General features: G+C 68.6%; 57 protein-coding genes and 1 pseudogene (2 of these 58 running past the window's edge). 24 read left to right on the top strand and 34 right to left on the bottom strand.

Annotation, left to right across the window (positions count from 1 at the left end):
* The 10 genes from ABN273_RS35690 to ABN273_RS35645 form a co-directional block, all read right to left on the bottom strand.
* A protein-coding gene (locus ABN273_RS35690) for a carbohydrate ABC transporter permease (protein ID WP_349453512.1) crosses the window boundary here: on the bottom strand, positions 1-664 show its 5' portion. The gene continues 194 nt to the left of window position 1, outside the view; only the first 664 of its 858 coding nucleotides appear in the window; its start codon is at positions 662-664; its stop codon lies beyond the left edge, outside the window.
* 110 nt (positions 665-774) lie between these two features.
* Complete coding sequence (locus tag ABN273_RS35685) at positions 775-2,100, bottom strand: extracellular solute-binding protein (protein WP_349453511.1); 1,326 nt, start codon at positions 2,098-2,100, stop codon at positions 775-777.
* A gap of 50 nt (positions 2,101-2,150) precedes the next feature.
* Positions 2,151-4,274, bottom strand: a complete 2,124-nt coding sequence (locus ABN273_RS35680) for a glycoside hydrolase family 36 protein (protein WP_349453510.1) — start codon at positions 4,272-4,274, stop codon at positions 2,151-2,153.
* 163 nt (positions 4,275-4,437) lie between these two features.
* Positions 4,438-5,451, bottom strand: coding sequence for a LacI family DNA-binding transcriptional regulator (locus ABN273_RS35675; protein WP_318786673.1), 1,014 nt, complete (start codon positions 5,449-5,451; stop codon positions 4,438-4,440).
* A gap of 76 nt (positions 5,452-5,527) precedes the next feature.
* Positions 5,528-5,668 (bottom strand): hypothetical protein, encoded by a 141-nt coding sequence (locus ABN273_RS35670; protein WP_349453509.1) that lies wholly within the window; start codon positions 5,666-5,668, stop codon positions 5,528-5,530.
* Between the two features lie 396 nt (positions 5,669-6,064).
* A complete protein-coding gene (locus tag ABN273_RS35665) occupies positions 6,065-7,690 on the bottom strand; it encodes an AbfB domain-containing protein (RefSeq protein ID WP_349453508.1) in 1,626 nt (541 codons plus the stop codon).
* 717 nt (positions 7,691-8,407) lie between these two features.
* Positions 8,408-8,617, bottom strand: coding sequence for a hypothetical protein (locus tag ABN273_RS35660; protein WP_349453507.1), 210 nt, complete (start codon positions 8,615-8,617; stop codon positions 8,408-8,410).
* A 928-nt stretch (positions 8,618-9,545) separates the two neighbouring features.
* Positions 9,546-9,761: a hypothetical protein gene (locus ABN273_RS35655; RefSeq protein ID WP_349453506.1), complete on the bottom strand. Its 216-nt coding sequence runs from the start codon at positions 9,759-9,761 to the stop codon at positions 9,546-9,548.
* A 336-nt stretch (positions 9,762-10,097) separates the two neighbouring features.
* On the bottom strand, positions 10,098-10,484 hold the full coding sequence (locus tag ABN273_RS35650) for a type II toxin-antitoxin system VapC family toxin (protein WP_349453505.1): 387 nt from the start codon (positions 10,482-10,484) through the stop codon (positions 10,098-10,100).
* The gene (locus tag ABN273_RS35645; RefSeq protein ID WP_349453504.1) at positions 10,481-10,717 is read right to left on the bottom strand and encodes a FitA-like ribbon-helix-helix domain-containing protein; all 237 of its coding nucleotides are present in this window, start codon (positions 10,715-10,717) and stop codon (positions 10,481-10,483) included. Before ABN273_RS35645 ends, ABN273_RS35650 begins: the two co-directional genes overlap by 4 nt.
* Positions 10,718-10,906: 189 nt before the next feature.
* Between ABN273_RS35645 and ABN273_RS35640 the strand changes: the two genes are divergently transcribed.
* The 7 genes from ABN273_RS35640 to ABN273_RS35610 all read left to right on the top strand — a co-directional run bounded on the left by ABN273_RS35640 (position 10,907) and on the right by ABN273_RS35610 (position 18,494).
* Positions 10,907-11,533 (top strand): polyprenyl synthetase family protein, encoded by a 627-nt coding sequence (locus ABN273_RS35640; RefSeq protein ID WP_349453503.1) that lies wholly within the window; start codon positions 10,907-10,909, stop codon positions 11,531-11,533.
* Positions 11,534-11,589: 56 nt separating this feature from the next.
* Complete coding sequence (locus ABN273_RS35635; protein WP_349453502.1) at positions 11,590-12,267, top strand: hypothetical protein; 678 nt, start codon at positions 11,590-11,592, stop codon at positions 12,265-12,267.
* 78 nt (positions 12,268-12,345) lie between these two features.
* Positions 12,346-13,722 carry a DUF4331 domain-containing protein gene (locus ABN273_RS35630; protein ID WP_349453501.1) on the top strand — a complete coding sequence of 459 codons (1,377 nt, stop codon included), beginning with the start codon at positions 12,346-12,348 and terminating at the stop codon, positions 13,720-13,722.
* Positions 13,723-13,758: 36 nt separating this feature from the next.
* Positions 13,759-15,087: a tetratricopeptide repeat protein gene (locus ABN273_RS35625; protein WP_349453500.1), complete on the top strand. Its 1,329-nt coding sequence runs from the start codon at positions 13,759-13,761 to the stop codon at positions 15,085-15,087.
* Positions 15,084-16,412: a High-affinity nickel-transporter gene (locus ABN273_RS35620; protein ID WP_349453499.1), complete on the top strand. Its 1,329-nt coding sequence runs from the start codon at positions 15,084-15,086 to the stop codon at positions 16,410-16,412. The genes ABN273_RS35625 and ABN273_RS35620 overlap by 4 nt, the downstream gene beginning before the upstream one ends.
* Positions 16,413-17,595: 1,183 nt before the next feature.
* A complete protein-coding gene (locus ABN273_RS35615) occupies positions 17,596-18,081 on the top strand; it encodes an RNA-dependent RNA polymerase family protein (protein WP_349453498.1) in 486 nt (161 codons plus the stop codon).
* Between the two features lie 2 nt (positions 18,082-18,083).
* Positions 18,084-18,494, top strand: coding sequence for a group II intron reverse transcriptase/maturase (locus ABN273_RS35610; RefSeq protein ID WP_349453497.1), 411 nt, complete (start codon positions 18,084-18,086; stop codon positions 18,492-18,494).
* 60 nt (positions 18,495-18,554) lie between these two features.
* Here the strand turns inward: ABN273_RS35610 and ABN273_RS35605 are convergent, their stop codons facing one another.
* The 9 genes from ABN273_RS35605 to ABN273_RS35565 form a co-directional block, all read right to left on the bottom strand.
* A complete protein-coding gene (locus ABN273_RS35605; RefSeq protein WP_349453496.1) occupies positions 18,555-19,790 on the bottom strand; it encodes an iron-containing alcohol dehydrogenase in 1,236 nt (411 codons plus the stop codon).
* Between the two features lies 1 nt (position 19,791).
* The gene (locus ABN273_RS35600) at positions 19,792-20,280 is read right to left on the bottom strand and encodes an Ldh family oxidoreductase (protein ID WP_349453495.1); all 489 of its coding nucleotides are present in this window, start codon (positions 20,278-20,280) and stop codon (positions 19,792-19,794) included.
* Positions 20,277-21,737: an NAD-dependent succinate-semialdehyde dehydrogenase gene (locus ABN273_RS35595; RefSeq protein WP_349453494.1), complete on the bottom strand. Its 1,461-nt coding sequence runs from the start codon at positions 21,735-21,737 to the stop codon at positions 20,277-20,279. The genes ABN273_RS35600 and ABN273_RS35595 overlap by 4 nt, the downstream gene beginning before the upstream one ends.
* A gap of 76 nt (positions 21,738-21,813) precedes the next feature.
* The gene (locus tag ABN273_RS35590; protein WP_349453493.1) at positions 21,814-21,978 is read right to left on the bottom strand and encodes an FAD-linked oxidase C-terminal domain-containing protein; all 165 of its coding nucleotides are present in this window, start codon (positions 21,976-21,978) and stop codon (positions 21,814-21,816) included.
* Positions 21,979-22,013: 35 nt separating this feature from the next.
* Positions 22,014-23,090 (bottom strand): ABC transporter ATP-binding protein, encoded by a 1,077-nt coding sequence (locus ABN273_RS35585; protein ID WP_349453492.1) that lies wholly within the window; start codon positions 23,088-23,090, stop codon positions 22,014-22,016.
* Complete coding sequence (locus ABN273_RS35580; protein WP_349453491.1) at positions 23,090-24,157, bottom strand: ABC transporter ATP-binding protein; 1,068 nt, start codon at positions 24,155-24,157, stop codon at positions 23,090-23,092. Before ABN273_RS35580 ends, ABN273_RS35585 begins: the two co-directional genes overlap by 1 nt.
* The gene (locus ABN273_RS35575) at positions 24,157-25,068 is read right to left on the bottom strand and encodes a carbohydrate ABC transporter permease (RefSeq protein WP_349453490.1); all 912 of its coding nucleotides are present in this window, start codon (positions 25,066-25,068) and stop codon (positions 24,157-24,159) included. Before ABN273_RS35575 ends, ABN273_RS35580 begins: the two co-directional genes overlap by 1 nt.
* On the bottom strand, positions 25,068-25,934 hold the full coding sequence (locus ABN273_RS35570) for a carbohydrate ABC transporter permease (RefSeq protein ID WP_349453489.1): 867 nt from the start codon (positions 25,932-25,934) through the stop codon (positions 25,068-25,070). The genes ABN273_RS35575 and ABN273_RS35570 overlap by 1 nt, the downstream gene beginning before the upstream one ends.
* 80 nt (positions 25,935-26,014) lie before the next feature.
* Positions 26,015-27,385 (bottom strand): extracellular solute-binding protein, encoded by a 1,371-nt coding sequence (locus ABN273_RS35565; protein ID WP_349453488.1) that lies wholly within the window; start codon positions 27,383-27,385, stop codon positions 26,015-26,017.
* Between the two features lie 437 nt (positions 27,386-27,822).
* Here ABN273_RS35565 and ABN273_RS35560 point away from each other — a divergent pair, with 437 nt between their 5' ends.
* The 5 genes from ABN273_RS35560 (at position 27,823) to ABN273_RS35540 (ending at position 31,765) form a co-directional block, all read left to right on the top strand.
* Positions 27,823-28,566 (top strand): GntR family transcriptional regulator, encoded by a 744-nt coding sequence (locus ABN273_RS35560; protein ID WP_349453487.1) that lies wholly within the window; start codon positions 27,823-27,825, stop codon positions 28,564-28,566.
* Between the two features lie 93 nt (positions 28,567-28,659).
* Positions 28,660-29,229, top strand: coding sequence for a DJ-1/PfpI family protein (locus ABN273_RS35555; RefSeq protein WP_138666282.1), 570 nt, complete (start codon positions 28,660-28,662; stop codon positions 29,227-29,229).
* 22 nt (positions 29,230-29,251) lie between these two features.
* Positions 29,252-30,070, top strand: coding sequence for an alpha/beta fold hydrolase (locus ABN273_RS35550; RefSeq protein WP_349453553.1), 819 nt, complete (start codon positions 29,252-29,254; stop codon positions 30,068-30,070).
* Between the two features lie 219 nt (positions 30,071-30,289).
* Positions 30,290-30,535: a hypothetical protein gene (locus ABN273_RS35545; protein WP_349453486.1), complete on the top strand. Its 246-nt coding sequence runs from the start codon at positions 30,290-30,292 to the stop codon at positions 30,533-30,535.
* 36 nt (positions 30,536-30,571) lie between these two features.
* Positions 30,572-31,765 (top strand): MFS transporter, encoded by a 1,194-nt coding sequence (locus tag ABN273_RS35540; RefSeq protein WP_349453485.1) that lies wholly within the window; start codon positions 30,572-30,574, stop codon positions 31,763-31,765.
* Between the two features lie 248 nt (positions 31,766-32,013).
* On the opposite strand, the gene ABN273_RS35535 is transcribed toward ABN273_RS35540, so the two are convergent.
* The 7 genes from ABN273_RS35535 to ABN273_RS35505 all read right to left on the bottom strand — a co-directional run bounded on the left by ABN273_RS35535 (position 32,014) and on the right by ABN273_RS35505 (position 39,933).
* The gene (locus ABN273_RS35535) at positions 32,014-32,430 is read right to left on the bottom strand and encodes a VOC family protein (protein WP_349453484.1); all 417 of its coding nucleotides are present in this window, start codon (positions 32,428-32,430) and stop codon (positions 32,014-32,016) included.
* A gap of 518 nt (positions 32,431-32,948) precedes the next feature.
* Positions 32,949-34,826: a glycoside hydrolase family 127 protein gene (locus tag ABN273_RS35530; RefSeq protein ID WP_349453483.1), complete on the bottom strand. Its 1,878-nt coding sequence runs from the start codon at positions 34,824-34,826 to the stop codon at positions 32,949-32,951.
* Positions 34,827-34,845: 19 nt separating this feature from the next.
* Positions 34,846-35,856, bottom strand: coding sequence for a LacI family DNA-binding transcriptional regulator (locus ABN273_RS35525; protein ID WP_349453482.1), 1,011 nt, complete (start codon positions 35,854-35,856; stop codon positions 34,846-34,848).
* A gap of 306 nt (positions 35,857-36,162) precedes the next feature.
* Positions 36,163-36,624, bottom strand: coding sequence for an alpha-L-rhamnosidase C-terminal domain-containing protein (locus ABN273_RS35520; RefSeq protein WP_349453552.1), 462 nt, complete (start codon positions 36,622-36,624; stop codon positions 36,163-36,165).
* 149 nt (positions 36,625-36,773) lie between these two features.
* Positions 36,774-36,980 carry a hypothetical protein gene (locus ABN273_RS35515; protein ID WP_349453481.1) on the bottom strand — a complete coding sequence of 69 codons (207 nt, stop codon included), beginning with the start codon at positions 36,978-36,980 and terminating at the stop codon, positions 36,774-36,776.
* An 88-nt stretch (positions 36,981-37,068) separates the two neighbouring features.
* Positions 37,069-37,950 carry a beta-galactosidase small subunit gene (locus tag ABN273_RS35510; RefSeq protein ID WP_349453480.1) on the bottom strand — a complete coding sequence of 294 codons (882 nt, stop codon included), beginning with the start codon at positions 37,948-37,950 and terminating at the stop codon, positions 37,069-37,071.
* A gap of 18 nt (positions 37,951-37,968) precedes the next feature.
* On the bottom strand, positions 37,969-39,933 hold the full coding sequence (locus tag ABN273_RS35505; protein ID WP_349453479.1) for a glycoside hydrolase family 2 TIM barrel-domain containing protein: 1,965 nt from the start codon (positions 39,931-39,933) through the stop codon (positions 37,969-37,971).
* A gap of 350 nt (positions 39,934-40,283) precedes the next feature.
* On the opposite strand from ABN273_RS35505, the gene ABN273_RS35500 reads away from it, so the two are divergent.
* Positions 40,284-41,321, top strand: coding sequence for a LacI family DNA-binding transcriptional regulator (locus ABN273_RS35500; RefSeq protein ID WP_349453478.1), 1,038 nt, complete (start codon positions 40,284-40,286; stop codon positions 41,319-41,321).
* A 403-nt stretch (positions 41,322-41,724) separates the two neighbouring features.
* On the opposite strand, the gene ABN273_RS35495 is transcribed toward ABN273_RS35500, so the two are convergent.
* A complete protein-coding gene (locus tag ABN273_RS35495) occupies positions 41,725-42,243 on the bottom strand; it encodes a hypothetical protein (protein WP_349453477.1) in 519 nt (172 codons plus the stop codon).
* A 155-nt stretch (positions 42,244-42,398) separates the two neighbouring features.
* Between ABN273_RS35495 and ABN273_RS35490 the strand changes: the two genes are divergently transcribed.
* The 6 genes from ABN273_RS35490 (at position 42,399) to ABN273_RS35465 (ending at position 49,303) form a co-directional block, all read left to right on the top strand.
* Entirely contained in the window at positions 42,399-43,466 is a 1,068-nt protein-coding gene (locus ABN273_RS35490; RefSeq protein ID WP_349453476.1) for a LacI family DNA-binding transcriptional regulator, read from the top strand.
* A 167-nt stretch (positions 43,467-43,633) separates the two neighbouring features.
* On the top strand, positions 43,634-44,983 hold the full coding sequence (locus ABN273_RS35485; RefSeq protein ID WP_349453475.1) for an extracellular solute-binding protein: 1,350 nt from the start codon (positions 43,634-43,636) through the stop codon (positions 44,981-44,983).
* A gap of 161 nt (positions 44,984-45,144) precedes the next feature.
* Positions 45,145-45,981: a carbohydrate ABC transporter permease gene (locus tag ABN273_RS35480; protein WP_349453474.1), complete on the top strand. Its 837-nt coding sequence runs from the start codon at positions 45,145-45,147 to the stop codon at positions 45,979-45,981.
* Positions 45,978-46,898, top strand: a complete 921-nt coding sequence (locus ABN273_RS35475) for a carbohydrate ABC transporter permease (protein ID WP_349453473.1) — start codon at positions 45,978-45,980, stop codon at positions 46,896-46,898. Before ABN273_RS35480 ends, ABN273_RS35475 begins: the two co-directional genes overlap by 4 nt.
* A gap of 32 nt (positions 46,899-46,930) precedes the next feature.
* The gene (locus ABN273_RS35470; RefSeq protein WP_349453472.1) at positions 46,931-49,090 is read left to right on the top strand and encodes a beta-galactosidase; all 2,160 of its coding nucleotides are present in this window, start codon (positions 46,931-46,933) and stop codon (positions 49,088-49,090) included.
* A 48-nt stretch (positions 49,091-49,138) separates the two neighbouring features.
* Positions 49,139-49,303, top strand: a complete 165-nt coding sequence (locus ABN273_RS35465) for a hypothetical protein (RefSeq protein ID WP_349453471.1) — start codon at positions 49,139-49,141, stop codon at positions 49,301-49,303.
* A 600-nt stretch (positions 49,304-49,903) separates the two neighbouring features.
* Here ABN273_RS35465 and ABN273_RS35460 read toward each other — a convergent pair.
* The 3 genes and pseudogenes from ABN273_RS35460 to ABN273_RS35450 all read right to left on the bottom strand — a co-directional run bounded on the left by ABN273_RS35460 (position 49,904) and on the right by ABN273_RS35450 (position 51,449).
* On the bottom strand, positions 49,904-50,482 hold the full coding sequence (locus tag ABN273_RS35460) for an SDR family NAD(P)-dependent oxidoreductase (RefSeq protein WP_349453470.1): 579 nt from the start codon (positions 50,480-50,482) through the stop codon (positions 49,904-49,906).
* A 64-nt stretch (positions 50,483-50,546) separates the two neighbouring features.
* Positions 50,547-50,786, bottom strand: a pseudogene (locus ABN273_RS35455) (short-chain dehydrogenase); the annotation flags it as partial.
* Between the two features lie 33 nt (positions 50,787-50,819).
* On the bottom strand, positions 50,820-51,449 hold the full coding sequence (locus ABN273_RS35450; protein WP_349453469.1) for an LUD domain-containing protein: 630 nt from the start codon (positions 51,447-51,449) through the stop codon (positions 50,820-50,822).
* A gap of 64 nt (positions 51,450-51,513) precedes the next feature.
* On the opposite strand from ABN273_RS35450, the gene ABN273_RS35445 reads away from it, so the two are divergent.
* From ABN273_RS35445 to ABN273_RS35430, 4 genes are read left to right on the top strand one after another with little or no spacing between them, the layout of a single operon-like run.
* Complete coding sequence (locus tag ABN273_RS35445) at positions 51,514-52,131, top strand: TetR/AcrR family transcriptional regulator (RefSeq protein WP_349453468.1); 618 nt, start codon at positions 51,514-51,516, stop codon at positions 52,129-52,131.
* Positions 52,128-53,129, top strand: coding sequence for an MFS transporter (locus ABN273_RS35440; protein WP_349453467.1), 1,002 nt, complete (start codon positions 52,128-52,130; stop codon positions 53,127-53,129). The genes ABN273_RS35445 and ABN273_RS35440 overlap by 4 nt, the downstream gene beginning before the upstream one ends.
* A gap of 15 nt (positions 53,130-53,144) precedes the next feature.
* Positions 53,145-53,363: an integrase core domain-containing protein gene (locus ABN273_RS35435; protein WP_349453551.1), complete on the top strand. Its 219-nt coding sequence runs from the start codon at positions 53,145-53,147 to the stop codon at positions 53,361-53,363.
* Positions 53,364-53,403: 40 nt separating this feature from the next.
* Complete coding sequence (locus ABN273_RS35430) at positions 53,404-53,658, top strand: PucR family transcriptional regulator (protein WP_349453466.1); 255 nt, start codon at positions 53,404-53,406, stop codon at positions 53,656-53,658.
* A 45-nt stretch (positions 53,659-53,703) separates the two neighbouring features.
* On the opposite strand, the gene ABN273_RS35425 is transcribed toward ABN273_RS35430, so the two are convergent.
* Positions 53,704-54,036, bottom strand: coding sequence for a hypothetical protein (locus ABN273_RS35425; RefSeq protein WP_349453465.1), 333 nt, complete (start codon positions 54,034-54,036; stop codon positions 53,704-53,706).
* Positions 54,037-54,308: 272 nt separating this feature from the next.
* Positions 54,309-54,794 (bottom strand): winged helix-turn-helix transcriptional regulator, encoded by a 486-nt coding sequence (locus ABN273_RS35420; protein WP_349453464.1) that lies wholly within the window; start codon positions 54,792-54,794, stop codon positions 54,309-54,311.
* Between the two features lie 141 nt (positions 54,795-54,935).
* Here ABN273_RS35420 and ABN273_RS35415 point away from each other — a divergent pair, with 141 nt between their 5' ends.
* A complete protein-coding gene (locus ABN273_RS35415; RefSeq protein WP_349453463.1) occupies positions 54,936-55,940 on the top strand; it encodes an NADP-dependent oxidoreductase in 1,005 nt (334 codons plus the stop codon).
* Positions 55,941-56,110: 170 nt separating this feature from the next.
* Here ABN273_RS35415 and ABN273_RS35410 read toward each other — a convergent pair whose 3' ends face one another.
* Complete coding sequence (locus ABN273_RS35410; RefSeq protein WP_349453462.1) at positions 56,111-56,578, bottom strand: SMP-30/gluconolactonase/LRE family protein; 468 nt, start codon at positions 56,576-56,578, stop codon at positions 56,111-56,113.
* 161 nt (positions 56,579-56,739) lie between these two features.
* Positions 56,740-56,802, bottom strand: partial view of an SDR family NAD(P)-dependent oxidoreductase gene (locus ABN273_RS35405; protein ID WP_349453461.1) — the end only. It continues 696 nt past the right edge of the window; 63 of the gene's 759 nt are visible here — the last part of the coding sequence; the start codon falls outside the window, past its right edge — the gene reads right to left on this strand; the stop codon is at positions 56,740-56,742.

Here is a 56,802-nt window from a genome sequence, read left to right as displayed (position 1 = left end):
ACCCGTTGAAGGAGCCCAGCAGCGCGGTCGCGACGTTGAAGGTCACCGCGGGGGCGATCAGCGGGAACCGGATGGATCGGAAGGTCCTCCACCTGCCGGAGCCGTCGATCCTGGCCGCCTCGAGCACGTCGGCCGGGATCGTCTTGAGACCGGCGAGGAAGATCACCATCGCCAGCCCCATCCACTTCCAGGAGTTCACGAAGGCCACCGTCACCACCGTCCACGTGGTGCTGCCGAGCCAGGGGATCGTCACCTGCTGGCCGGTGAGAGCGCCGAGGAGCCCGTTGAGCGGACCGTCGGGCTTGAGGAGCGCCTGGAAGGTGTACCCCACCGCCAGGGCGGACATCAGCACCGGGATGAAGAAGACGACCCTGGCGAACCGGTTGATCCGGGTGTCGCGCTCCAGGAGCAGGGCGAGCCCCAGCCCGAACCCCGTCTGCATGATCGCCACCAGGACCGCGTAGACGATGGTGATCCGCAGTGACGACAGCAGGGAGCCGTTGGACAGCACCGCCTTGACGTTCGCCAGCCCCACGGGGCGGATGTCGTCATGGAAGGCCGACCAGTCCGTGAAGGCGTAGACGAAGTTGAAGACGGTCGGCAGGAAGAAGAACACGGCCAGTACGGCGAACGCCGGAGCGAGGAACGAGCTCGGGTACAACACCGCTCGCCGTGGCGAGCGACCGGAAGCGGCCGAAAGAGAAGGGATCATGGCGATCCTGCATACCTTTCAGTGTGGTGGTGGGCGGGAGGGGGTCCGCGCTCCTGCCGCCGTCAGAAGCCCTGGATCCCGAGTGCCTGGGCGAGCTGGGCGAACTGCGACTGTGTAGTGGAGGTCACCTGTTCGGGGGTCATGGTCCCGTTGACCATGTTCGCCAGGTTCACGTAGAAGTCCGGATTCACCGCGGCGTTCTGCTGCATCGAGCCGGCCGCGTCGTCCAGCGCGGCCGTGGCCTGCTTCACGACCTCCGGCACCCCGGCGGGAGTCGGTACGGCAGGCTCGATCGACACGGTGCCGGCAGACTTCACGTAGTCGGGGTAGTAGGTCTCCAGCCAGAACCGCAGGAACTGCCGGGCGCCCGACTCCCGCTTCGGATCTCCGGTCTTGAAGGCGACCAGGGCGTTGTCACCGCCGGGCACCGACGTGGCGATGTTGCCGTCCTTGGAGATCGGGAACCAGCCGATCTCCCGGTCTATGGTCGCCGTGTCCGCCGTCGACTGCATCAGCGACGCGAACGAGGTGAGCTGCAGCACCATCGCCGCCTCGCCCTTGAGCAGGGCCGGGCCGGACTCGGTGTACTTGGAGGTCTTGTCGTCCTTGTTGAACAGCCCCTGCTTCACCATGTCTTGGAACTGCCGGACGGCGCCGAGGATCTCCGGATCGGTGAACTTCTCCTTGTTCTGGCTGACCCGCTCCCACAGGCCCTTCTTCGACGCCTCGGCCAGTAGGACCTGCGGCCACCACTGGGTGGGCCACTGGTCGCCGGCGGCGCCGAAGAACGGTGCCACCCCCTCCGCCTTGATCTTCTGGGCGTCGGCAAGCAACTCGTGGAAGTTCTTGGGCGTGCTCGTGATCCCCGCCTTCTGGAACACCGACTTGTTGTAGAAGACACCGAGAACGGAGGGGACGTTGACGAAGGCCGCGTAGTGATGCCCGTTCACCAGGCCCAGCTTCTGGATGGCCGGCGTCTGCCTGGCCAGCCACGGCGCGCCGTCCAGGCTCTGCAGGTCGGTGGACGGTTTGAGCAGCGCGAGCATGCTGCCTGTCGGTTGCCAGGTGGCGAGGTCCGGTTTGGCGCCCGTGGCCAGCTTGGTCGGCGCGTTGGTCTCGTAGACGTCGGGAATGACGACCTTGTTGATCTTCGCTCCGGTCTTGGCCTCGAACGACTTGATGACGTTGTCGGCCATCGAGGCGGTCTGCGTCGACATCCACAGGGTGAGGGTCACCCCCTGCAGGCCGGCACCCGGGTCAGGCCAGGTCGTGGGGACCGGCCCGGCTGTGGCTGAGGACGTCCCGGGGTTGCCCGCCGAGCAGCCGGCCAGCAGCAGTGCCCCGCACGTGGCGGCGGCTGCCGCGCGGGAAAGGCCTCGCGTCTTCATGGATTCTCCTGGTGTGTGGTGGGAGGTGAGGGCTGCCACGCTGAAAGGGATCAGTTCTCCGGCCGCAGGCGGAGCAGGCGTGCGGACGGTCCGGGTACGGCAGGACGGACCGTGAGCCGCGCGGTGGAGGCGTCCCACCGGTGCTGCCAGCCGGGTAGTGTCGCCGGATACTCGGTCTCCACCCACAGCCGGCGGCCGCGCAGGCCGGGTAGGTCCACCTGGATGTCGTGCGGCCCGCCGTCGCGTTGCCATACGGCCAGGCGCACCGTGTCAGCGGTGCGCAGGCCCAGCGCGACAACATCGTCGGACCAGGCGGGCAGCCCCAGCGGCCAGAACGGCTCGGCCGTGGCGACCTCGGTCCTGATCCGCTTGTGCACGGCCACCCCGTCCGCGACGAGCTCCCGCTCGGCCCGGCTCATCTTGTCGAGATGTCCCGACAGGTAGAGCCGCCCGGCCAGACCGTTGATCATGGTGAAGGCCAGAGCCTCCGCGGGCATCCCCGGCTGCGGGTAGGCCCAGTTGCCTGCCTGCTCGGGGAGCATCGTGGCGGGCGCGGACGCCGCGATGGCGGCGTAGAGCCGCCAGTCCTGCTGGTCGGAGGTGGACTGGAGCTGGAGGCGGGACAGCATCGCGTAGTCGGCCCGCATGGCTCCCGAGGCGCAGTTCTCGAAGATCACCTCCGGGTGGCGGCCGAGCAGGTCGTCCAGCCACTCCAGGTGGGCCCGGTTGTGCTCGAGCAGTCCCTCTCCCGGCTGGAGCGCGCCCCGGTCGGTGCCCGGCCCCGGGGTGACGTTGTAGTCGAGCTTGAAGAATCCGGTGCCGTAGTCGTGCACGAGGCGATCGACCACCTCGTCGAGATGCTTCCTCGCGGAGGGGTGGCGCAGGTCGAGGAAGTACCGGCCGTGCTCCACGACCCGCTCGCCGTTCCGGCTCAGGAACGCCTCGTCAGGCAGCATCGTGGCGACAGGGCTGCGCACCCCGATGACCTCCGGCTCCAGCCACAGACCGGGGCGCATGTCCCTGGCTCTGATGTGGTCGAAGACCCGGGCGAGCCCGCCGTCCGGGAAGCGGCCGGTCGAGGGGCGCCACTCGCCGACGCTGTCCCACCAGTTCCCGCCGTCGTCGTACCAGCCCGCGTCGACGCAGAAGTACTCGGCGCCGGTCTCCGCGGCGGCGTCGATGAGAGGCAGCAGGCGCTCGGTGGTCGGGTCGCCCATGAGGGTGTTCATGTAGTCGTTGAAGATGACCGGCAGCGCGTCGCCTGTGGGATGCGCGCGGCGGATCGCCCTCCGCTGCCGGGTGAGGGCGGCCAGCGCTCCCTGGCAACCCTCGTCGGACACAGCGACGGACACGGGAACAGCGACGAAGCTCTCCCCCGGGAGCAGCCGGGTGCTCCACTGGTGGTCGAGGTCGGTGGGGCCGCTCAGCACGAGGGAGACGGCGTTCGCCCCGTCGCGGCGGCGGTCCACCTCCCAGCGCCATGCGCCGTTGTGCTCGATCTGCCAGCCCCAGGCCCGGCCGGTGCGGGTGCTCGCCAGGACGCCGGTCGGCAGGTACTCGCCCGAGGACCAGGTGCTCTTGCTCACCGTGACGAGCGCGCCCCGGCCGTCGTGCTGGTGCAGTTCGCTGTTGATGTCCGCCAGCCCGTCCGGCCCCGACAGCGGGATGGCCGCCCACCTGCCCTCGGCGCACCAGTCGGCGCGAGCCCGCCACAGGACCAGGTCGCCGTCGTCCGCCGTCTCGGCCAGCGCGCCGGAGGCGAAGGACGACACCATCTGCAGAACCCGGGGCGCCGGCCCGGTGTTCGTGACCTCGGTCCAGGCCTGCAGGGCCGGGACGTCCGTCCTGGCGCGAAAGACGCTTGTCGCCTCCAGTCCGGTCACCTCGTCACGCTGCCTCACCCGCAGCTCCCGCCAGTCGCCGTCCGCCTGCTCGACGGCGTCAACGAACCGGAGCCGCGATCCGGCGGCGGTGTCAGTGAACCGGGTGTTGGACAGTCCCCGGCCCTCCCCCAGAACCATCAGCTCGACCAGCGGCTGCACCCGGAACGGGGCCACGGCGCTCGGTGCGGGCGACGCGGTCCCGAGCCTCGCGATGCGGGCCGGAGCGTCTTCGGGCCGCTCGAGGACCAGGTCGAGAGAGCCGGGACGCCACTGGATGGTTCTGCTCGTCATCACGTTCCTTAAGCCGGACATACGGTGCGGTTCAGCCATGAAAGCGTTTATCAAGCGATGTGACAAGAGGACCACGGAAAATGGGCTGATAACGCTTTCAACACGAGGTGTCATGAAGGAACATGGCCACGCGTACGCGGTCCAAGGGGTTCCTAGGCCGAGGTCAGCGGGCGGGTGGAGCGGTGCTCTTGCGCACGACCAGGCGCGGGGTCGACCGCGGCGTCGCGACCGGCACCCCTGCCAGCCTGCCGAGCAGGAAGTCGACCGCCATGCGCCCCAGTTCGGCGAAGTCCTGGCTCATCGTGGTCAGCGAAGGAGTCCAGATCTCGGCCAGCGGGTGGTCGTCGAAGCCGACGACGCTGACGTCCTCGGGGACCCGCGAGCCCTCGTCCTGCAAGGCCTTGATCACGCCGAAGGCGACCTCGTCGTTGCCGCACAGCACCGCGGTCACGTCGCCGCGCCTGGCCAGGCGCGCGCCGGCCTGGAGGCCCGAGCGCGGAGTCCCGTCGCTCTCCACGATCTCCGGAACCGGGGCTCCCGCCGCCTCCAGCGCCTCCCGCCAGCCCAGCAGCCGCCCGCTCGGCCGGCCGGAGGCCGGTATCCCCACGTGGTGCACGGTGCGATGGCCCAGTCCGAGCAGGTAGTTCGTCGCATCCCGCGCGCCGGCGTGGTCGTCGAACAGGGCCCGCGGGACGCTCCTGCCCTGCCCGGCGGAGGACACCGCCGCCACGGGGACCGTGTCGGGCAGTGCCGCCAGCGCCCGGCTGCCCTGGATATCGAACTCGAGCACGATCATCCCCGCGAGTGGCTGGTCGAGCGCGAGGTCCACGGCTACCCGCGCCGACTCCTCGTCGTCGCCGTCCAGCATCGTCAGGGCCACCACCAGGCCGACCGCGCGGGCGGCCTCCTCGATCCCCCGGATCGCGCTGGCATAACCGTACCGGGTGGTGTCGCTGGTCAGCACGCTGATGATGGAGCGCCGGCCAGTAGCCAGGGCGCGCGCCGCGGCGTTGGGGCGGTATCCCAGCTCCTGGATCGCGCGCAGGACCTGCCTGCGCTTATCGGCGCTCACCGGCGCGGACCCGCTCAACACCCGAGACACCGTGGGGACGGACACACCGGCGACCCTCGCCACGTCCGCGAGGACGGGAGGGCGGGTGTGCGGGCGGCGGGTCACACCGGTAAGCGTACATACCAGGAGGTGAAGGCCTGGACGGGTGGCTCCTGCGGCCGGATACGGCAGGCCGACCCGCTCACGGCGCCACCACCTTGGCCAGGGCGCCCATGCACAGCGTCAGCGCCTCGTGCAGGGACACCCTGTCGGCCCGGCTGTGCATCCACGCGCCGTAGAGCAGCGACCAGAGCACGTGCTGCAACCAGAATGGGCGTTCCACGGACTCCTCCGCCTCTGACAGGTACGCGAGCTGCACGGCCAGGGGGGCTCGCCCAACGAGATCGCCCGCGCGCTCGGGATCAGCCGTCAGCGGCGGCCGCTGGCGTTGGAGAGCTGTCGCAGCGATCCCGGAGCGAGCGGGCGATGAGACTCTCGACCAAGGATCAGGCATGGTTGAGTCCAGCAAGGGCGATAGTTCGCCACCGCGCCCGCGCGCGTACCTGCTCGTTGACCGCGGACTCCCCGCGCCTCGCCCCTGTCACCCCCTGCGTCCGCAGCAACTGGCGGAGGCCGCCAGCAGCATGGCGCCGAGCAGGGCGAGCCTTTTCAAGGTTCCGCTGAACAAACGTGCTTCCTTCCAAGGGGATGAATCGTCGTGCGCGAGGTGCGCAGGTGATCAGGAAGTGGCAGGTTTGAAGGTGCTGTCGGCTCGGAAGGCGGAGGTGTCCTGGTCCTTGTCGAGCCACAGCTGGTGGTGGTGGTGGCGGATGAACCGGCCGGGATAGTTGAGCGACTCCAGCCGCACCCTCCCCGCGCCCGAGGCCGGCCGGGCGAGGAAGGTCGCGTCCCGCTCGAACAGCTCGGTGCCGTTGTCGGCGTCGAATCGCAGCCGGTAATCCTTGTGCCGCAGGTAGCGGCCGTCCCCGTCCATGAACGAGTAGCCCTTGGCGTCGGCCAGGCCGGGCACGATCCGCAGCGGCGCCGCCTCCCCGAGCACGCCGAGAGCACCCGAGGCGGCGATCCCTTCCTTCGGGAAGTTGATCGACTGGAGGGTGCGCGTCACCCCGGTCGGCAGCGCGCCGCCGCCGCCACCGCTGGAGGCGGCGGCGCGGGTGAACAGCAGGGTTCCGAAGCCGAGCTGGTCGAACCCGCCGCTGTTCGGCCCGTAGTCGCCGCCACCGCCCTCGGCCCGCACCCGCTCGGCGTACGCCTTCGTGTACGGCAACGCCAGCCCGCGCCGGTTGGCGTAGTGGTTGTAGAGCAGCTCCCACACGGGACGGTCCTGGCCGCGCGCCGCGCTCGAGATGACCGTCTGCTCCCGGGGGGCGCACTTCTGGCCGTGGCCCCACTTGTACGTGGTGAACGGCACCTCGTGGCCCAGGTTGTACTTGGCGACGTACTCGGCCGCCTTCATGATCCGGTTGTCGGCGTAGCCGTACAGGTCGACGCCCTGGTTCCAGGCCATTTCCGCGATGGTGCCGATCAGGCCGATGCCCATCATGGTGTGCGCCTGGTCGCGCCCGCTCTCCTGCCACTGGGCGAGACCGCCCGGGTGGAGGAACGGGATGGCGTTCATGATGGACCCGTTGCCCTTGCCGTTCTTGAAGTAGTCGACGGCCCGCTCGAACTTGGCCTGGTCGTCGCAGAACAGCCCGATCGCCATGACCGAGGCCATGTTGCACAGGTCCCAGTTGGCCCAGTAGTTGGTGATGCAGGCACCGTTGTGTTCACGCAGGAAGCGGTCGTTCACCGGGTAGAAGACGTTCAGCAGCATTTTCTGGAACCGCTCGACGTCGAAGCCCGGGTAGCCGCGCATGAGCTCGGCGGCGTTGGCGAACTGGTAGCCGTAGATGCCCGCCGCCAGGAACCGGTCGGCGTTGCCGTTGATCGCCTTCAACATGCCCGACCAGGCGTTCAGGATGTCCCGGGCGGCGTCGCCGTGCGCCTTCTCGCCGGAGATCTTCCAGCGCAGCGCGTTCTGGTAAGCGGCGTGCACGTCGTTGTAGAACTGCCAGTAATTCTGCCCGGTCCCGCCGCGCACCACCGTCTCCAGCGGGCGCGCCTTCCACGTGCTCTTGGAGTGCCCGTTGGCGACGAGCTTGTCCCACCCGCTCTTGTACGGCTGCGCTCCCGCCTGCACCGCGGCCGCGATCCGGTCGAAGTCCGCCTGGGTGTGCAGCAGCCCCGGGTGCTTGAACGCCGCCGCCGCCGCCGACGCCCGCGCCATGGAGGGCAGCGCCGGCAGCACCGCGATCCCGGCCGCGGCCTTCAGCAGGCTCCGTCGGCTGGTATGGAGAACCATGTGAGTCCTTTCGCGAGACGATCTCTCTTGTCCCGAGGAGACTGGCTGGGGGCGACCCCATAACACTTTTCCGGATGTCCGTTCCATCCGGCGGGCGCAGAATATCGCCGTTCGCCTGGTTTCTCCTGGTACTCACTGGTTTACATAGGTTGCGACGTTTCGCCTTGCTGAGCTGATCGCCGAGTACGAGGTCCCCGGAGCCGCACTGGCGTACCTGCACCTGGGAGAGCCGCACGAGTGGATCTACGCGGCGAACCTGCCGGGCCGAACAGATCAGCCACGAAAGCCGGTGGGCCAGGGCTGAGGAACGAAGCCACGGACCGTCGATCGCCCCCGACCACCGTATGGCGATCGGCGATGCAGTGGCGATCGTAGGGCGGCATCTGTGCGGCGGCGTCCTTCGTCGTTGTCGCGGAATCTCCGAACAACGCATCCGAATCGCCACCTCGACCTGGGGAAACGCGCCAAAGATCCATTCCGCGTATATTCCGGGAAGGGTGGCATGCGGCTGCTCTCGGCGACGTGTGGCTGCATGCGGAGCTCAGGTTGCCGCGAGGTGAAACACCTGCTCAGAAGCATGATCCGAGGTAAAGAGTGGTAGGGCGGGTGGGACTTGAACCCACGACCCACGGATTATGAGAGGGCGGTTCGTGAGTTGATGTCCCTCTCGTTAGTTGCGTTGGATGAGGCGTGCTGGTCGGGAGGCGCGTAGCTGGGTTACGGGCGCGGCTGGGTGAACAATCCCGGCTCGGTCTCGATGAGGATGCCGCGGCTGACCAGGCGTTTGAGCTTGGCCCGGAGGTTCTCGGTGTTCTTGCGCACGATGGGCAGGTCCAACGCCAGACAGAGATCACGAGCCCGCATGGGCTGGCCGGTGTCGGCGAAGGCGGCGAGAATCTGCTGGTAGGCGGGGTGGCCGGGGACCACGGGGGCCGGTTCCGGCTGATGGTGACAGTGTGCTGTTTGGGTCGGCCATCCATACCCGAGACCGTCACGGTGAAGGTCCCGAGCAAGGGCCTGGGCAGTAGAGCCCACGGGTCGGCGGGGTCGGCTCGCTGTGCCGTGCCGCCCGCCCGTTCCACCGTGACCCGCCAGTCTCCTCCCGGCAGCCACAGGGCAGGCGGCCCAGCCAGTACGGTGGAGCCGTCCGGTGTGCTGACGCCGCCGATGGCCTCCCCCGGCAGCAGCCGTGGCCCGGCCTTGCCCCGCACCGGCCTCCTGTGGCCGTCGGCCATGGCCAGCCAGTTCCCACCCTCCAGCGAGACGAGCGCCAGCCGCCAGTGTTCCCAGCCAAAGGGCAGCAGGCCTTCGGCGATCGTGCGCAGCGGGCCATCGGAGGTCAGCACGCCGTCGCGGCGATGAGCGACCCAGACCGGACCGGGTGGCAGGTCCCCGGTCAGCTCGCGGCCGTCCTCGGCGAAAACGAGCAGGACCTCTCCCGCCGGCCCGGAGATGCCCCCGCCGAACGGGTCAAGGAGGCGCCGGGGCGGCTCCGGCACCAGTCGTCCGGCATGCAGCATGATCGACTGGGTGGCGGTGGCCTCACGCGGGAGCCCGAAGACGTCCAGCGCGGCCAGGAACGCCTTACCCCAGCCGGCCGCGTTACCCCGGCGCTTGGTGGCCACCCTCCAGCGAGGCCAGAACGCCTCGCCGGCCGCCGCCATGCGGGTGAGTGAGATCGCCACGCAGGCGGGCCAGCGGACGGCGACCTCTTCATGGCCGTAGACGTGCCCGAGCGCTGCGGCCGCCGCCGTCGACATCTCCTCGGGAACGTCGGCTTCCGACACCAGCGACACCTGGCGCAGCTGCGCGGCCCACTGCCGTTCGAGCAGGTTGAGAAGGGCGATGAACGGCATCACCGGCGTGTCGGCACCCAATGGGTCCGGTAAGCGCGCTCCAAACCTCGATCTCCGGTCTTGGAGAAGCGCAGCGGACGGCGATCGCGGGTGCGTGAAAGGTAGACGGTCTCGCTCGGTCTCAGCTCACGGGCCTGAGCCCAGCAGCGCAGGATGAGCAACGCGCTCGACAGCTTGCCGAGGTTGGCGTCGACGATCTTCTCCAGGTACGGCACGCGGGCGCGCCGCCAGTTCTCGATCCCCGCGGGGTGAGCCAGCCCATCCCGACGAGCACGCCGATGGGGTCCACGAATCCCTGTTCGCCCAGCGCGGCCTCGGCCGCCTTCGTGACTCGGGATTCCAGCGGAGTGGAGGGCATGACCGCTTATCGTAGACGCGTTAGTGGCCAGACTCGCCAGTCCCTGGGCCCAGGACGACGTTTCGACGTGCTCGATCACGCCCGGCAGGCGGGTCCGAGGCAGCCGAACCAGAAAGTGATGAGGCCGAGCGAACCAGAAGGTGATGAGGCCGAGGGCATGAGCTTCACGGCAGACTCACGATCGATCGAGAGATCAGCAGAGATCGACGTCGATGTACTTGCGGGCCACCTTGTAGATCTTCTCGTCCGTGGTGACCAGGGTGCAGTTCAGCGCTTCGGCGAGGGCGACGTAGGTGGCGTCGTAACCGTTGAAGTTGGCTCGCAGGTCCCAGGCGCGATCGGCGGTCAGGTTGTCCGCATGGCGAGTGAAGGGCAGGCCCGCCTTGATGATCCGGGCTCCCTCGGCGCGAGCCTCGCTGATCTTCCCGCCGAGGAGAAGGCCGCGCATGGCGTTGCGGAACTCGTAGTCGAGCAGGTGAGGGATGTGGAGTCGGTTCTCAGCGACGCGCGCGAGCAGTTCGTCTGCAGGGGCGTCTCCGGCCAGAACCTCGACGAGGGCCGAACTGTCGATGACGATCACGACTCGCGGATCTTCCGTATCTCGGTTACGACGTCGTCGTGGCTCGCCCCGCCGCCGAGTGACCGGAGCGCCTCCAGTCGTTCTCTGATCGTGTCCGGGGCAGGAGCGGCGGCGACCTCGGTGAGGATGTCGGCCACATACGCGGACAACGACATGCGCTTACGTGCGGCCCGCGCTTTCAGTTCGGCGACCACTTCCGCGTCCAGCCCTCTGACCTGCAAGGTGGCATCCATGTCTGTAAGCATAATGCTTTTCATGCATGTGAGATATGCACACAGCTACAGTCGGCCATAGTCACGCAGGATCTCCATCACAAACTTGGGGCGGTCGAGGAACATCTGGGCGAGGGCGTCATGTCGGGAGACGGTAGCCGACGGGGCCGTGGTCGGGCCAGAGCCGGTAGGCGCAGTTGTAGCAGTTCAGTGTGCAGGTGCCAGTTCACCCTGTGCGCGCGCTTCGGCGAGCGTCCGGCCGATCTGGTCTCCTGGGCCGCCGCCGTCGAGCTGGCCGGCCTGGCGGCCCTGGCCCAGGAGAGCGTTTCGTCCGGCGACCGGCCCGCTCGGGGTGGAAGGCCCAACTGGGGCACGATGTTCGTCGTCCTGAGCGCTGACGTCCTGCTCGCCCGGGCCCTCGAGCTGTGCGCATCCGGCCGGTCCGACCTGGCCAGCATCGTCGAGGACGCCGCCATCGGCCGGATGCGCGAGCTGGTCGCCGCCCGCGCCCCCACTCCGCCCACGCCTCGGGAGCGCCTGCTCCTCGCCTCGCGCACCGGTCCCGCGGCCCTGCTGGTGGCCGCCTGCGAGCTGGGCGCCCGCACCTCCGGGCGCGCAAGAGCGATGTCGAAGCGCGTACCGCAGATCTCATCGCCGGGTTGGGGGAACAGGCCCGCGCCTGCCTGGCGGTCTGCCCCCCGGAGCGGTCCGGAGGGCACTGGTGGCGGTGCTGGACACGATCGCCGGTTGAGCGGTGCCGGCGGGTACTGGCGAATGTTTTTGACAAGTGCCTTTGCGGATCTTTACAATATGTGTTTGCTTGACTACGTTGAGTAAGTAAGCGCAGGTCAAAGAACTCCTGCGACTTCTCTCCGACGAAAGGTCGAAGCGGTATGCGTGTGTTCGCCCGGATCGCTCAACTCCTCGCAGTCGTCGCCGCCGCCTTCCTGGCAATGCCGACCCTCTCCGCCGCAGCTGGCCCATTCCCCCCGCTATCAAGCCCGCCCATTCCCGGAAACTCGCCCTCCATCGACCCGCCCAGCGCCGGATGCTTCAAGTTCCCCTACTTCGGCCCCAAGGGCCACGCGAACTTCGACTTCGGCAACAAGATCGTCAGCCTGCTCACCGAGCGCGGCGTCCAGGTGGAGGGCGTCGACCCCATCCAGGCAAAAGCGGGCAACGCCGGCATCTATATGCCCATCGGCTGGCAGCAGGACCACATCGACCCGTGCAAGGGCGTGTACTACCCCGGCGGCTTCACACTGAACGACGTCCAGAGCGGGCACAAGGTCACCATCCACGACATCTACCTGCGCCCTGACGGCGCCCACGCCCAGGTCACGCTCGACGGTCAGGAGCAAGGCGAGCAGCTGGTGGCGACGTACAAGCTGGAAGAGTTCGTTGGGAACGTCCCGACACCGCGTCCGCTCGAAGGCGGCATCGGGCCGAAGTACTGGCCCTTCTACGTCAGCGCGTACCTCAGCCAGACGGTCAGGGACCTCACCGGCATCCAGCTGACCGAGGGCGACTACCTCGCCAACCTCGACGCGGTCGTCCAGTACGTGCCGTGACGCCCGTCCTCACCTGAGATCCACCGCCCGGCCCGCGGTGAGACCCGCGGGCCGGGCGCCCCGCGAAACGAGGGACAGATGCACCACACCGGCAGCCAGAGCAGGCGAGCCTGGCTCCTCATCGGCGCCGCCTCCACGGCCGTGCTGACGACCACCGCGCTACTCGGCCCCGCGATGCGGGCGGGCGAGGCGACCAGTCACTGGGACGCCCCGGCCACTTTCGCCGACAAACAGATCGACGCCAGCGACCTGTACGCCTTCACCAGCCCGGAGAACCCGGACACGGTGACGATCATCGCCGACTACATCCCCTTCCAGATCCCGCATAAGCCGTATGACTTCGACACCAACACCCGCTACGAGGTGCACATCGACAACACGGGCACCGGCAGGCCCGCGATCACCTACCGGTGGACGTTCAAGACGAACAGCCCGCTGCCCGTCGCGCCCTCCTCGATCCGCAAGCGCACCCACCAGGCGGGCCCGGTCGACTCCCTGGTCGAGCAGAGCTACACGCTCACCAAGCTGCAGGAGGGCAAGCCCGCGCAGACCCTGGTCACCAACGGGTACGTGGCGCCCACCGACATAGGCCCCCTGATCACGCCCGGCTACTCGCGGCTCCGCCAGAAGGCCGTACGCGACCTGCCCGGCGGTGGGAAGGTCTTCACCGGCACGGCCGCGGACCCGTTCTACTCCGACAACGACGCCGTGAACACGCTCAGGTTCGGCCTGCGGTTCTTCCCGATCAAGTCCGGCGTGCCGATGAACGTCAGCTCGCTGGCCCTCCAGCTCCCCAAGTCGGAGCTGGCGCTCGGCGGCGACGCCTCGGCCAACCCCGTCGTCGGCATCTGGACCACGGCCTCGCGCAAGTCGCTCGGTTCCGACCACCGGCAGGTGTCGCGGCTCGGCAACCCGAACTTCAACGAGGTCATCATTCCGCTCGTCGAGCGCGACCGCTTCAACACCCTGCGGCCGGAGAACGACGAGAGCGGCGGGCTCGTCGGCCCGTCCACCCTGGACCCGCACCAGGCCAAGGTCGTCGCCGACCGGGTGAACGCCCAGGCGCCGCCCGCGCCGCGCAAGGACCTGGAGGAGATCTACCTCACCGGGCTCACCACCCAGCGTGACGGCCCGATCAAGGAGGACCTCAACTCTCACCTGCTCAACCGGGACGTCTCCGGCATCTCGCGCGTGGAGGAGCTGCGGCTCAACATGAGTACGCCCCTGGCTGCCAAACCCGACAAGTGGGGCATCCTCAAGGGCGACAAGCAGGGCTACCCCAACGGCCGCCGCCTCATCGACGACGTGGTCACCATCAACCTGCGCATGCTCCTGGGCGAGCCCGCAGGCAAGGGCAAACCCGACGTGGTCGACGAGAACAGCCCGGCCTTCCTGTGGAAGCCGATCTCCGGCAGCTTCCCCTACCTCGCGCTGCCCGTCACCGCCGCACCCTAGATCCACTGAGTAGACCCACTGGGGACATCCGATCAGATGACACACGTACGACGATTCCTGCCCCTGCTCGGCTGCCTGCTACTGGGGTGCGTTCTGCTGGCCCTGTTCGCCCCCGGCGGGCTGTTGCGCCGGGACGACGGGCCGCCCTCACGCGTTGAGGGGCGGCCCAAGGGGTGGTCGCCGTACGAGCTGAGCGGATACATCGAGGACGCCCAGGAACACCTGCGCCATCACCCGGATGACGCGGCGACCTGGGCGAGCCTCGGCGGCGTCTACCTGGAGCAGGCGCGCCGCAGCGCCGACGTCACCTACTACGGCAAGGCGCAGGGCGCCTTCGAGTGTTCCCTGCGCCTGCCCGCAGACGATGGCGGGCCGAACATCGACGCCGTGATCGGGATGGGCGCTCTGGCCAACGCCAGGCACGACTTCACCGGCGGGCTGCGCTGGGCCGAGCAGGCCCGCAAGGCGGCGCCATACCGGTGGGCACTATACGGTGTGCTCACCGACGCCTACCTGGAGCTCGGCGACTACGAACAGGCCCAGAGCGCACTGCGCCGCATGCTCCAGGGGCGGCCCGACCTCGCCTCCTTCACCAGAGCCGCCCGCCTGGAACACCTGCATGGGCGCACCGGCCCCGCCCGCACAGCGCTAGAACGGGCACGCGAGATCGCCGGAGATCCCGCAGAGTACGCGTTCGTGCTGTGGCAACTCGGCGAGCTGGCCTGGAGCGGCGGCGACCCACGGGCCGCACTCGGCTTCTACGAGCAGGCGCTGGCCGCCGACCGCACGCACGCGCCCTCGCTGGCCGGCCGGGCCCGCGCCGAGGCCGCGCTCGGCCGCACCGGACAGGCGTTGCGCGGGTACGCCGCCGCCGTCGCGCGCTCACCCTCGTTCGTCGTCGAGTACGGCGAACTGCTCGAACACCTCGGCGACCGGGCCGGGGCCAGACGGCAGTACACCGTGTTCAGCGGGCAGCTCAAGCTGTTGGCCGCCAACGGGATCAACGACGACCTCGCAGTCGGCCGGTTCGAAGCGGACCACGGCGACCCGGACACGGCCGTGCGGCACCTGCGGGCGGAATGGGCGCGGCGGCAGAGCGTGGAGGTGGCCGACGCGCTCGCCTGGGCCCTGCACCGGGCCGGCCATGAGACCGAGGCCGCTGGGTACGCCGCCCGCGCCGCCCGGCTCGGCGGCCGGGACGCGTTGTTCGCCTATCACCGCGGTGAGATCGAGCGGGCGCTGGGGCACGCCGGGGCTGCACGGGCCTACCTGGCCCAAGCGTTGTCCATCAACCCGCACTTCTCACCGCACGGTGCGGCCAGGGCACGGGCCGCGCTGGCCCGGTTGGAGAGTGACGCAACGTGATCGCGGCCGCCGCCCTGGCCGGGGTGGTGCTGGCCGCCCATCCGCTGGGCAACTTCAGCGTCAACCACTACGACGGGCTGACGGTGCGCCACGACAGGATCGAGGACGTCGCGATCGTCGACAGCGCCGAGATCCCGACGCTTCAGGAGCAGCCGACCGGCCCGGCAGACCTTCACGCGCGACGGGCCTGCGAGGAACTGCGCGGCGACGTGGCCGGGCAGGCCGAGGGCCGGGCACTGGCGTGGCGGGTCGAGGAGGCGTCCTTCGCGTACCGGCCGGGCGCGGCGGGACTGCGTACCAGCAGGCTCACCTGCCGCCTGAGCGCCCCGATCCGCGTGGACCGGCCGCTCACCCTCACCTTCGCCAACGCGCACCGGGCCGACGCAATGGGCTGGCGGGAGATCACCGCGACCGGCTCAGGCGTGCGGCTGCGCGACTCCAGCGTGCCCTCGCGCAGCATGTCGGGTGAGCTGCGTGACTACCCGTCCGACCTGCTTAGCTCGCCGCCCGACGTCCGGCAGGCGCGGCTCACAGTGGAGCCGGGCAGCGGGGAGCGCGGGACGGCGGCGAGCGTTCGCGGCGTAGACGTGATCACCCGCTACACGGGGATGCTGGCCGACCGCCTCAACGCGGTGATCGGCGCGGAGCGGCTGACCATGCCGCTCGGACTGCTAGCCCTCCTGCTCTCACTGGTCCTCGGCGCCGTGCACGCCGCCATGCCCGGCCACGGCAAGACAGTCATGGCGGCCTACCTCGCCGGACGCGACGGCCGACTGCGGGACGCGTGCACGGTCGCGGCCACTGTGACGCTGACGCACACGGCGGGCGTGCTGGTCCTGGGCCTGCTCGTCACGATCACCGCGTCGGTGGCAGGGGAAGTGGTGATCGGCTGGCTCGGGGTGGTCAGCGGCCTGCTCATCGCCTTGATCGGCACCGCGCTCCTCCGCTCCGCCCTGCGCTCCAGGAAGGCCGGGCATGGCCATGGGCATGGCCACGGGCATGGCCACGGGCATGGCCACGGGCATCGGGGAGTGGTGGCGCTAGGGGTCGCGGGCGGGCTGGTGCCCAGTCCGTCCGCGCTGGTGGTGCTGCTCGGCGCGATGGCGCTGGGACGTACGGCGTTCGGGGTCATGACCGTCGTGTGCTACGGCCTGGGCATGGCGGCGACGCTGCTGGCGGCGGCGCTCGTGCTGCGCCGCTTCCGCAATCTCACCCTCGCGGGGCGTCTGCGGCGGCTGCGGCCGTACACGGCGACTATGACCGCCGCGCTCGTCCTCCTGGTCGGCACAGGCGTCACCGTACGGGCGGTGGCCGCGCTCATCTGAACGACGCCGCTGCGATTCCCCCAGAACTCCAAACATGAACCCGAATGCGCCCTGCCGAGCTGTGCCGGATGTGTGATCAAGGCCGTCCGGCGCGGTCGGCCCGGCTGAACCTGCTCACGCTGGGTCGCGGAGAGCCGTAGACAGCCGGACACGAAGAACCCCCGCCCTAGCACAACAGTGCAGGTCAGGCGAGGTTTTGGCTGTTCTGGAGATGTAGGGCGGGTGGGACTTGAACCCACGACCCACGGATTATGAGTCGGCTCGATTGGCGTCGCTCGGTGCCGCCGAGTGTTGTTTTGTATTGTTAGGGCCGGGATTCTTCCCGGTGTCGTGTCGGCCTGTGCCCATGGGTGCCGTGCTGTAACGCGCACACGCGAGCAACCGTCGAGCAACCATGCGTTCTTGACTATCGGCATTATGTGCGGATAAATCCTCTCCCTCGGCGCGGCCTTATGGACCCGGCTTCGATGGAGAGGCTCGGGCTGCACGGCCGATCGAACTTGTACGAGCAGCCACCGAGCAGCCGCTGCCCAACAGATCTGCGTCCATGAATCGGTATGAGCGGTGCTGATGATCCGTTTGCAGATGGCGTTCATGATTTGAGCACCCGAATCGGCGCGCAGATCGCCCCGCCTATGGGCGTGGGGCCCGGCTGCTCCAGGTCGCCGCGTACCTGGAGCAGCCGGGGCATGGGAACAACTTCCGAGGAACTCAGTGCTGACATGCTGTTCCTCGCGCCATATCCGAGGTCGGCATGCTTTTCTGGGTGCTACAGCAGTCGTTCGCCGTCACCAGAGATGCTCGATGGCGTGGGACCGACGAAGGAGGTCCCGTCGTTATCTGGGTTGTCGAACGAACTTGCTGGTCAGCCGCATGACGGCCGTTAAGGCACGTCAGGCAAGTGGACCCCAGCATGCCGAGCATGGTGGGGTCCGGCGCGAAAGTATCCGAGCGTGTGGAGAGGCGATCGATCAGCGATGGGCCGTTGACAGCTTCGTTAACCCCGCGTTCCGCGTAATTCAGCGAGATGGAGGTCCGAATGTGGGCTCTGAACTGGGCTGACATGGGTGTGGCCGCCTGGAGGGCGTTTCTCTAGGCGGTGATGTTCGGGCTGGTCAGCGTGCTGCAGGTTTCAGGTCGATGACCTGCTTGGGGGCTCAGCGGAGTTCTGCAGGGCGGCACGGTGTCCCCGATCCTCAGCAACATCTACCTGCACAAGCTCGACGAGTTCGTCGAGCGGGAACTGATCCCGCAGTACACGCGGGGGGCGACGCGGGCCGCCAATACCGCCTACCGGCAGGCCGACGCCCTGCTCAGGAGAGCGCGGCGGCGCGGGGACCGGGCGGAGGCCCGGCGTCTCGCGCTGGAAATGCGCACGCTCCCCTCAACCGACCCGATGGACCCCGGTTGCCGCCGTCTGAAGTACGTAAGATACGCGGACGACCACATACTGGGTTTTACCGGGCCGAAGGCCGAAGCCGAGGAGATCAAGGCGAAGCTGGCGCGGTTCCTCCGGGAGACCCTCGGACTTAACTCAACCAGGACAAGACCCTCATCACGCACGCCCGCAGCCCGCGGGCGCGGTTCCTCGGCTATGACATCACCGCCCAGCACTCCAGCACGAAGATCAGCAATGGCCGCCGGTCGTCCAATGGCAAGATCGCGCTGAAAGTGCCTCCGGACGTGGTCAGGGCCCAGTGCGCCCGCTACCGGAAACACGGAAGACCGTGCTACTGGCCGCGGCTCCAGAACCTGGACGATTACGACATCGTGCGGGTTTACGGAGCCGAGTATCGCAGCGTCGTGAACTACTACCTGCTCGCCAAGGACGCCTGGCGGCTGTGCACGCTGCGCTGGCACGCCGAGGTGTCGATGCTGAAGACGCTGGCCCTCAAGCACCAGTCCACCGTCTCCAAAATGGCCACCCGCCATAAGGCGAAGGTCACCACCGGCGACGGCCCCAGGACCTCGCGAACCCGGTCGCGCACGCGGCATAAATCGCTGGAAAGCGGCCGTGGCGGGCCTGGTGGGCGCGCAGCTGTGCGCCAGGCCTGGGAATGGGTGGCACCCATTAAGGCGTAGCCGACAATTCCGATACCCAGGGTGGGGCAGGGAACTCGTCGTCATGTGAAAGGCCCGTCACTATCTCTGCTCCGGAGTCAGGACGTGTCGGGTCCGGTCCCCGATCCAGGCCGCTTCGAGGATCGCGGTCAGGCTGGCGGTGTCGGTCGGGCCTGGATGGTTCTGGATCAAGCGGGTGACGCCACTGGCCATCTCCGCGAAGCGCGGGAGGTCGGCGCGTGCCACGCCGATGTCCGCCAAGGTGGCAGGGATGCCGATGTCGGCAAGGAGCCCGTCGAGCCATGTGAGGAACGTATCTGCGGCCTCGGCATCCGAGGCGTAGGTCACGTCGAGCCCGCACACCCCGGCGAGGATGGCCAACCGGTCGCCGATGGCATCCCTGGCCGCGTCCAGCGCGTAGGGCAGCAGCAGCCCGACGCCCAGGCCGTGCGGCGTGTGGGTGGCTGCGCCGATGGGGTACTGGAGGGCGTGCGGAGCCGCGTTGCCTGCGTGGGAAAATGCGAGCCCGGCCAGCATGGACCCATAGGACATGTCCGCGCGCGCGTCCTTGTCGCCTCCGTCCCTGACGACTTGGGGCAAGCTGCGGGCGATCCGCTCCGCGGCCAGGAGCGCGTAGTGATCGGTGATCGGGTTGCGGCCGAGGAAGACCTGCTTCACCAGGTCGCGCGGTCCGTGGGCCCGGGGTCGCGCGGTGTAGCTCTCCACCGCGTGACAAAACGCGTCGATGCCGGAGTGGGCAGTGACGGTCGCAGGGCAGGTGTAGGTGAGCTCGGGGTCGACGATGGCGAAGTCGGGCACGATGTGGACGCTGGAGACCCCCACCTTCAGCTCGCGGTCCGGGTCGGTCAACACCGAGACGGGCGTGAGCTCGGAGCCGGTGCCTGACGTCGTCGGGACGGCGACGAGAGGAATCGTCGGCCCCGGCACCTTCGACTCGCCGTAGAAGTCGCGCGGTGTCCCACCGTGGCGCCGGATGACGCCGACGATTTTGGCGAGGTCGATCACCGTGCCACCCCCGATGGCGAGGATCACGTCGGCGTCCACCTCTGCGGCGGCCGAGACGGCCAGGGCGACATCGTCGAGTGGCACGTCCGGAGTCGCGTCGGCAAACACCCCGACGACTTCGACCTTCTCCCGCACGGCGGCCACGATCTCGGCCACGCCCGGCTGCCCCAGAAGAACCCGGTCGGTCACGATGAGGACTCGCGAGCCACACTCGGCCACCACTCGTGGGATGTTCTGCGCGACCCCTTCGCCCACTATCAGCTGGCGTGGTCCGCGGACGGTCTCAAGCATGTCAGTGCCTCTCTGGAACGTCGGCGGTGATTTGCTGGGCGGACGTCCAGGTCACCTGCGAGACCGGGACGGCGTCGGCAAGGTTGGCTGCCGGGTGGCGCAGGCGCGCGCCGGGCTCCCAGACTCGGTCGTGCCCGGGCGCCCTCGGGTCCATCGCGATGAAGACGTCGCCCTTGGTGGGCGGGTCAGTCGGGTCGAGGGTCCGGCGGACATCGTCGCCAAGGGCGGTACGAGTCAAGGTCGCGACCAGCACCTCGGTCATGAGCCCGAGGGCGTAGCCTTTGGGACCGCCGAAAGGGCTGATCGCGCCAGCCACCGACGCGGCCGCGTCTGTGGCGCGCACACCGGCGGAGTCGATGGCGTCCCCGGGTGCCGGCGGATTCGTGCCGACCATGGCCCGGGTCCCGCCCCACGGGTGGAGGCCGGTCAGGTCATGTGTGAGCAGGGCGCGGTGATCCCCGGCGGGCACCCGCAGCAGCAGGCCGGTCACGGTAGGTCGATCGCCGCGTAGGTGACGTCGAGGTACTCAAGGATGCCCTCGTGCGACCCCTCCTTGCCGATCCCGGACTGCTTCACGCCTCCGAACGGAGCTGACGGGTCCGAGATCAGACCACGGTTGATGCCGACCATCCCCGTCTCCAGCCCCTCGGTGAACCGGAGCGCCCGCTGGAGGTCACGGGTGAAGACGTATCCGACCAGGCCGTGCTCGGTGTCGTTGGCCTTCGCAATCACCTCGTCGTCGGACGTGAACGAGATGATCGGCGCCACCGGGCCGAAGATTTCCGCCTCCAGCATCCGCGCGTCCTCGGGCACGTCGACGAGGACCGTAGGCGGGTAGAAGTACCCCGGCCGATCCGGACGCTCGCCGCCCACCAGGACACGGGCGCCGCGATTGACCGCGTCGGCGACGAGCTCGTTGATCTTGGTGACCGAGGCCTCGTCGATCAACGCCCCGACGTCCACGCCGTCGTCGAGACCATGGCCCACCGAGAGCGCGCCCATCCGCTTGGCGAAGCGCGCCGTGAACTCCTCGCGCACCGGCTCCTCGACGTAGATTCGGTTGGCCGCGATGCAGGACTCCCCGATGTTGCGCATCTTGGCCACCATGGCACCGTCGAGCGCGACGTCCAGGTCCGCGTCGGCACACACGATCAAGGCCGCGTTGCCGCCCAGTTCCATGGAGGTGCGCAGCACGTTGTCCGCCGCCTGTCGTAGCAGCACGCGCCCGACCTCGGTCGACCCGGTGAACGAAAGCTTGCGGGTCCGACGGTCGGCTAGCAGTGCTGAGACCACCTCGCCGGCGCGCTTGGTTGTCACGACGTTGACGACGCCCGGGGGAACGCCGACCTCCTCCATGATGCGGGCCAGGAACAGCATGGTGAGTGGCGTCTGGGCTGCCGGCTTGGTGATCGTCGTGCAGCCCGCCGCCAGCGCAGGAGCGATCTTGCGGGCACCCATGGCCAACGGAAAGTTCCAGGGCGTCACGAAGACGCACGGTCCGACCGGCTTCGGCACGGTGAGGATGCGATATCCACCAGCGGGAGCGGTGTTGTAGCGCCCCTCGACGCGCACCGCCTCCTCGGCGAACCAACGGAAGAACTCGGCGCCGTAGGCTACCTCTCCCCGAGCCTCGGCGAGCGGCTTGCCCATCTCGAGCGTTATCAGCCGGGCGACCTCCTCGGATCGCTCGGTCAGTGCCCGGTACGTCGCGGTCAACAACTCTGACCGTTTTCGCGGCGGGGTCGCCGCCCACTCCGCCATTGCCTTGCTCGCCACGTCCAGAGCGGCGAGCCCGTCAACGACGTCGGCGTCCGCCACCTCGGCGATGGTCTTGCCGGTGGCCGGGTCCTCGACGACAAAGGTGGCTCCGCTGGCGGCGTCGCGCCAGGCGTCGCCAATCCGGAGCCGCCGGTGCTCGGGGGCCAGGACGTTCATCGGGTCACTCATTGCGTCGCCTCCTGTGATGTTCTTGGTGATGTCCAGCGTGACCTCAGCGATCGCGCCACGCGCGTTGACGAACGGGTCACACGACCTCGTCGGGGTCGAGGTTGCCGAGCGGGTCGAACGTGGCCTTGGCCCTGGCTGCAGGGCGACGCCCCGCGCCACCGATCGCCTTCTCGGGCCATGGCTGCTTCAGCGTCGTCAGGCCGTGCTCACCGGTGACGGTCCGCCGAGGCGCGCTTGCCACGTGCGGGCGCATGTTGACGTCGCCGCCCTGCGCGGTTACCTCCCGGCCTCGGACAGCGCCAGCCCGGTGCCCGCATCGAACAGGTGCGCACGGTCCAGGTCGACCGTGACATGCAGCCGCTCGCCCGGCGTGCCGGTGACGGTGGGTCGTGCCTTGACCTTGAGGATCTCCGTCCCCACTCGGACGTCGACCACCGTTCGGTCACCGAGCGGCTCAAGGCCGTAGAGCTCACCCGACAACGACGCGTCCCCACGCTGCTCGACGGACAGGTCCTCTGCGCGCAGGCCCAGCAGCAGCGGACGACCGTCCTCAGCCGTGGTCCAGCGGGGCCGCGGCAGCGTCCAGCCTTCCGCCCCGACCAGACGATCTCCCTCGGCGTGGCAGGCGAGCAGGCTGATCGGCGGGCTCCCGACGAAGCCTGCGACCCACTGGTTGGCTGGACGCTCGTACACCTCAGTCGGCGTTCCGACCTGTTGCACCTTCCCCTCCTTGAGGACCGCGACCTGGTCGGCCATGGACAGGGCCTCGACCTGGTCGTTGGTCACGTAGATGAAGGTTGCTCCGAGGCTCCGGTGGATGCGGGTGAGCTCGGTGCGCATCTCGACGCGGAGCTTGAGGTCGAGGTTCGTCAGCGGCTCGTCCATGAGAAACGCGCGCGGACGACGGACCAGCGCCCGGGCCAGGGCGACACGCTGCATCTCACCGCCCGACAACTGCGCGGGACGACGCTGCAGCAGACGTTCGATGTGCAGCAGGCTCGACATCTGCTCGACGGCGGCAGCGATCTCGCTCGAAGAACAGCGGCGTGCCCGCAGCGGCGAAGCGATGTTCTCGTACGCCGTGTGTCGCGGGTAGAGGGCGTAGTTCTGGAAGACCATGGCCAGGTCGCGTGCGGCCGGGGCGTCACCGGTCGCGTCCCTCCCGTCCAGATGCACCGACCCGGCGTCAAGCTTCTCAAGGCCGGCGATCGCTCGCAGGGTCGTCGTCTTGCCTGCCCCGGAGGGCCCGAGCACGACGAAGAACGAGCCGTCCGGCACGTCCAGCGTCACCCCGTCCAGGGCCTGGACTTTACCGAAGGACTTGCACAGCCCGTGCACTGCCACGGTTCCCATCAGGCCACCAGCTCTTCCGTGCTCACGTCGTAGACCGGCGGGGGGCCGCCGGTGTGCCGCAGCCCGACCGGTGCGTCAGCAGAGAAACGGACAGCCGGTGGCATCCGAACCCGTACGTCGCGCTGGCCGCCGTGGTCAACCACGTAGATGATTTCGTCGCCCAGCCACTCCGCCGAGACCACGCGGGCCGGGACCGAACGTTCCGCCCCTGGTTCTGTGACTTCCAGCGCCTCCGGCCGCACGCCTGCGACCAGGCGACGGTCGCGCGGCAGGTTTGGCGGTGGCGTGAGGACCAGTCCGCCCTGACTGCGCAGCTTCCCGTCGGCCACCTCAGCCTCAATCAGGTTCATCGGCGGGGAGCCGATGAATGCGGCGCAGAAAAGACTCGCCGGACGGTCGTAGACTTCCAGCGGCGTGCCGATCTGCTCGACGCGGCCCTTGTTGAGGATGGCGATTCTGTGACCGAGCGACATCGCCTCGACTTGGTCGTGGGTGACGTAGACCATCGTCGTCCCTAGCTCCCCCTGCAGGTGCTTGATCTCCGTGCGCATGTCCGCCCTCAGCTCCGCGTCCAGATTGGTGAGAGGTTCGTCCATGAGGAATGCGCGCGGCCGTCGCACCAGGGCGCGAGCAAGCGCGACGCGCTGCTGCTCCCCGCCGGACAGCCGGTGCGGTCGCCGGTCCAGGAGCGGACCGAGCCGCATCAGCCGGGCGGCCTCGTCGACCCGCTCGCGCACCTCCTGCTTGGGCAGTCCCTCGGCCCGCAGGGGGAACGCCAGGTTGTCGCGGGTTCTCAGATGCGGGTAGAGAGCGTAGAACTGGAACACCATGGCGATGTCGCGCTCGGCGGGCGGCAGGTCGTTGACCAGCGTGTCGCCGATGCGGATGTCGCCCGTCGTCTGTCTCTCCAGGCCGGCTATGGCCCGCAGCGTGGTCGTCTTGCCGCAACCCGAAGGGCCGAGCATCACGAACAGCTCGCCGTCGCCGATGGACAGGTCCACGTGATCAACTGCGACCGTCCCGTCCGGGTAGCGCTTGTGCAGGGCGGTCACCTCGATGCCCGCCATCAGCGTCGCACCGCCCCGAGCGTCACACCGGCGACGAGGTGCTTGCGCACCAGGTAGGCGAAGACGAGCACCGGTAGGGCGAACACTACGGAGGCGGCGGCCACGAGACCCCAGTCCACAGTGGTTCCACCGATGAGGCCGGCGATGGCGGGTGGGGCCGTCCGCACGGCGTCGCTGGAGGTAAGGAAGATGGCGAACACGAACTCGTTCCACGAGAAGATGAGTGCGAAGACCGCCGTCGCGGCGATGCCGGGCAGGAGCAGGGGAAGGGTGAATCGCCAGAACGCCTGCAAGCGGGTGTAGCCGTCGAGCATGGCGGCATCCTCGTACTCTGCGGGCACCTCGTCGACGAACCCCTTCATCATCCAGATCGTGAACGGGACGTTGAACGCGGCGTAGATGAGGATCAGGCCGAGCTTGGTGTCGATGAGTCCGACTTGGCGGTACATGAGGAAGATCGGGATCACGACCACCACGGGCGGCATGAAGCGGGTGGACAGGATGAAGAACAGTTGGTCCTTCTTGGCCTTCACAGCGAAGCGTGAGTAGGCCCAGGCCGCCGGGACCCCCAGCACGGTGGCCAGCGCCGTGGAGACCCCGGCGACCACGACGGAGTTGAGGAACGAGACGGACAAGGCCGAGCGACCGCCGCCGGAGGCGACGAACACGTCCTTGAAATGGTCCATAGTGACCTTGAAGTCGAAGAACTTGGCCGGGATGGCGTAGACGTCCCGGTTCTCCTTGATGGACGTCTCGATCATCCACAGCGCCGGAAAGAGCATCACGACGGCCAGCACGGTCAGCAGCGCGACCTCCAGCACGGAGCGGCCCCGGCCGCCGAAGCGACGCGCGGGGGGCGTGTGATCCCGGGCAGGACCTGTGGACACGGCCTCGTCGACGGAGACGGCCATCAGTCCTCCTTGAGCTTGTTCAAGTAGCGCAGGTAGAGCTGCGTGAGGACCATGACGACGAGGACCATGAGGATCCCGTACGCCGAGGCGGTTCCGGTGTTGAAGCCCAGGAACGCGACCTTGTAGACGTGGAACGACAACGTCTCGGTGGAGACCCCCGGACCTCCGCTGGTGAGGATGTAGACGAGGTCGAACAGCCGGAAGGCCTCGATGGCCCTGAACAACACGGCAATGAGGAGCAGCGGCCACACCAGCGGAAGAGTGATGGTGCGGAACCGGAACCACTCGGACGCCCGGTCGATCGAGGCGGCCTCGTACAAGTACTTGGGGACCGCGGTAAGGCCCGCAAGTGCGATGAGCATGATGAACGGCGTCCATTGCCAGGTGTCGACCACGATCAGGGAAATCAATGCCGTTCGCTGCCGGGTGAGCCACTCCACCTGCCCCAGGCCGAGCGAGCCGAGCATGCTGTTGATCACGCCGAATTGCGCGTCGAGCATGAATCGCCAGAACAGCCCGACCACGACGGGCGACAGCATCATCGGAACCAGGAACAGAGTGGTCAGCAGTCCTCGCCCGTGCGTACGCCGTGAGATCAGGTAGGCGATGGCGAAACCGAGCACGGTCTGCAGGGTGACCGCGCCGATCACGTAGATCAACGTCGTCAAGGCCCTCAGGTGGACCTGCGCCGAAGTCAGGATGGCGGTGAAGTTCTCGAACCAGATGAAATGGGCGGGCCCCCCGCGGGTGGCCGAGTAGTCGGTGAAAGACAGGTACAACGCCCACAGCAACGGGAACACCGACATTGCGAGCAACAGCAGCAACGCGGGGGAGATGAAGGCCACGGCGAGCCAGCGGTCGCTCAAGCGGCGGGACCGACCCGGTGCAGGCGGCGTCGCGGACGCCACCTGCCCGGGGTGGTCGGTCGTCAGAGGGACGGGGTCACTCACAGTCCGCCGCCGCCCTTGCGGCTGCTGGAGTCGAGCACGCCCTGCTGCTCCTTGGCGATGTCGTCGAGCGCATCCTTCGGCTTCTTCGCGCCGTTGAGAGCCGCGTTCACGTTGGTGTTCTCAATGTCGACGAGGCGCGCGTACTCGGGCACGTTCCACATGTCCCGCATCCGCGGAACCGAGTCGGTGTACACCTGGTTGAACGGCTGGGCATTGAGGAACTCGGGCGACTCCAGGGCGTCCGTACGCGATGGCACGCCACCAGCGGCGGCCCACTTCTTCTGGATGTCAGCCCGCTCGAACCACTTCATGAAGTTCAGGGCCTCCGCCTGGTTCGTCTTGGAGGAGTAGGCCGACACGTGCATCCCCATGCCGCCGAGAGGCACCAGGTTCGTCTTCTGGCTCGGCAGCGGGGCGAAACCCAGCTTGTCGAGAATCTGCTCCCGCGTGGTGCCGAGCGTCGACTGCTTCGGGTCAAGCAGGCCGCCGCTCGCGGCGATCCAGTTGAACGCGATGCATGCCTTGCCCTGGGCGACCGCCGCGTTCACCTCGTCGATGAACCAGTTGCCGGAGCCCTTGGCGGTCAGCGGCTTCATCTTGTTGACCAGGACGTCCATCGCCTCCTGGCCCGCAGTGTCGTTGAGGACGCCCTGGATCTTGCGCTTCTTGGAGTCCCAGAGGTTGCCGCCGTAGACGCCGTTGACCGTGTTGTAGGTTACGGCCGCGGCGTCGGAGCCGTTGGCCTGGTGGAAAGCCAGCCCGCTGACGCCAGGGTGGTCCGCCTGGCACTTCTCGGCGACTGAGATCATCTCGTCCCAGGTCTGCGGTGGCTTGTCGCCGATCAGGTCCTTGCGGTAGATCATCGTCCAGGTGTCGCCGAGCAGCGGCAGTCCGTACAGGGGGGCGTTTTCGTCGCGCTTCCCGGTCTCCGCCTGGGGGAACTGGCCGTAGGCCGCCAGGAGGTACGGGTTGTAGGCCTTGACGTCGATGTTCTTCTTGACGAAGTCGGTGATGTCGAGGATGTTGCCGTTCGTCACGGCCTCGCCGATGTGTTGCGAGTCCAGGATCGGGATGTCGAAGTCGGTCTTGTGTGCTGCGAACTGGGTGAACATCGCGTCGTGCCAGTTCGCGTTCGGCACGGTGTTGACCTTGATGGTCACGTTCGACCGCTCCTTGGTGTACTCCGCGTTCGCGAAGTCTTCCAGCGCGTGGGCGGGGGGCCAGTCGAACCAGATGAAGCTGAGGGTCAGCGGGTCCTTGGTGAGCTCCGGGATGGTCGCCGGTGCCTTGGGGGCGCTCGCCTGCGTGTCGCCGCCGCAAGCCGCCACGGTCGTGGCCGCTAACATGGCCGCCGTCGCCAGCTGCACCTTTCGACCGGGAACGGACAGTCGTCCTATTCGCTTTGGATACCGCATCTTCTTGCCTGCTTTCTGGGTGGGGACTTCTGGAGCCCTGCCGCGTGCTTCGCCGAGCAGTTGCTGGGGTGTTCAGGCGTGTTGCCGGCTGTCGCAGGGGCTGACCCGCAGACCGGCGTCACGAGTACGCCACGACGTCATGGGGCTTCAGGCAGTCGAGCAGTCCTTCGGCCCTTGTGCGGCCCGGTGGCGAACCGAGAAGGACGTCGAGCATGCTCATGGGAGCTCCAACTGATCGCGGAGCGATGGCGGGCGGTTCCCCGATGGGTGAAGGATGGCTGACATCCGTCACCTTTCCTATACGATCTGAGTGGGGGCGTCAACATCCCGCAGCGTTGCGACCGATGTCAACAGGTTCCCGAAAACGCAAGAAAGGACCTCATGTCACGATGGACGACGAGGCGATGATCGCGCGGCGCCGTGGGGCCATGACGGCCGGAATGCCACCGGGAAGATCTCGCGGCCGGCTTGCCGACGAGGTGTACGACACGCTGCTCGGACAGCTGATGTCGCTACGGATCGAGCCTGGCTCCCGCGTCACGATCGACGCCCTGGCGCGAGAGCTGGGGGTCTCGCAGACGCCGATCCGAGACGCTCTGAACCGCATGGAGGCCGAGGGCCTGGTCGTGCGTGTGCCCCATGCCGGCTATCGCATTCCCCCCCAAATCACCCGTCACCGATTCGAGGACATGCTTGAGGTCCGCCTGCTCCTCGAGCCGGCAGCGGCGCGCAGATCCGCCGAACGCGCATCCCCGAAGCAGGTGGCCGGTCTGCGACGACTGCTGGAGGAGATGGCGGAGCTGGAGGGGGGCGACGGGCTCATGGCCTATGGCGCCTTCGGGCTACGCGACGCCGCTTTTCACGATCTCGTCGCCCTGAGCGCGGAGAACGAGGTCATCCGCGAAGCGCTCGCTCGCCTGCACACGCACGTGCACCTGTTCCGGCTTCTCCACGACACCCAGGTCACTCACTTGGCCATGGCCGAGCACGAAGAAGTTCTGGCCGCGATCGCCGCGCGTGACCCCGACGCCGCCGCCTACGCCATGCGTCGGCACATTCTGCTGTCCGGCGAGCGGTTCCGACGATTGTTCGATGACGTCAAGGATGCGGACGGAATGGCGGTAAAGGCTTGACGGGCGGGGCTGGGCCCAGGAATGCTGACGCAATCGGATCGGATCGGATCGGATCGGATCCACCTCACCCGCCTCAGATGCGAGGAGAAGCAGGTGCCCAGAGCGCTGCTCCTGACCGGCGACGCCGCCGAGGAGCTCGACACCATGTATCCCTACTATCGCGTGCAGGAGGGCGGCTGGGACGTTGACGTCTCGTCACGGACGATGCGTGACGTTCAGCTGGTCATCCACGAGTTCGACCCCAACTCCGACGCCTACGTGGAGAAGAACGGCCGAAAGTTGCCGGTCGACGTGCCCTGGGCCGAGGTCGACGTCGAGCGCTATGACGCCCTCATCATCCCTGGGGGACGCGCCCCCGAGTGGATCCGGGTCGACGCCGACGTCAGGCGCATCACCGAGCACTTCTTCGCGCGCAACCTCCCGATCGCGCTGGTGTGCCACGGCGCGCAGGTGCCAGCTGTGTACGGGCTGCTGAAGGGTCGAAAGACGGCGTGCTTCCCCCCCATCACCGGTGACATGGAGAACGCGGGCGCGACGGTCATCGACGCTCCCGACGTCGTGGACGGCAACCTCGTCTCCTGCCGGGGGTGGCCCGACATGCCGCAATTCGGCAGGGCGATGATGGAGGTCTTTTCGAAGTCCATCAACTCCGCATCGGCATGAGCACACCTGACCTGTCCCGGTGATGGCACTTCGGACCGTCATAGTCGACGGCTCTCCCGTCCACGTCCTGGAGAGCGGCACTGGGCCCGCGGTGCTGATGCTGCACGGCTCCGGACCCGGTACGACCGGATCCGGCGCCTGGGCGACGACGGCCCAGGCGCTGGGCACGTCCTGGCACCTGGTGGCTCCTGACCAGGCGGGGTTCGGCCGTACACCAATCCCGGCGGGCTCCAGGGGTGGGCTCCGGCTGTGGACGGAGCAGGCCGCGGGCCTGATGGATGCTCTCGGTGTCGAGCACTACGCCGTGGTGGGCCACTCCATGGGCGGTGCCGTGGCCCTGGCGTTGGCGGCCGCGCGTCCCCAGCAGGTCACCCGTGTCGTGGCGGTCTCGACGATGGGCGCCCCCGGGGCGCCGCTGTCCGCCGAGCTCGACGCGATCTGGGCCGCCCCCGCCGGCCCGCTCGGGGCACGAGACATGTTGAGTCGCCTCGTCCTCGACCAAGCGCTCGTGACCGAGTCGGCCGTCGCTGCCCGTGCAGCTGCGATGCGAGCGGGGGCGGCCGCATTCGCGTCGTTGTTCCCTCCACCCAGGGCACGTTGGGCCGACGAGCTCACCCTCTCGGCGCAAACGCTGGCAGGGGTCCGCGCGCCCGTGCTGCTCGTCCACGGCGCCGAGGACCGAGTCACCCCGCTCGGGACGGCAGCCCTGCCCCTGCTCGAACACCTGGCCGATGTCCGTCTGCACGTGCTCGGCCGATGCGGGCACGTGCCAGCGCTCGAGCACCCGCACGACTTCAGGCGACTCCTGTCGTGCTTCCTCGGCCGGGAACGAGGTCACTGATTGCTGCGACAGGTCCGCAGCCCGTGCTCAAGCAGATCAGCATGAAGCAGGCGTGATCCGCGCAGAAGCCAGCGCCCTCCCCGAGACCCGAGCCATGACGAGGCAGTGGCCGAGGTCATCGCTCGACATGGTCGCATCGTATACCGCTTCATAACTCATCGCGTGGTGCTTGATCTGGGGCTTTGACCCCCAGACGCCTCGCGGGCAAGATCGCGGTCTGTGTCGGTTCGTCTGCTGTATCTGACTCTGATTCGGGTGTTCGGCTGGCTGGTGTTGCTGGGACGTGGCCAGGCATCCAAGGATGTCGAGATCATGGTGCTCCGCCATGAGGTGGCGGTGTTGCAGCGTCAGGTCGTCCGGCCGAAGCCGGACTGGGCCGATCGGGCGCTCCTGGCGGCCTTGGCCCGCCCCTCAGCGCCGCGGGCGTCCGGGAGCGGCCCCGCCTCAAGCGCCGGACGTCTCTGACCACCCGCCCCAGCCCCGTTCTTCTGGGAGAAGCCGATGCCGTCGTTGGCGCAGCAGCGAGTCGCTCTGACGCCCAACTTTCTCATCCTGGGCTTCGTGCTCGGAGTATGGGCCGTGTCGATCCCGTCGATCAAGGATCGGATGACCCTCTCGTACGGGCGAGTAGGGCTGACGCTGCTGGTCCTCGGACTGAGCTCCCTCGCGGCCATGTCCGTCTCGGGACGACTGATGTCGCGCTTTGGGGAACGTCGAGTCCTGATCTGCGGAGGTGTGGCCTTCGGCCTGTCGGCTCTCGGACCGGCCGCTGCTCGCGCCTGGCCTGAGCTGTTGGCGGCCGCCGTGGTCCTCGGCGCCTGTAACGGCATCTTCGACGCCTCGCAGAACGCCTTGGCCGTGGCGCTCGAACGCAAGATCGGCCGACCCATCATCATCTCCTTCCACGCCTGGTTCTCGGCCGGAGGCCTGCTGGCGGCCCTCCTGGGCAGCGCCGTGCTGCAGGCAGGTGTCGATGTCAGGTGGCTGCTCGTCGGGACCGCGGCCGCGACCGTCACCCTCAGCCTGTGCCTGGCCCCTTGGCTACCCACAGCGCCCCGCCACGCCACCACCGAGGACCAACCCGCGGGCCAGCCGACACTGAGGAACAGGCGAATCATCGTGCTGGGACTGGTCGCCTTCGCACTGTTCACCGCCGAAGGGGCGGCCTACGACTGGTCCAACCTGCACCTGCGCAACGTCATCGGAGCCGCACCCAACGTGGCCGCCCTCGCCTTCGGAGCCTTCTCCGTTGGCATGCTGGGCGTGCGTCTCATCGCAGACCGGGTGGTCGCACGCGTCGGTCCCAGCAGGTATTGCCGGGCCGCCACCATTCTCGCCGCAGCCGGACTCGGTCTGGCCATCCTGAGCAACAATCCCCTTACGGCCATCCTGGGCTGGACCCTCGCCGGGCTCGGCATCGCGGGCACTGTGCCCCTCACGTTCTCCGCGGCCGGGAACGTAGATCCACGCCACTCTTCGACCTACGTCTCGAGGGTGGCGGCGTTCGGGTACTGCGGGTTCCTCGCAGGACCCTCAATCATCGGACTCATCGCCCAGGTCACGACTCTCCGAATCGCCCTGATCGTCCCGATCGTGTGCTGCCTCTTGGTCACCGGCGCTGCGGGGATATTGAGGGCCCGGCCCGCGCGTTCAACCGCCCAAGGATCAGCCGACTCACACCTGACGATCCGCTGATCGGGTCTCAGCGCCGACGCCCTCGAAGCATGCCCGGCGGGCCGGCACCTGCGGTGACGCACTCTGACGCCCACAGTTGGGAATGACGGGGCGGCTCCCGCGCGGCACTGTCCCGGGCCTGACCTCAAGCATTGGTCAGCTTGGATTTGCGGTCGGAGCCGGCTCACCTCACCCGATGAAGTGAGGGCGAGTTCGGCTTGGCGGGCAGCGTCACGCCGCCTGCAGGTCCGGCGGCCATAGTGCCGGCGCTACGGGGTCACTGCGTCGCGGAGCCACGGGGGCGGCACGAGTCGATGATGCGTGCTTGTCGCCTCGTACGCCAGTCCCGGCCGCCATCGGATGAGCTCGATGACAACCCCGAACGAGGTCAGGGAGTAGGACCAGATCAGGCCGTCGAGCGGACCGCCCCCTTCAACCTGTACCGGGGCCAGGACCTTGATGTCGTCTCGCGCCGCGAGCGTCTCGCCGAGCTTGAGCACCGCCAGCTGAAGCGACGCCTTCTCGGGTCCGTCGTTCCCCGGCCACACGTACCCGAAGTCGTCGTACGGCCCCGCTTGGAGGACTACGTCGAATCCGAACACGTCGACGAAGAACGCGATTGCCTCATCGAGGTCTGGCACCGTGATCCCGAGATGGTCGACAGCAATTTTCGGCGCGGGCGTCATCGGAACCTCCGCTTGACCGTAGAGCAGGAGGAGGCCATCACCACTCCTGGCGGCCGATGGGCTGGTACACCTCGGGACGCCGATCACGCAGGGACCCGCGCAACCGCCATCCCGAGGGACGAGGGAGTGCCGAGCCTCTCGAAATCGGGGCGAAGGCCATGGACGCGGTGAAGATCCTGGAAGGCAGCCGTTAGGGACTCCCCGGCGTTTGGGGCGCGGAACGCATCAATAGTGGCGGCGGGAACTGGGGAGGCCCTCCCCGGCCCGGCCACCTGCGGAGATGGGTGTTGCCGGAGCGTCGCGTCCTATAACCGATGGTCTCGGGAAGTGGGCGTCGTGCCGGGTGGGCGTCGGAGGCGGCCGTAGTACCGCTATCAGCCGGCCGGACAACACAACCAGCGGCGAGGGGAAGGGCCGCTGCTTCGTCGATGCGCAGCGACTGACCGGGGAGGGGCCCAGTCAGTGCCGGTCACGCTAGTCCCGCCCGAGGTCGAAAACCGTACAGTCCCGCACACGGTTCAGACCTTTGGCGCAGGCATGGTTTCGCCAGGGCCGGACGCTTCCGGGATCCAGATGCGCATGGCTGACGGGCCGCGGCGGGCCCACGCACGGTAGGCGATCAGGGGTACGGTGTGGGCTTCGCCGGATCGGTGGTGCCGGACGGTGGCCGCGATGGATTGGTTCGCCGCGGTGATTGTGCCCGGCATCAGCGTCGCGTCCTCCAGTTCCCATGAAGCCGGCAGGTCGATCGACTCCAGGGCGAGCACTTCGGGCCCGCGTTGGACCGCCACGCAGCCGCGGATCGCGTCGATGCGGTGGTCGGGGCGGGTGACCCGTGGCCGCATGTCGAGGGTCAGCTTCAGGGTGTCGCCTGCGTGCCATGTCCTGGTCAGCACCATGGTGGCGTCGGTGGTCCGATCGATAGGTTCGCCGTTGAGGCTGAGCCGGGTGTCGGCAGACCACTCCGGATCGCGGAGTCTGATCGACACCGGTCGGGGCGGCGCCTTTCGTACGGTGATCGTCACCACACCGCTGTATGGGTGGTCCGTGGCGACGGCCAACTCGAACGGCTCTCCGTCCACGACGGTGCCGAGGGCGGAGGAGGCGTACTGGTGGATCTGGATGCCGTCGGCCGTAGTGGTGGCCAGGTATCCGCCGAGGCTCGCGAGGGTGCGGGCCAGGTTGGGCGGGCAGCAGGAGACCTCGTACCAGGTTTGACGCCGGCCGGAGCCGCCGCGGATGCACACACCGTCGTCGTTGAGCGGGACCTCACTGTTCGGGTGGCGCTGGTGCAGGGTGTTGGCGTAGAAGAACGACCGGCCGTCCTCACCGAGCGAGGTGGCGACGATGTTGTAGAGGGTGCGTTCGATCAGGTCGGCGTAGCGGGGCTCGCCGGTGGCCAGTAGCAGCCGCCAGCTGAACATGATGGACGCGACGCCCGCGCAGGTCTCGCAGTAGGAGCGGTCCGGTGGCAGCACGTAGTCCTCGCCGAAGGCCTCGTCCATGTGATGCGAGCCCATCCCGCCGGTGATGTAGGTCCGGCGGGCGACGGTGTTGTCCCACTGCGTCTTCAGGGCCTCCAGCAGGTCGTGGTCGCCGGTCTCGACCGCGACGTCGACCGCCCCGGCGGCCAGGTAGAGCGCGCGTACGGCGTGCCCGCGCAGCACCTCGGCCTTGCGGACCGGCAGGTCGTCCTGTGCGAAGGCTCGCCCGAACTCGATCAGCGGCAACGTTCCCGTGCCGCGCCGCTCGACGAACAGCGCGGCCTGGTCGAGATAGCGATGCTCACCCGTGGTACGGAACAGCTCCACGAGCGCGACCTCGATCCCGGCGTGCCCGCACACCCGGTTCAGCCTGCCAGGCCCGAACATGACGCAGACGTGATCGGCGAGCCGGACCGCCACATCCAGCAGGGAACGGCCGCCGTACGCCCGGTGGTGCGCGACCGCCGCCTGGATCAGGTGGCCGAAACAGTACAGCTCGTGCCCCCAGGTGAAGTCGCTGTAGCGGGGAGCCTGCCACGGGCGGCCGAAGAGCGTGTGCAGGTAGCCGTCGGGCTCCTGCGCCGCGGCGATGCGCCGGATCAGGTCCTCGGCGATTCCGTCGAGCGCGCTGGGGCCCGAGCGGGCGTGCTCCCAGGAGACAGCCTCGATGATCTTGTAGATTTCCGAGTCGGCGAACTCGCGCCCGCGGTGCTCGTACCGGGTGCCGCTCGCGGCGTGGTCGAAGTTCGCCACCCATCCGAGCCGCTCCATCCATTCGACCGCGTGCGGGATGACGGCCGATCGGTTGACGCTCTGGAGCCGGCCCCAGAATCCCTCGTCCACCAGCCGGGCCTGGGGGAGGGAGAGCGGCTGGAGGAGGGCGTGGGAAGGCTGGACGGGTAGCGCTGACATGACACTCCTGACGGGGATCTCAGTGGCGGAGACGGGCGGCCGACTCGCGGACGACGAGCGCCGGCTTGACGACGAGATCGGGTGGCTGCCGCTGCCCGTCGCGCAGGTGCAGCACCTGCCGGAACGCCAGCCAGCCCAGGCGCTGGAAGTCCTGCTCCACAGTGGTCAGGGCGGGGGTGAGGAACTGGCTGAAGGGCTGGTTGTCGAACCCCGCCACCGACTTGTCATGGGGGAGCGCCACGCCGGCATCGTGGAACGCACGCAGCACAGCGGCGGCGATGACGTCCGTTGCGCAGAACACGGCGGTGACATCGTCCCGGTGCGCCAGCTCGAGGCCGATCTCGTATCCGCTACGCGGGTCGAACGAGGCCGGCCAGGTCGGTGGCGGCACGATTCCGCGAGCCTCCAGGGAGACGCGCCAGCCGACCGTACGGCCGGACGGGCGGCCGAACGGCGGCTCGGTGACGTGGTGCACGGTGCCGTGTCCCAGATCGAGCAGATGGTCGGTGACCAGGCATCCGCCGGCCTGCTCGTCCATCACCGCGTACGGCACGTGTTCCGGGCGGCCGTCGAACCCGGTGACACCCACCATCGGCACCGAGCTCGGCATGCGGTGGATCACCCGCTTGCTCTGGGCGTCGAAGTCGATCACGATGACGCCCGCGATCTCCTGGCTGAGCGCGCGCCGGATCGCCCCTTCCACGTCATCGCCCTCGGACTCCATCACGGAGACGGCGACCGTATAGCCGTTGTCGCGTGCGGCCTGCTCGATACCGGCCAGCACCTCCGCGTACCCGTAGCGGTTGAGGTGCGACGTCATGACGGCGATCATCGACCGCGCCCCCGAGACCAGCGTCCGGGCAACTCCCTTGGGCCTGTAGTCGAGCTCCTTGACCGCGCGCATGACCCGCGCCACGGTCTCCGGCCGCACCCCGGACGAACCGTTGAGAACCCGCGACACCGTCGGCGCCGAGACCTCGGCCAGCCGCGCGACATCAGCGATCCCCGGTTCCCGGCGTGACGACGACATGGCACAAATATATACATAGGATATGAAAAAAGCATCATCGCACTATCGCCGAGCCGTAGCCGGAGCCGCTCGGCCGGGGCGCTCCCATCCCCTCCTCACGGGCCTTTCGGTTGCTCAGGTGAAATCAGTGAGCGGGCTTGCCGAACCAGCGGGAGAGGTGGTCGTCCAGCTCCTGCTGATCGTCGCCGCTCCAGGCGACGTGGCTGGCCGACCGTTTCCACCCGGGAGAGGGGGCTTCGACATCGACCCCATCATGCGCTCGCTGGGCGGGACCTCGCTGGCGGCACGTCGTGAGTCCTGCCTCCATCAGTCCCCGCTGAGGCGGGCGAATCCGGCCTCGATTTCGGCGGGCAGGTGCTCGCCGCCCGGGATCAGCGCGATCGCCTCGCGAACGGTCATGTTCTGGGCGGCCGCGCCGAGCCCGGCTTTTACGTGCTCGGCGAGTTCGGGCAGATGGCCGACGATGGCGTCGGTGAGCACGCGCAGCGCGCCGGGCCGGTCGGCGACCTCACCCAACGTGCTGTCCAGCGTCAGCGGCGCGGAATCGGCGCGGGCGTCGGCGTGCGGGGCACTCCAGCGGTGGGTGCCGGAGCCGACGGTGATCGGGTTCCCGCCGGGCAGCGTCACATGGGCGATGGTGTTGGGCGGGACGACCGCCTCCACGGTGATGTCACCGTCGGCGATGCGCCAGGACGAGACGGCCAGGCCGTACGGGGTGCGCAGGCGGGCGGCGGCGTGGGTGAGGCCGCCGCCGGGCCGGGGACGGATGCTCGTCGGCGTAGGCGAGGTAGGTCTGCCAGGGCACGATGACGGCGGCGTCGCCCCACCCCGCGGACCCGTTCATGTAGTTGTAGGTCTCGTCGGCGCGCCGGTCGTGGCCCGGTCCGTCAGATTCTCCACCTTCTGTAACACGGTGATCAACGCCGGCATCCCCGGTGAAAGACCGGGCCGGCCCCGCCGACCATCCCCCTGTTGCTGATCCGGGCGTGCACGGCGTTGAAGGCGAGGACCCCCGCGAGCCCTCCCGCGAAGTGCAGGCTCAGGCCCAGTCCCGCGCCTGACGGGGTCAGCCCGTACTGCTCCCGCAGGCCCGGGACCGGCGGGCCGTAGAGGGCCTGGAGCATGCCGATGAGGATGAACCCGACACAGGACGCGACCGCGGCCGGACAAGTGAAGAGCCGGCCGTCGGCGGGCGACTCCACGACCTGTCAGTCACTTGATGTGCAGGAAGGAGAAGGAGAACTCCGCAGGCTGAGCCGGCAGGTGGTACCGCGGCAGCGGGCCGGGCCCACAGGACTGCGAGCCGATACCGTGCTGGCCGTGGTCGAGGTTGACCCACACCCGGTCGCCGGCCGTGAGGTCGGTGCGGTGCGCGGCGGTGTCCAACTGCTCGTTGGTCCAGCGCCGCGCGCTGAACCAGAACTCCGGGTCGCCCTCGATCCTGAGGCCGCCGATCTCGGCCCAGCGGACGTCGGCGCGGGCGCCGTTCTCCTGCGGGCGGACGTACGGTGTCTGCAGCTCGTCGACTGTGGACTCCCAACGGCCCAGCATGGAGGCCGACCTGGTGTCCGGGTACGCCTCACCGGGACCGCCGCCGAACCATCGCACACGGTCCGTCGAGTCCGCGAGCCCGAACCGGATGCCGAGCCGGGGAAGCGGCACCTGCCAGTCGCCCTCGGGCGTCACGGAAACGGTCAGCTTGAGCCGGGTGCCGTCGGAGGTCCATCGGTAGACGGTGGCGAGGCCGGCCTCGCGGGCAGCGGGCGCCACCCTGGTCCGCACGGTCAGCGCGTCGTCGCCCAGTTCGACGGAGTCGAGGCGGTGCCGCATCCGGTGCAGGCCGAATGTGTGCCACAGCGAGCCGAAGCACACGCCGTCCCGCCAGGAGGTGCCGTTGTCGTTGTCGGTGGCCGCCCGGAAGACGTCCAGGCGCAGCCCGTCGACCGCCACACTGCCGATCGACGTCAGGGCACCGGTGCGGGGGGCGAAGGTGGCCGGTCCGAGGGTGATCTGCCGCTCGCCGAGGACGGGCCGGTGGGAGGCCGTGACGGATGGCGCCTGGCGTGCGGCCGCGGGGAGCTGGCCCCACGCCACCGGGTGGCCCTTCGGTGCTCATGCGGTGTCCGTCGCGAGCAGCGCCCGTATCGTCCACTGCCTCTCGCCGCCGCGCGTATCGGCCGGCGGCTCGGGCAGCGTCAGGTCGACGGACTCGCCGGGTGCGAGCGCCGGCACCGGCAAAGCGCCGGCCTCGACGGTCTCGCCGTCCACCTGGTACGACCAATCGAAGGCGAGCGCGGACAGGTCGGCGAAGTCGTGCCGGTTGGTGACCCGCACGGTGCCGTCCGTGCCGTCGCCCTCGATGCGCACCGGTTCGATCACCTTCTGGTACTCGAGCAGCCCCGGTGAGGGCGTGCGGTCCGGGAACACCAGTCCGTCGCAGCAGAAGTTCCCGTCGTGCAGTTCCTCGCCGAAGTCACCGCCGTAGGCGTAGCCGAGATCGGCGTGCTTGATCCCGTGGTCGATCCACTCCCAGACGAAGCCGCCCTGGAGCCGCTCGTACGATTCGAAGAGCCGCTGGTAGTCGGCGAGCCCGCCGGGGCCGTTGCCCATGGCGTGCGCGTACTCGCACAGGATGAAGGGGAGTCGCCGCCGCTTGTGCGTGCCGCCGTCCAGCTCCTGGCCGATGCGCTCCACCTCGGCGGGGGAGGCGTACATCCGTGAGTACATGTCCGTGTCACGGCAGTCGCCGTCGCCCTCGTAGTGCACGAGCCGTGAGGAGTCCCTGCTGCGGATCCATGCGGCCATGGCCGTCAGACCACGTCCGGTGCCGGCTTCGTTGCCGAGGGACCACATGACGACCGACGGGTGGTTCTTGTCGCGCTCGACCATGCGGGCCGCGCGGTCGAGCAGGGCCGGGGTCCAGCGGTCGTCGTCGACGGGGTTGTCGCGCCAGGACTGCTCGGTGAAGCCGTGGGTCTCCAGGTCGCACTCGTCGATGACCCACAGTCCGTATTCGTCGCACAGGTCGAGGAAGGCCGGGTGCGGTGGGTAGTGCGAGGTGCGGACGGCGTTGATGTTGTGCCGCTTCATCAGCAGCACGTCCTCGCGCATGGTCTCCAGGTCCAGCGCGCGGCCCTGCTCCGGGTGCCACTCGTGCCGGTTGACGCCCTTGAAGAGGACGGGCCTTCCGTTGACCTTGATCAGGCCGTCCTCGAGGACGACCGTGCGGAAGCCGATCCGCAGCGGTACGCGCTCGCCCTCGGTGGCCAGCACGCCGTCGTACAGCTTCGGTGTCTCGGCGGTCCACGGATCGACGGGGACGGTCACGGACTCGCCGGTGGCGACATCGATCGCGAGCGCGGGCACGGTGATCCGGCCGTGCACGTCCGAGTCGACCTTCAGCGTGCCCTCGCCGGTGACGTGGTCGAAGGAGGCGTGCACGAAGAAGTCGAGGACGCTGCTGGCCGGGCGATGCAGCAGCGTGACGTCACGGAAGATGCCTGGCAACCACCACTGGTCCTGGTCCTCCAGGTAGGAGCCGGCCGACCACTGGTGAACCCGGACCGCCAGCACGTTGCCACTCGGCCTGAGCAGATGCCCGACCGTGAATTCGTGCGGGAGCCGCGAGCCCTTGAACTCGCCGAGATCCGTGCCGTTCAGCCACACCCGGGCGCAGGACTCCACGCCGTCGAAGCGGAGCACCGACTGGCCATCCGATGGCCAGCCGGACGGCAGGTCGAAGACGCGCAGGTGATCACCGGTCGCATTCTCCGTCGGAACACGCGGCGGGTCGACCGGGAAAGGATAGAGATGGTTGGTGTAGACGGGAGAGCCGTGGCCCTGCAGGACCCAGTGGCCGGGTACGGTCACCTCGGCCCAGTTCCCCGCGTCGTATCCCGGCTCGGCGAACGAGTCGTCCTCGGTGTCGGCCGTCGGTGACAGACGGAAGCGCCAACTCCCGTTCAGAGAGAGCGACCTGGCGTCCGAGCCTGCATACCAGGCGCGGGGCGGCAGTGCCCCGCTGCCCGGCGAGACGTCCTCAACGTAGGCGATGGCTGTAGTGGTGCGGAAAGACATCTGTCTCCTAGGTCTATCGGGCTGCACATCGTCCGCGGCCTGCGGACGTATGCGGCGCGCAGGCTGCGGGCGAACGCGGGGCCGACGCCCACGGCGGCGGGAGGCCTGGGCAGGGGACGGTTCGCGCTGGGGGTGCACCCATCCTCCGTTACCGTTAACGTGAACGGTAACGGATTCTGGCTCACCGGATCGCTCCCGTCAATGCCCGACCTCAAGCGGCTCGCGATCCATGGGGCTGCTCGGCGAGGGCCCCAGGTCGCGGCGCGGTGGCGGGCAGAGACCACGGACCTGCGGTGAACCTGCTTGACTTGGGACACGGGCAGCACGAGGAAACGGAGTGTGCAGGCGGCGTGGCTGGACAACGAGAAACGGAAGGGCAGCCGGGGCGGGACTCCCTCGGCACGGGGACCGTCAAGCGCGTCACGCTGCGCGATGTCGCCAAGGCGGCGGGCGTGTCGCACCAGACGGTCTCGCGGGCGATCAACGGCAAGGGAGAGATCGACCCGGAGACCCAGCGTCGGGTGCTCGACGTTGCCCGGCGGCTGCGGTACCGGCCCAGCCGGTTCGCCCGGGGGCTGGTCCGCCCTGAAGTCGTGACCGTGGGGCTCATCGTGCCCGACGTGGTCAACCCGTTCTTCCCCGAGTTCATGGCAGGGGTGTTCGCGGCCGCGGACCAGCGGGGCTGGCAGGTGCTCGTGGCCAGCACCGAGAACACCCCGCCCCGGGAGCTGGCCCTGCTCCGCTCGCTCGGAGGGCAGGTCGACGCGCTCGTCAGCTACCTCAGCCACGCCGACGCACAACTCGAGCCGTACGTGGGCTCCGTGCCGCTGGTCATCGTCGACCGCGGGATGGACTCATCGACCTACGCGCTGGTCGAGGTCGACACCGAGGCCGGGATCAGGGCCGGGATGCGGCACCTCATCGACCAGGGGCACCGCCGAATCGGCATGATCGACTGCGAGTCGCTCTGTGACCCGTTGGTCCGAGGCCGCGTCTTCGCCGAGGTCGCCGAGGAACACGCCCTGCCGATCGACGACCACTGGAGAATCGTGGGCGAGCAGACCCTGGACGGCGGCGCCGCCGCGTTCGAGGCGCTGCACGCCGCGCACCCGGACCTCACCGCCGTGTTCGCCTTCAACGACATCGTCGCGATCGGCGCGCTCCAGGCCGCCCGCCGGCTCGGCATCCGAGTGCCGGACGACTGCGCACTCGTCGGTTACGACGGGCTGGGCGTCACCGATCTGCTCGACCCGCCACTGACCACCCTCTACCTGGACAAGCGACGGCTGGGTGAAATGGCCGTCCACCAGGTCGACCGGCTCCTCTCCGGTGAATTGCCACCCCCCGCCGTCCTGACGCCGCGCCTGAACGTCCGCGGCACAACCTGAGCCGGGGATGGCGGCGGTAGCGAATGTGGTCCCAGGCGATGCGGTCAAGGGGGTCGGCTCGGGCCGGTGCTTGGACATCACCGGCGCGCACCGCAGACCAACGGGACGCAGGCGCAGATCTGGGACTACAACGGCGGCGCCAACCAGCGCTGGACCCGCACCTGAGGAACATCACGAGACACACCCGCGCCGGAGGTGGCCCGCCATTGCGCGGCCGCGTCATCGTCGGTGGTGGGCACGAAGGCCGCGACCGTCTCCACCGCCGAAGCCAGCTTCTCCCGCGGCCATGTCGAGCCGGAAGGCGCCGTAGAGGTTGGTTCGACCAGAACAGCGCGGTGAGCCCCCGCCGTCCGAGCCGGTGCTGATCGCCACGGTGGTGAACGATCAGTTTCCGGTCCGACCGTCACTCCCGGGCCGGTCGGCAGTTGCACCACGGCGGGCACCGCGTCCTCCTTGGCACAGCTAACAGGGCCCCTTCACACGCCGCGCAACGGATGTCACCAGAGGCCGCAATCGGCGCTGCCACAGATAATAGAGCGAGCCCCTGAACCACCAGCTGCGCAACGTCACCAAGGCCCGCAGGCACTTCCCCGGCGACGACGCCGTGATCAAGCTGCTGTGGCTGGGGTGCCGTCGCCGGCGTGCGCACGGTCGGCCGCAGCCCGTCGGCGCCCACCACCAGGTCGAAGTGCTCGGTGACGGTGGCGCCGGAGGCGGTGTCGCGCAGGGTGACCTCCGCTGCGAAGTCGTCCTGGGTGATGCGGGGCGGGCGCGGTGGTGGAGCAGCGGATCTCCACATCGTCCGGCAGCGCGGCGTCAGCACCGGCTCCCAGCCCACCTGGCGTAGCCGCACCGTGGTGGCGATTCCCGCGATCCCGAGCCCGACCACCAGCGCACGGCCACCCTTGGCTGCGTCGTTCATGACGACTCCCTTCTTTGCGGGCGCAGGTTACGGTGTGTTTCAGGCTCTTGACGTGCGCCTCCCCAACTGCATAGATATGACTGCGCAGACATGACTGCGCGGTCATATAGCTGACCTCGGCAGATGCGAGGTCGGCAGCTATGGGGAGAGTGACCATGACACGAGAGGTGAGGCGGGGCGGAAACGGCTCCATGCCGCGAGGTGTGGACGTGGCGCGCCTGGCGGGCGTTTCGCAGAAGACCGTGTCCAGGGTCCTCAACAACGAGCCGTACGTCTCCGCCGAGGTGCGTCAGCGTGTGCTCGCCGCCGCCGCGCAGCTCGGCTATCGGTTGAACAACGCGGCTCGCGCGCTCGCTTCCGGACGGAGTGGTTCGATCGGCGTGGTGTCGCTCGGGACGGCCCTGTACGGTCCCGCCTCGCTGCTCATCGGCATTGAGCGAGCCGTCCGGGACATGGGTTACGCGCTCCGCCTGGTCAACATCGTGGAGGGCGACCCGTCGGGCATCGCCGGTGCCGTGGAATCGCTTCTGGAGCAGGGCGTGGACGGCATCGTCATCTCCGAGCCGATCGACGAGGGAGCGGAGCTCGTCCGCGCCGACGTGCCCGTTCTCGTCTTCGGCACTCCGCTGCCCTTCTCCGCCCCTCGCGTGGTGACCGCGGGTGTCGGCTCCGACGAACTGGCCCGGGCGGCCACCGAGCATCTGCTGGATCTGGGGCACGCGACCGTCCATCACGTCGCCGGTCCGCAGCGCTGGTATGCGGCCAGAGAACGTCTCGGGGCGTGGCGAGCGGCGCTGGCGGCCCGCGGCCTCGGCGAACCGCCCATCGTCGAGGGTGACTGGTCGGCCGCGTCCGGATACGCGGCAGGCCGTCGGCTGGCCTCGGACGGCGACGTTACGGCGGTGTTCGCCGCGAACGACGACATGGCCATCGGCGTGATCCGCGCACTGTTAGAGGCCGGCCGGCGTGTGCCGGACGACGCCAGCGTCGTAGGTTTCGACGACATCCCCGTCGCGGCGTACGTGACCCCCCCTCTCACCACGGTGCGTCAGCCCTTCGACGCCGTGGCGACAGGGGGACTCAGGCTCCTCGTCCATGCCATCGAACAACCGCACGCAGACCTTCCCGCGGCGGCCGACCACCCGGTCGAGCTCGTCGTCCGCGCCTCGACCGCGCCCCCGCCCCGGAAGACCCCGGTACGCGGGCGCGCGATCTCTCGCTGACCAGCGTCGATCAGCCAGCCCAAGCCCCTGCTAGCCACATCCGCCTTCTCCTTCTCCGCCTGTCGTCAGGCGTGCCGATCATCCTTGCCCATTGACGGGAGTTCCCCATGGCCCCATCCAGTCACCCTCCGATCAGCCGGCGGCTTGTTCTCACCACCGCCGGAGCAATGTCGCTTTGCGTGGCGCTGGCCGCGTGCGGCGGCGGCAGCGGCGCCGCCAAGAGCGCCGGCAGCGGCACTGCTTCGTCTGCCCCCTCCGCCGCCGCGGTCGTGAGCCAGGCCGAGATCGACAAGGCGATGTCCACTCCGACCGAGCTGACGTTCTGGACCTGGGTCCCGGACATCCAGCAGGAAGTCGCGCTCTTCGAGAAGAAGTATCCGGCGGTCAAGGTGAAGGTGGTCAACGCCGGCCAGGGTGTGCCGCAGTACACCAAGTTGCGCACGGCGCTGAAGGCGGGCACCGGCGCTCCCGATGTCGTGCAGATCGAGTACCAGTACATCCCGACGTTCACGATCACCGACAGCCTGCTGGACCTGCGGCCGTACGGGGCGTCGGCGCTGAAGGACAAGTTCGTCGACTGGACGTGGGGGCAGGTTAGCGGCGCGGGCGGGGAGGTCTGGGCGATCCCGCAGGACACCGGCCCGATGGGCATGCTGTACCGCAAGGACATCTTCGACAAGCACGGCATCCAGGTGCCGAAGACCTGGGACGAGTTCGCCGCCGCGGCACGCAAGCTCCACGCGGCCGATCCGGACGTCTACCTGACCAACCTCGCCTCGAACGAGGCCGCCGCCTGGCATGGCCTTCTCTGGCAGGCCGGGGCCAAGCCCTACGTTAACGCTAACAAGAGCGACATCTCCATCAAGGTCAACGACGAGACCTCCAAGAAGCTCGCCACGTACTGGGGCGGGCTCGCCAAGGAGGGCGTCATCGGCGTCGAGCCGGACTTCACCGACCCGTGGTTCTCCGCGCTCAACAAGGGCAAGTACGTCACCTGGATCACCGCGGCCTGGGGGCCGGTGTTCCTGTCCGGCGCGGCCAAGTCGACCGCCGGGAAGTGGCGGGCGGCCCCGCTGCCGCAGTGGGATGCGGCCAAGCCGGTCTCCGGGAACTGGGGCGGCTCGACCAGCGCGGTCACCAGGACGACCAAGAACCCGATCGCCGCGGCGATGTTCGCCCAGTTCATCAACAGCGACCCCGAGAGCGCCAAGCTGCTCGCCACCAAGCAGTTCTTCTTCCCGGCGACGAAGGCGCTGCTCGCCGATCCGAGTTACGTCGGCGAGAAGCCGGACTTCTACGGCGGCCAGCAGGTCAACCAGGTGTTCGCCGACATCAGCGGCACGGTCAACCTCTCCTTCCAGTGGCCGCCGTTCCTCGACCGGGTGGTGACGGACTGGACCGAGACCGTCGGCAAGTCCCTCGCCGACAAGAGCGACACCGCCGCCGCGCTCGACCAGTGGCAGACGCGGATCACCACGTTCGCCAAGAGCCAGGGCTTCACCGTCCAGGGCCAGTGACCGCCGCCGGGTCCCGCACTCCGGTGCGGGACCCGGCATCACCGCAGAAAGGGCCGGCTATGACCGCCATACCCGCGGCCTCCCGTGAACACCCGCGCCGAGTAGCGGCGACACGTCACCGACGCGGTCGCGGCCGGAAACGGTCGGCGGGGCCGCTGTTCGTGGCCCCGTTCCTGGTGCTCTTCCTGGTGCTCTTCCTGGCTCCGCTCGGCTACGCCGCCTACCTGAGCCTGTTCCAGGAGCGGCTCATCGGCGGGACGACGTTCGTCGGGCTGGAGAACTACCTGACCGCCGTCCAGGACCCGCTCCTCATCCAGGGGGTTCTCCGCGTCGCAAGGTTCTTCGTGATCCAGGTCCCCGTGATGCTGCTGCTGGCCCTGCTGTTCGCGCTCGCGCTCGACAGCGGGCTGATGCGGCTCGCGCGGATGGTGCGGCTCGGCATCTTCCTCCCGTACGCCGTCCCGAGCGTCGTCGCCTCGCTCATGTGGGGCTACCTCTACGGGCCCGACTACGGCCCGTTCGCCCAGCTGAGCAAGGCGGTGGACCTGCCCGCGCCGCCCTTCCTCAGCGACGGCTGGATGCTCGGGAGCCTGGCGAACATCGTGACCTGGGAGTTCGTCGGCTACAACATGATCTTGCTGTACGCCGCCCTGCGGGCCATCCCCCAGGAGCTCTACGAGGCGGCCGCGATGGACGGGGCCGGCGCCTGGCGGATCGCCTGGAGCGTCAAGCTCCCCGCACTGCGGCCGGCGCTCCTGCTGGCCCTGGTGTTCTCCGTGATCGGCAGCTTCCAGCTGTTCAACGAGCCGAAGCTGCTGCAGCCCCTCGCCCCGGACGTCATCGACAGCGCCTACACCGCCAACCTCTACGCCTACTCCTTGGCCTTCACCAGCCAGCAGATCAACTACGCGGCCGCGGTGTCCTTCCTTCTCGGGGTGGTCATCGTGATCGCCTCCTACGCCGTCCTGCTCACCGCCAACCGCAGGAGGACCGCATGACCACCATGACCTCGGCAACATCGAGCACCGCAGGAGTGGGCCGGGCCCGGCGCCGGTTGCCGGCCCGCCGGCGGCACAGCACGCCGCTGACGATCGCCATGCTGGCCGCGCTGGCGTACTTCCTCCTGCCGCTCTTCTGGCTGGTCGTCGCCGCCACCAAGAGCACCCAGGACCTGTTCACGACGTTCGGGCTGTGGTTCTCGCGCACCCCGCAACTGCTGGCCAACATCGGCGCGACCTTCGCCCACGACGACGGGGTCTTCGCCCGCTGGCTGCTCAACACCCTCCTGTACGCCGTCGTCAGCGCCTTCGGGGCCGCGCTCCTGGCGGCCGCCGGCGGGTACGGGTTCGCCAAGTTCCGCTTTCGCGGCGACCGCGCCGCCTTCAACCTGGTGCTCGGCGCCATCATGGTGCCGACCACCGCCCTGGCCATCCCGACGTACCTGCTCTTCGCGAAGGTGGAGCTGGTCAACACCCCCTGGGCGATCATTCTGCCCTCCCTCGTCAGCCCCTTCGGCCTCTACCTCATGCGCATCTACGCCCAGGACGCCGTCCCGGACAGCATCCTCGAGGCCGCCCGCATCGACGGCGCCGGCGAGGCCAAGATCTTCTTCCAGATCGTCATGAGGCTGCTGGCGCCGGGCCTGGTGACGGTCGTCCTCTTCACGCTCGTCGCCACCTGGAACAACTACTTCCTCCCGCTCATCATGCTCAACGACCCGAACCTGTACCCGATCACGGTCGGCCTCGCCTCCTGGGCGTCCCAGGCCGTCGGCGGTGGGGCCGGTGCCAACAGCGACATGCTCGCGCTCGTCGTGACCGGGTCCATGCTCTCGATCATCCCCCTCGTCGTGGCCTTCCTGCTGCTGCAGCGGTACTGGCAGAGCGGTCTGACGTCCGGCGGCGTCAAGCAATGACCCGTACGTCCAATCCTTCGGAGGTTGCCCCCATGGCGGTTCTGCCCGCCCACATCCTTTTCGGCGCCGCGTACTACCACGAGTATCAGCCGTCCCCGGACCGGCTCAAAACCGACCTCGACCTGATGGCCGACGCTCATTTCAACGTCATCCGGGTCGGTGAGTCGGTGTGGTCCACCTGGGAGCCGGAGAACGGACGGTTCGACCTCGACTGGCTCGAGCCGGTGCTCGACGGCGCCCATGAACGGGGGATCTCGGTGATCCTGGGGACGCCGACGTACGCGGTGCCGCCGTGGCTGGTCCGGCTCTACCCGGAAATCACGGGGGAGCAGGCGACCGGGCAGCGCCTCGGCTGGGGCGCCCGCCAGGAGGTCGACTTCACCCACCCCGGCTTCCACTTCCACGCCGAGCGGGTGATCCGCAAGGTCGTCGGCCGGTACGCCGATCACCCGGCGATGATCGGGTTCCAGGTGGACAACGAGCCGGGCCTGCACCTGCTGCACAACCACGGCGTCTTCCAGCGGTTCATTGATCACCTACGCGGCAAGTACGGCGACGTCGAGACCCTCAACCGGGAGTGGGGCCTGGTCTACTGGTCGCACCGCCTGTCGACGTGGGCCGATCTGTGGACGCCGGACGGCAACCTCCAGCCGCAGTACGACGTCGCGTGGCGGGAGTTCCAGGCCCGCCAGGTGACCGAGTTCATCGGCTGGCAGGCCGACCTCGTCCGCGAGTACGCCCGCCCCGGCCAGTTCGTCACGACGTGCATCTCCTACACCCGCCCGGGGGTCGAGGACGACGAGATGACCGACCGGCTCGACGTCGCGGCGGGCAACCCGTACTACTTCATGCAGGACGCCCTGGAACTGCCGGACCGCACCCCCGACGACGTCGAGCAGCGCTGGGTCACCACCGGGGTGTGGTCGATGTACCAGACCGCGGACCGGATGTTCTCCTCGCGTCAGGAGCCGTTCCTGGTCACCGAGACCAACGCCATGCACATCGGTGAGCCGTGGGACAATGGGCCGGCCTACGACGGCCAGTGGCGGCAGGCCGCGTGGGCGCACATCGCGCGCGGGGCGCGGATGATCGAGTACTGGCAGTGGCACACGCTGAACTTCGGCTTCGAGACCTACTGGGGCGGGGTCCTGCCGCACAGTAACCAGCCCGGCCGCACGTACGCGGAGCTGTCTCGCCTCGGGGCGGAACTGAAAGCCGTCGGGCCACTCGTCGCCGGCCTGGAGCCGGACGCGGACATCACGATGGTCTACTCGATGCCGAGCAAGTGGCTCATGCAGAAGCATCCGCCGCTGCCGGCCGCCGGCGGCGGCCCTGACGCGGCTGCCTACCACCGGATCTTCGACCCGTTCTACCGGGGCGCCTTCGACGCCGGCCGCCAGGTGCGGATCGTCCACGCCCGCCAGCTGCACGACCCCCGCGGCGAGCGGCCCGGGACGGCGCCTGAAGAGGCGGCGCGCCGTCACCCGGTCCTCGTCGTCCCGGCGCTGTACGTCGTCGACGACGCGACGCTCGACTGGCTGGCGGCCTACGCCCACGCGGGCGGTCACCTGGTCCTCGGCCCGCGCAGCGCCTACGCCGACCACGAGGCCCGGGCGCGGCGGGAGCCCGCACCCGCACGCCTCGTCGAGGCCGCGGGTGTCCGCTACGACGAGTTCAGCAACCTGACGCGCGACCTCCCGGTGCGCGCCGCCCCCGGCGGCCTGCTCGACCTGCCGGACAACGCGACCGCGACGCACTGGGCCGACGCCCTCACCGTCACCGAAGCGGACGTGCTCGCCACCTACGTCCACCCGCACTTCGGCCGCTGGCCGGCGATCACCACCCGCCACCACGGCGCGGGCCGCGTCACCTACGTCGGCACGGTCCCCGGCCGCGACCTCGCCCGCGCGCTCGCCGCATGGCTGGCGCCCTCCCCGGTCAGCGGATGGCGCGACCTCCCGGCCTCCGTCACCGCGACCACCGGGACGTCCCCGGACGGGCGCCGCGTGCACGTCCTGCACAACTGGAGCTGGGAGCCCGCCCGCGTCGAGGTGCCCGCGGAGCTGACCGACGTCGGGGAGGGCGCTTCCGTACCCGCCGGCACGGCGCTTGAGCTCGGCGCGTGGGACGTGCAGGTGCTCATCGGACGGCTCCGAGTGCCCCCGATCCGGGCCCATGTCGGAAGGCGGTAAGTTCCCAGTCCGGGGGTAGGAGGTTCCAGCAGCAATGATGCTGCCGAGATGAACGGTTCGATACTGACGGGCATCGCGGCCGGGTCGGTGATGGCAGCCAGCGCGATGGCCGGCATCGGCGTCGCGGGAACTGGTCGAGCTGCCATCGCAGTGGCGGATGTGCTCGTGGTCTCAATCGATGTCTCTGGTCTTGTTGTGGTGGGAGCTATGTAGCGACTGTGCACCCACTCGCGAGGCGTGCCGCACCCCGTGCACCCCATTCACTCCGCCACGGAACGCGACCTGGTGCGGGCAAGCGAGCTGGTGACGAACGCGATTCGCTACGGGGAGAAGCCGATCAGCCTCCGACTGGCTTGCCCCTGGACGAGCCACGCGAGCGGCCACCCTCCCCACGCGAAGCCGCCCTCTGGACACCTATACCGGTCCAGGGCGTGGACGCGAACCAGGAGGAGCGCGGCGTCGTCCTCCGCAGAACCGTCGGACCGTGCGGCAATGATCGAGTCGCAGGTACCGGCGAAACAGAAAACAACCAAAGGCTGCCCGCTGCGCGGGCAGACCGCTCATCGCATCAAGATGATCTCCGCCTACGAAAACTTTGCCAGAGCCCGGCCAATAGGCCGTACGTCGACATCTCCGGTCAAACCGTCGGTAGGCGCATCGACAGCAACGGGCCGTGCTGCTGCGCGCCGTAGACATCTGTCTCGCCGACACTGCCCGGCTGGGCTCAAGTCTCATGACAGATTCACATGCGAAGGTGCGCCCGGCGGCGCCGATGTTCTGGCGCACCTTTGCAGGTTGTCGGTGAATCGATGGTCAGTCGGGTGCGTTGAGGATGTTGTTGGTGAAGTGGCGGCCCCAGTGCGGGCGGCTGCCGTCGAGGTCGTCCACGTTGTATTCCTCAGCGAGATCCCAGGAAGTCAATACCTGTCCGCTCTTGCGTTCGACGTGAGGGTCGGCAACCAGGGCGGTGACGACGCGGCCGATGAAGCGGGGGGTCTCCGAGGCCAGGAAGTGCGGGTCGCGCTGGCCGGCTTCGCGCCAGTTGGCCTCGGTGACGCCGAATCCGTCGAGCATGGCTTCCGAGCGTAGGAACCCAGGGGTGACGGCGAGGGCGGTGATGCCGTGCGGGCGAAGTTCCTCGGCCTGGGCCAGCGCCAGGCGATTGACGGCGGTCTTGACCAGGTCGTAGGCCAGGTTCCCGCGGTAGTGGGTGCCGTCGCCGTCGGTCACCTCGATGATGAGGCCGCCGGGGTGTTCCAGCATGAGAGGTACCGCGTGCTGGCTGGTGATCAGGTGCGTGAGCACGGCGCGTTCCCACAGCACTTGGAGCTTGGCCAGGTCGAGTTGCCAGAACGGGGTTCCCCATTCGGTGAGCGGGTCGCCGCCCCACACATCGTTTGACCATTAGGTTCAGCCGGCCGTGCTCGGCGCGTACCTGCTCGATGACGGCGGCGACGTCGTCGGGGCGGGTGTGGTCGCAGCGGATCGCGATGCCGATGCCACCGGCCTTGGTGACCAGTTCGGCGGTGTCCTCGATCGTCTCGGGGCGGTCGAGGTCGGATCGGGCGGTGCGTGTGGATCGGCCGGTGACGTAGACGGTGGCGCCGGCGGTGCCGAGTTCTACGGCGATGCCGCGCCCGGCGCCGCGGGTGGCGCCGGCCACGAGGGCAACCTGTCCGATAAGGGGTGGCGTCATGGGTGGTGTGTCTTCCTTCGCGGATCGGGTGGGTCAAAAACCGAGCGGCTCGTCGACGAGCACCACGCGGACGCGGCCCTCTTCGATGTCGCCGTGCAAGGTAAGGACCTTGTGGACGGTGCTGCCCATGCCGTAGGCCGAGCGGGCCCGGGCGTCCTCCAGCGGCAGGCTGTACTCGTGGACGCGCCGCATGGCGGTGTCGAGGTCAGGGACGATCTTTTGGGCGCCGATGATGAGCAGCACGTTCTGGGCGCCGTAGGCCATTGAGGCCAGCTGGCTGCCGCTTGCAGAGGCGATGACAAGGTCTCCGTTGTGGGTGAGTGCGTGGACGCTACCGATCACCCACTGCGGGGCGGCACCGAGGCGGCGCATCTCGCTCATCTGGGTCGCGGGGTCCATCGCCATCAACTTTGGTCGGGTCGCGGTGTAGCGGCCGGAGCTGTCGATCTCCTGGGTCAGGCCGATCGCGTCGGCGGTCACCGAAGACGCGGTGAACACCTCAGCGCCGTCGGGCAGCAGGTCCAGCGCCGCCTGCCGGGCCGCGGCCGCGTCGGACACGCGGCGGACGCGGTAGCCGCGGGCTTGCAGCGCTTCGGCCGCGGCCGCGACGGCGGCCTCGTCCGCAGGGGTTGCGTAAGCGGTGTTGGGGGTTGCGGTCGTCATGGTCATCTCCATCTATCTGGGGGCCAGGCGACATAATAAACTATCATTCATTTACTATGTCTGCATGACGATGGGACGACCGCGAACGGTGAGTGACGAACAGGTCCTGGCGGGCGCCGCCCGGGTGATCGCGCGTATGGGTCCAGCTCGGCTGACGCTGGCGGAGGTGGGCCGTGAGGTGGGATTGTCTGCGGCTACCGTGGTGCAGCGCTTCGGGTCCAAACGGGGGGTCCTGCTGGCGGTGGCCCGTCACGGGGCCGATGCCTTGCCCCTTCAGGTGGCCGCAGCTCAGGACGCGAGCGCTCCCACCATGGCTCTGATCGACGTTCTCGCCGGCATCGCCGGTGGCATCCGCAGCTCGGAGGAGTTCGCCAACCACCTGGCGTTCCTGTTGCTGGATCTGGCTGACCCGCAGTTCCAGCAGATCAGCGGCGACTACACCGCCGCGGTGGAGCGCGCCATCGCGGACGTCCTGGCTGCCGGCCAAGCCGCGGGTGAGCTCATCTCAGGTGATCTCGGCCAACTACCGCGGGCTATTCACGCCGCCTACAACGGAGCGCTCCTCACCTGGGGCCTGGCCGGCGAGGGCAGTCCAGCCGAGCAAGTCCGCGCCCAGCTGACGCTACTCCTCGGCCCCTACCTCCAGCCCACGCGCCCAGCTCAGCCGGGCCCGTCATCATGACGAGCACCGCTCCGGGCGCCAGCCCGCAGCCAGAGGCGGCCGGACCGCGACCACACCGCGACGCCACAGCGACCCGGGCCCTGCATGTGCTGTGGGCGGCCAGCGTGCTGGGCGGGCTCGCGCAGTCCCTCGCCGGCACAGCCGGGTCCCTGCTCGCCGGCGAGATCGCCGGCTCCGACGCGATGGCGGGCCTGCCACAGACGCTGCTTGTCGCCGGCTCCGCCCTCGCAGCCTTGGCGCTGTCCGGATTGGCAAGCCATCGCGGTCGCCGCGCCGCGCTGAGCACCGGCGCGGCCGTCGCGCTCGCCGGATTTGTCGTGGTGACCATCGCCGCCGTGTACGCGAGCCTGCCACTGGTCCTGGCGGGCAGCCTGCTGCTCGGGGCGGGCAACACCACGGTGATGCTGGGCCGGTACGCCGCCGCTGACCTTGCCTCCCCGACCGGGCGCGGCCAGGCCATGGCGTCCGTACTGGTCGCGACCACTACTGGGGCAGTCGCCGGATCGAACCTGCTCGCGCCAGCAGGCAACCTGGCCGCCTGGTTCGAGCTTCCCCCGCTGGGCGGGTCCTACCTGCTCGCGGCGATCGGCTTCGCGGCGGCAACGGGCACGCTCGCGATCGGGTTACGCCCTCCAGACTCCGCTGCCAGGGGCATACGCGCCCCCGACGATGCCCCTGCCGCTCCCGTCGTGCTCGGCCGCCACAGTGTGGTAGGGCTGGCCGTCCTCGCGCTGGCCAACCTTGCGGCGTTCGTGATCGATGTGTACTCGCGCATGGTGGTGGGCTGGCAGCTGGCCACGCACCTGCGTACGGACCTGGCGCTGGATGCGCTGGAGATGGCCATCTGGCGCCGCCATCACGACCCGACCGGCGTCGCTGACCTGTCCCAGCTGGTGCATCATTCGGACCGCGGGGTGCAAGCAATATCTGTCGATTCGCTACACCGAGCGCCTGGCCCAGGCCGGCGCGGTGAGCTCGGTGGGAAGCCGCGGCGATAATCCTATGACAATGCGCTGGCCGAGTCCTTCAACGGCATGTTCAAGGCCGAGCTGATCCGCCGCCACGGCCCGTGGATCGGGCTCGACGCCGTGGAACTGGCAACGCTGGAATACCTCGACTGGTACAACCACCGCCGGCCGCACACGGCCTGTGGCCATCGCCCGCCTGCAGAGTTCGAGGCCATCTATTACCGTCACAACTACAACCCCGTCACGACTGCAGAAACTCAGTAGGAAGCTGTCCATCAAACCCGGACAGGTTCACATTGACGGAGTGCTCGGCCCCTTGGCGGAGGATACCGCCAGAACCCGAGCGCTACGCGAGACACTTTTCGCGTATCTGCGCAACGATCGGCGGTGGCGTGACACATCCGAGGAACTGCGCGTTCACCGGCAAACTCTGTCGTATCGGTTACGACAGATCGAGGTCCTGACCGGCTTGAACCTCAAGAAGTCAGCCGATCTCTCTGCCTTCTGGATCGCCTACCAGGCATGGGAATCGACACGTGGTTCGCAGACCGCGGTCTGACTCCCGCTCGGCGGGACGCGCAGAAACCCATTCGGGGGTCACCTCCTACCGTTTCGACATGCGATCTCCCCAGAGGAGGCCGTGCAGGTCGGCCAGCCCATCCCCGTCAACGTCGCCCAACAGCAGCTGCTCGGGGTCGAAGCCGTATGGCCAGTGTGGGCTGTTGCGCATTCGGATGCGTGGGCCCCAGTATCCACGGCCGAGGTTGGGCCAGTAGGAGACCTCGCCGCTGTGGATGAGCATCAGGTCTTGCAGGCCACCCCCGCCCATGGCGACGAGCTTGACGCGGGGGTCGGTGAAATCGATGGGCGGCAGGTCCGAGCGCACCCAGATCGGCCCCGTCCAGCCCTGCCCCGGATCCTGGAAAAAGCGCTCCAAGCGGCTGCCGCACCCTGGACACCATGTACCGGCAGCCCTAGCGATGGGCCAAGAACGCCTCATCCTCGATCGGCCCCGGCCTCTACACCTCCGCGCCACGCTCGCCGACACCCTTGCCAAAGCCGCGGAAACGCTAACTACCCGGCCTTGGTGAACCCCCGTCCACGGGTTTTGCGTCTGTGCGGCGGGTGCCACCGAGACGACCGGATCGCCAACGGCGCCGCGCATCGTGCCGTGAGTGGATGCGCCGACGGCCTTGAGGGCCGACCGGGTCAGTGGTCCTGCTTGATCCGAAAGCCGGGGCCGGGTGTGGTTTCGATCTCGTTGGCGGGAACGTGGTGATCGTGCTCGCATCGGACCTGCACGGCGAGGTAGCCGCCGCATTTGCGGTGGCGGGTGGTGATGGCGGGGCCCGCCGGGTCGGCGCGGTATCGGTCACCCCACTGCAGCAGTCCTAGCACTGCGGGTACGAGGTCGTTGCCCTTGGGTGTGATCACGTACCGGTGTCGGCTGCGGGAGCCGGTCTCCTGATACGGCTCGGTGGCCAGGATGCCGTGCTCGACGAGCTTGCGCAGGCGTTCGGCGAGCAGGTTGCGGGGGCATCGCAAGGTGCGTTCGAAGTCGCTGAAACGGGACGCGCCGTACCAGACCTCTCGAAGGATCAGCAGCGTCCATTTCTCGCCGACTACCTCCAAGGTTCGGGCGATGGAGCAGTTCGTCGTGTCCCGATCGAGAAGCGGGTCAGCGTCAGTGGCCACGCCCACATCATACATGCTGAGTTTACTTTCCTATACTCAGCAGGTAGCGTCCATGACCGACCCGAAGCTCGTGGCTGACGGGATGCTGACAGGCAAGAGATCTCGCGCTGACGCGAGGCGTGCAGCGAGAGGGGATAAACGATGAAGGCATTTGTGGTCGAGCGCTACGGGGGCGCTGACACTGTGCATGCCAGTGAGGTGCCAGAGCCCCTCCTGGGCGATCACGACGTCCTCGTCCGGATACACGCGGCGAGCGTCAACCCGCTGGACATCAAGACGCGTGAAGGGGAACTCAAGGCGATCCTGCCGTACCGGGCCCCGTTCGTCCTGGGCAACGATCTGGCCGGCGAGGTCGCCGCGGTGGGCGCGCGTGTTACGCGGTTCGCGATCGGCGACGAGGTCTACGCACGCCCGGACCAGAACCGGATCGGCACGTTCGCCGAGCTCATAGCCGTCCACCAGGACGACGTGGCGACCAAACCGGCCACGCTGTCCATGCAGGAGGCCGCCTCCATCCCGCTGGTCGCGTTGACCTCCTGGCAGGCCCTGGTGGAGCGCGCGAACCTGCGGCCGGGCCAGAAGGTCCTCATCCATGCCGGCTCCGGAGGCGTGGGCACCATCGCCATCCAGTTGGCCAAGCATCTGGGGGCGATCGTGGCCACGACCACGAGCACCGCGAACATTGACCTGGTCAAAGATCTGGGCGTGGACGTTGTGGTCGACTACAAGAGGCAGGCGTTCGAGACGAACCTGCACAACTACGACGTCGTGCTGGACACTGTCGGCGGCGCGACGCTCCAGAACTCTCTGCGGGTGCTGAAGCCGGGTGGAAAGATAGTCAGCGTCGCCGGGCCACCCGATCCCGCCTTCGCCGAAGAGCTGGGCGCCAGTCCCGTCATCCGGCTGGCAATGGCCGCGTTGAGCTTCCGCGTCCGGCAGAGTGCCCGACGCCGCCACGTGACGTACTCGTTTCTGTTCATGAAGGCCAGCGGTGACCAACTACGCGAAATCACCGCTCTCATCGACGCCGGGACGATCCGGCCGGTCGTGGACCGGGTCTTCGCGTTCGAATCGACCCGGGAAGCCCTGGCGTACGTCGAAGAAGGCCGCGCGCGTGCCGGCAAAGTGGTCATCCGGATGAAGTGAAGCGAAACTGACCAGAAGACCAACAGGGGAGCCCGCCGGCGCCCACAACGGAGCTGGGTGAAGACCGTCCACCACCAGTTCGTCGGCGACCCCGCAAGGGCATGATCGGGCGGACGCCGAGGGCCCCGACTCCGTTACGCCGCGCCGGGGCCCGTGACTGTCGGTCGGTGTCAGGATTTGACGACGACGACCTGGTAGGTGGGCGGAAACCCGGTGTCGAAGTGTGCGTTCACCGCGGCGAGTGTGCCGCCGAACACAGCGGCCGTGGTGGGTACCCCGAAGGCGGGGCTGGTGATCTCTTTCTCCAGGGTGCCGCGGTGCAGGTCACCGCTGAACTCGAATCGAGCGATCTTGTTGTTGAAGTTCTGCACGATCCACAGCCGCCGTCCCTGCAGCACGATGCCGTCGACATTGAGCACGGTGATGCCCTCGATGACCGCGCTGGCTCCGGTGCGCCGATCGACCGTGTAGACGCGTTGAGTGTGGGTGCGGGCAACGATGAGGGTCTTGCCGTCCGGCGTGGCGGCGATCCCGTTGAGGTTGAAGTTGCCGGGTGCGTCGGCTGCCGGGCCGGTCAGCTTCAGTGCTCGGGCGGGGCCGAGGGCGCCGTGCCTGCTGACTTGGGCAGGCGGCGGCAAGGTGGCTGGCTCGGAAATCCTCCCTGGGAGCGCTCTGGTCGGGAAATATACGGGGAGCGCTCCTTTGCGGAGTTGTTCAACCTGCTGGGACCGGCACGGCTTGCGATTTCAGAACCCTCGGTGGTTCCCCCATCCAAGATCAAAAGTTCAGGCGCGGGCAGTCACTGATGGGCGCCCCCGTCGACGCGAATCTCGGTGCCGGTGATGAACGAGCCGTCGTCGGA

It is taken from the genome of Nonomuraea sp. B19D2 (genome assembly GCF_040137845.1).
GTDB lineage: Bacteria > Actinomycetota > Actinomycetes > Streptosporangiales > Streptosporangiaceae > Nonomuraea.
This window is presented reverse-complemented; position numbering and strand designations above follow the sequence as displayed.

Bases quoted from the DNA above. Each gene is read 5' to 3' on its own strand.
- ABN273_RS35630 (WP_349453501.1), top strand. From the start codon at position 12,346: ATGCACCACACCGGCAGCCAGAGCAGGCGAGCCTGGCTCCTCATCGGC.
- ABN273_RS35530 (WP_349453483.1), bottom strand. From the start codon at position 34,826: ATGTCAGCGCTACCCGTCCAGCCTTCCCACGCCCTCCTCCAGCCGCTC.
- ABN273_RS35415 (WP_349453463.1), top strand. From the start codon at position 54,936: ATGAAGGCATTTGTGGTCGAGCGCTACGGGGGCGCTGACACTGTGCAT.
- ABN273_RS35665 (WP_349453508.1), bottom strand. From the start codon at position 7,690: ATGGTTCTCCATACCAGCCGACGGAGCCTGCTGAAGGCCGCGGCCGGG.
- ABN273_RS35595 (WP_349453494.1), bottom strand. From the start codon at position 21,737: ATGAGTGACCCGATGAACGTCCTGGCCCCCGAGCACCGGCGGCTCCGG.
- ABN273_RS35535 (WP_349453484.1), bottom strand. From the start codon at position 32,430: ATGACGCCCGCGCCGAAAATTGCTGTCGACCATCTCGGGATCACGGTG.
- ABN273_RS35550 (WP_349453553.1), top strand. From the start codon at position 29,252: ATGGCACTTCGGACCGTCATAGTCGACGGCTCTCCCGTCCACGTCCTG.
- ABN273_RS35575 (WP_349453490.1), bottom strand. From the start codon at position 25,068: ATGGCCGTCTCCGTCGACGAGGCCGTGTCCACAGGTCCTGCCCGGGAT.
- ABN273_RS35450 (WP_349453469.1), bottom strand. From the start codon at position 51,449: ATGACGACCGCAACCCCCAACACCGCTTACGCAACCCCTGCGGACGAG.
- ABN273_RS35580 (WP_349453491.1), bottom strand. From the start codon at position 24,157: ATGGCGGGCATCGAGGTGACCGCCCTGCACAAGCGCTACCCGGACGGG.
- ABN273_RS35465 (WP_349453471.1), top strand. From the start codon at position 49,139: ATGAACGGTTCGATACTGACGGGCATCGCGGCCGGGTCGGTGATGGCA.
- ABN273_RS35470 (WP_349453472.1), top strand. From the start codon at position 46,931: ATGGCGGTTCTGCCCGCCCACATCCTTTTCGGCGCCGCGTACTACCAC.
- ABN273_RS35495 (WP_349453477.1), bottom strand. From the start codon at position 42,243: ATGAACGACGCAGCCAAGGGTGGCCGTGCGCTGGTGGTCGGGCTCGGG.
- ABN273_RS35585 (WP_349453492.1), bottom strand. From the start codon at position 23,090: ATGGGAACCGTGGCAGTGCACGGGCTGTGCAAGTCCTTCGGTAAAGTC.
- ABN273_RS35560 (WP_349453487.1), top strand. From the start codon at position 27,823: ATGGACGACGAGGCGATGATCGCGCGGCGCCGTGGGGCCATGACGGCC.
- ABN273_RS35515 (WP_349453481.1), bottom strand. From the start codon at position 36,980: ATGCTCCAGGCCCTCTACGGCCCGCCGGTCCCGGGCCTGCGGGAGCAG.
- ABN273_RS35475 (WP_349453473.1), top strand. From the start codon at position 45,978: ATGACCACCATGACCTCGGCAACATCGAGCACCGCAGGAGTGGGCCGG.
- ABN273_RS35445 (WP_349453468.1), top strand. From the start codon at position 51,514: ATGACGATGGGACGACCGCGAACGGTGAGTGACGAACAGGTCCTGGCG.
- ABN273_RS35685 (WP_349453511.1), bottom strand. From the start codon at position 2,100: ATGAAGACGCGAGGCCTTTCCCGCGCGGCAGCCGCCGCCACGTGCGGG.
- ABN273_RS35525 (WP_349453482.1), bottom strand. From the start codon at position 35,856: ATGTCGTCGTCACGCCGGGAACCGGGGATCGCTGATGTCGCGCGGCTG.
- ABN273_RS35680 (WP_349453510.1), bottom strand. From the start codon at position 4,274: ATGACGAGCAGAACCATCCAGTGGCGTCCCGGCTCTCTCGACCTGGTC.
- ABN273_RS35440 (WP_349453467.1), top strand. From the start codon at position 52,128: ATGACGAGCACCGCTCCGGGCGCCAGCCCGCAGCCAGAGGCGGCCGGA.
- ABN273_RS35635 (WP_349453502.1), top strand. From the start codon at position 11,590: ATGCGTGTGTTCGCCCGGATCGCTCAACTCCTCGCAGTCGTCGCCGCC.
- ABN273_RS35540 (WP_349453485.1), top strand. From the start codon at position 30,572: ATGCCGTCGTTGGCGCAGCAGCGAGTCGCTCTGACGCCCAACTTTCTC.
- ABN273_RS35505 (WP_349453479.1), bottom strand. From the start codon at position 39,933: ATGTCTTTCCGCACCACTACAGCCATCGCCTACGTTGAGGACGTCTCG.
- ABN273_RS35490 (WP_349453476.1), top strand. From the start codon at position 42,399: ATGACACGAGAGGTGAGGCGGGGCGGAAACGGCTCCATGCCGCGAGGT.
- ABN273_RS35485 (WP_349453475.1), top strand. From the start codon at position 43,634: ATGTCGCTTTGCGTGGCGCTGGCCGCGTGCGGCGGCGGCAGCGGCGCC.
- ABN273_RS35605 (WP_349453496.1), bottom strand. From the start codon at position 19,790: ATGCTTGAGACCGTCCGCGGACCACGCCAGCTGATAGTGGGCGAAGGG.
- ABN273_RS35625 (WP_349453500.1), top strand. From the start codon at position 13,759: ATGACACACGTACGACGATTCCTGCCCCTGCTCGGCTGCCTGCTACTG.
- ABN273_RS35645 (WP_349453504.1), bottom strand. From the start codon at position 10,717: ATGGATGCCACCTTGCAGGTCAGAGGGCTGGACGCGGAAGTGGTCGCC.